A 57,671-nucleotide genomic window follows, 5' to 3' on the forward strand; every position below is an offset into this window, starting at 1 on the left:
TATCAAAAAGTAGTTGCACTTCCAAATTAAGCTTGCTCTTCTTTTTTTTCTTTCGGTTTGTTTTCTGGTTTCAAAAATTTTTCTAACGCATCATTTTTTTCAACTTTTTTATTTGGATCAACAGCAAAAGCATCGAATAATTTATCTAAATCGTCAGATCGCTCGAATTTCAAGCCCATAAAGACACCTCCGTATTCAACTGTACTATAGTATGTATTATACCTCTTTTAGAGCAAAGGATAATCAATTTCTTAGGGGTTTTTAAATCTTTAAGATATAATTATGATATAAGGATGAGAAAGGGGGCAGACGATGGATGCGAAACAGCGATTGTACAGTTTGAGTCAACTGCATCATTTAGAACAAAATGATCTTCAGGTAATCCTTACCGATTGGCTGATTATTAGTCGTCTGTTGTTTGAACCAGACGAAATGATCATCAATGGGGTAGAACAACCCTTTAAACAAAATGAATTGAAACAGCTACTGATTGATTGTCGTATCAATGATGACGTATGGGTACAGTTGAAAAATAAATATGAAGAAACATCGATCCATCTTTTAGGGGATACGTTACTTGAAAAGAGTATCTTGCAAAAGCATACATTTGAGTACTGGGAAGTTGTTTATTTGGATTATTTAAATCAACGGCTCGAAAAATTTGGCTCATTTGCTTATTTACGTTCCTATGAAGAATATTTATTTCATAATACGAGTGATTTATCTGATCGTCGCATTTTTGAGTCGGCAGAAGAAACGCAGGAACTACCAAAAATGAAAGGGCTTAATGGCGATCTAACTGTAGACTGCAATACTTTTCCTGGATACGATGTTTTTTATAAAGGCGTTTGCCTCACTTCTTGTTGGCGAATATTTTTAGGCAGACACTATCAAAAATTATTTGCTAAACCATTGCTTTTAGAAATCCAGCAGGTTGAATCTGTTAATGAAGTTGGGTCGGGTATCTGGTTTGAACTCTATAAAGATCCTTTTCAGTGGAATGAACCAGCTAATTTAAAGTTTCAACAATTATTTCGCGATCAATTAGGTATTTCACAATTGGCATATACAAATGGTGTGGGTACGCTAAGACAACCTTATATTGAATTTGCTTTTGATGATACGATCGTACAAACTGTCCAGTATCAAAATGATCAATTCCAGCCAATAGAAAAAAGTCAGGCGTCTTATTTTGTGACCCGTACCTATGATTTTTTGACCAATCACTATCAAGTCAACCGGATGAAAGGTGGTTTGAATGCTTTAGCCTATTTTCCTTGGATTGATGATGATAGTGAACGTATGATGAATTATCGTGTCTTGTATCCAGAATTGACATTAGACAAAGGTCTAAGAGCCTTTGAGTATTATATTCGTAGTTCGATTGAATATGAGATCCAAGACATGCGTTATCAAGACTATACAGCAATTCTCCAGTTATTTATTCCTAAACACGCATTTTTAGATTTTCCGACCGAGGAATTAAAAAAAAGGTTGAAAGATATGACCATTCATCAGATTAGTCGTAAGAATGATTCGTTGACCTTTTCATTGGAGAAAGAAGGCAAACACTTGATGGTTTATTTTATCGATCAAAAAAAGGTAGCTGCTAAAAATCGATTAGATGTACTTGAAAATTGAGGGGAGAGATTTATTATGGATTGGAAATATATCAAAATAATGGGTAGTTGCATGTTGATTGTCGCAATGATTTTTGCTTTGCCGCTGGCTGCATTACAAATTCCTTTATCGATCGTTGTTTTTTTCATCGGGATGATTTTATATTCATTTAAACCAAAACCTCAAGCTGTTCGCATCCGTCGCAAAGATCGTTGGATGTAAAAAAAGCACTCTCAAACGAGAGTGCTTTTTGTTTAGACTATTTTGCCACTGGCTTTTTAATCAAGCCATAGATGATACCAGAAACGATAGCACCGATTGCAATAAATAAAAGATAAAGTAACGGATGGCTTAATAGCAGAACAACAAAGATACCACCATGAGGAGCTAATAATTTAATACCAAATGCTCCAACTAAACCACCAGCTAATGCTGAACCAACAACGAAACTCGGAATGACACGAATTGGATCAGCTGCTGCAAATGGTATTGCGCCTTCTGTAACGAACGAAAGTCCCATAACGATATTTGTAAGACCTGCATCAACTTGGCTTTGTTCAAATTTATTTTTAAACAAGCGAGTTGCAACAAAAATAGCTAATGGGGGAACCATCCCGCCGGCCATAACCGCAGCCATCACGATTGATCCACCTTGAGCAACGCTTGAGGCAAGTGTTGCTGTACCAAATACATAAGCAGCTTTATTGATCGGACCGCCCAAGTCAACTGCCATCATTCCACCAAGTAATGCACCCAATAAAATCGCATTAGAACCACTAAGGCCAGTTAAGAAACCATTCAAACCATCATTAATGGCTTTCATCGGAACATTGACTAATAACATTAAGAATCCAGTAATCAATAGTCCAAAGAACGGATAGAACAAGATTGTCTTGATTCCTTCAAGTGATTTAGGCAAGTTTTTAAAGATTTTTTTCAAGAAAATAATAACATATCCAGCAATAAAACCACCGATTAAAGCGCCAAGGAAACCTGCACCACCGCTATTTGCTAACGCGCCTGCAGCGAATCCAGCAATCAATCCGGGGCGATCGGCGATACTAGAAGCAATAAATCCAGCTAAAACGGGAAGCATAAATCCAAATGCTGCACTTCCGATTTGATTAAACCAACTAGCAGCTTGATTATAGTTACCTAAATTGGCAAGTTCAGAGTGAGGGACACCAATAAATTGGTCAATCATGAATGAAAGAGCAATCATGATACCACCACCGATGACGAATGGTAGCATATGTGAAACACCGTTCATCAAATCTTTATAGATACGTTGTCCAACAGTTCCGTTATCACTTTTATCTTCGCTTGTTGAAGCTTCACCACTACCGTGATAAATAGGCGCTGTTCCGCTTAAAGCTAAATTGATCAATTCTTCTGGTTTACGAATACCGTCACTAACTGGACGATTGACTAATTCTTTTCCATTGAAACGATTCATTTCGACTTTTTTATCCGCAGCAACGATGACACCATCTGCACGAGCAATATCTTCAGCTGTTAAACGATGCTTGATTCCTTCTGAACCATTTGTTTCAACTTTAATATCAACGCCCATTTCTTTGGCTTTTTTCTTCAATGAATCTTCAGCCATATAGGTATGAGCAATCCCAGTAGGGCAGGCAGTAACCGCAACGATATAACGACGATCTGAGTTTGTAGCTGACGCGGCTGCCTCTTGTGCAGCTTCTGCTTTTTCTTCTGCTTCTTTGGCTTTTTCAGCTTCATCGAAAGTTGCTTGCACTTGATCCGGAGTTTCTGCGGATTTCAATTTTGCTACAAAGTCAGGATCAATCAAAAGTCTTGAAAGAGCAGCTAATGCTTGTAAGTGAGTATCGTTTGCACCTTCAGGAGCGGCGATCATAAAGAATAGATAAGTTGGTTGACCATCTAATGATTCATAATCGACACCTGAATTGCTTTTAGCAAATAAAACAGTAGCTTCTTTAACAGCACTATTTTTTGCATGAGGCATGGCAATCCCGTCACCTAAACCGGTTGAAGTTTGAGATTCACGATTCAAAATACCTTCTTTATACACATCAATGTCAGAAATACGGCCAGCGTCATACATTTTTTGTACCATTTCATCGATCGCAGCTTTTTTAGTTGTGGCTTGCAAATCCATGATCATGGCATCTTTAATCAATAGATCTTTGATATCCATCATTGTTCCTCCATTATTGTTTGATAATTTTTACAGAATAAAAATCTTCATTATTTTACTTTTGAGATTTCCACTTCTGGTAATAATTCTTGAATAAATTCAGCAGTTGCTAAGTCGTCGGAGAAGGTAGTAGCACTTCCACAAGCGACCCCCCATTTGAATGCTTCAACAGGATCTTGCGTTTTTGTATAGTTTCCAACAAAACCAGCAATCATTGAGTCTCCGGCACCAACAGAATTTTTGACCGTTCGTTTTAAAACATTCGAACGATAAACCCCGTCTTGGGTAAATAGTAATGCGCCATCACCAGCCATGGAAACTAATGCATATTGAGCACCTTCATCTAGTAATCGTTGTCCAAAAGGATAGATATCTTCCACAGAAGTGAAAGTTGTTTGATAAAGATCTGCTAATTCATGGTTATTTGGTTTAACGAGTAATGGATTTTTTTCTAAAGCATCCATTAAATCTGCTCCCGTTGTATCGATCACAAAAGAAGCACCTTGCGCTTTAATGATTTCAATTAATGTTTGATAAAAGCCGGTAGGGACACTTGCGGGTTTGCTACCAGATAAAACAACAATATCCGTTGCGTCAAGATGACTGAGAACTTTTTTTAGTTCATCCATTTCTTGTACTGAAACAGCTGGGCCTTGTCCATTGATTTCTGTTTCTTCGCCAGCTTTTAACTTAATATTGATCCGTGTATCATCGGCTACAGTTGTAAAATTTGTTTTGATATCTTCGTGCTGCATCCACTCATTGATGAAGGTCCCAGTAAAGCCGCCTAAAAATCCTAAAGCGGTAGAAGTATTATCAATTCGTTTCAAAATTCGAGAAACATTGATGCCTTTTCCACCAGGTAATTTAAAGTCATTTTTCATGCGATTCACATCGCCAATTTCTAATTGATCAACATGTACGATATAGTCGATCGATGGGTTTAGTGTCACTGTATAGATCATACAGAAACCTCCTTCAAGGTAGTTTTTTCTGTGATTTGATCATGGATAACCAAAGGACAGGTATCGGTGAGGATTGAAGCTGCTGACAGTGGGGCGACACTAACGAAACTTGTTTGATTAAACTTACTGTGGTCGACTAAGATATAAGCTTCTTCAGACTGCTGGATTGCCGTTCTTTTTAGAATGGCTTCTTCAGGGTCTGGAGTAGAATAGCCGCTAATAGGATCGACTCCATTCATTCCCATAAAAACTTTATTAAAACGATATTGTTTTAATTGTTCAAGGGCTTGAGAGCCGATAATTGCATCTGTGGTCAACTTGATTCGTCCTCCTAAAACAATCGTTGCAATTTGTGCTTCAACTAAATGAGCCGCCAGACCAACGGAATTAGTCACGACAGTCACTGTTCGTTGTTTTAAGAAAGGGACCATTTCAGAAGTGGTCGTTCCGGCATCTAAATAAATCACGTCGCCTTCATGGACTAAGTCAACGGCACATTGAGCAATCAATTGCTTTTGTTGAACGTTTTTGGATGATTTTTCAAGCATACCAAGTTCTTGTTCCAAATGTTGTGGTCGCTTTGCGCCACCATGGACTCGTTCAAGTAAACCTAAATCTTCGAGTTCTTGTAAATCACGTCTTACGGTTGATTCAGAAGCATCTAACCAATGTACTAAGTCATGTGATTTAACTAATCCATCCCGTTCTAACCATTCAAGTATTTTTTGGTGTCGTTCTTCTGTAAGCATTTTCAACCCTCCTTCATCTGAAATACTATCATACTTAATTTTATATTTCAACCACAAACATTCATAAACGACCAAAAACATTCATAAAGAAGCATCATAGTCATCTTATTAGGTAGTATTGTAAATATTAGGTATGATAGTAATTAGAAAATGAGGTGAAAGCTATGAAAAAACAAACGATTTTACAAGGGTTTGAATGGTATCTTCCAGCTGATGGAACGCATTGGAAGAATTTGACGGAAAAAGCCGAAGAATTAAGCGCATTTGGAATCAATGCCATTTGGTTGCCCCCAGCTTACAAAGGATCTGAAGGAGCAAACGATGTTGGTTATGGTACGTATGATTTATATGATTTAGGGGAGTTTGATCAAAAAGGTTCTGTAAAAACAAAATATGGAACGAAAGACGACTACTTAGAAACTATTCAAGCTTTGAAAAAAGCGGGATTAAAAGTTTATGCAGATATTGTATTTGACCATTTTATGGGGGCAGATGAAACGGAAGAAGTTTCTGCTGTTGCTTATGAATTTGATGATCGGACAAAACCAGCTGGTGATGAAGAACAAATCTTGGCTTGGACAAAATTTATTTTTCCAGGAAGAAAAGGAAAATATAACGAGTATCAATGGACGTGGGAAAATTTTTCTGGGGTAGACTATGATGCTCGAAACAAAGATCATGCAATTTTTAATTTTGCTGATAAGGGTTGGGAACCCCAAGTTGATGATGAAAATGGCAACTTTGATTATTTGATGGGCTGTAACTTGGATATGACTAATCCAGAAACAGTTGACCAATTGGATCAATGGGGAAAATGGTACCAAGAACTGACGGATGTCGACGGTTACCGATTGGATGCAGTCAAGCATATTCGTTTTGATTTATTTGTTGATTGGCTATTACACCGTCGAGAAGAAAAAGCCGAAGAATTATTTGTAGTCGGAGAATACTGGTCAGATGAATTGGAAAAACTTCAAGAGTATCTAGACTCATCTGGCAACTTGATTTCATTATTCGATGTACCCTTGCATTTTAATCTTTTTCAAGCAGCTTCAACGATGGGTGAGTTTGATATGCGCCAACTGTTTACTGGAACATTGCTTGAAACACGTCCCGATTGGGCAGTTACTTTTGTTGATAATCATGATACACAACAAGGACAAAGTTTAGAATCTTGGGTTGAGGGCTGGTTCAAATTACAAGCTTATAGTTTGATTTTATTGCGTAACGAAGGAACACCGGTTGTTTTCTGGGGAGATCTTTATGGAACCGAAAAATCAGAAGCAGTCGGAGAGGGATTGATATCCTTGTTGCGCTTGAGAGAGCGGCTAACATTCGGTGGTCAAGTCGACTATTTTGATGATCCAGATATTATCGGTTGGACTTGTACCGGAGATTTTGAACAAGAAGAATCGGGTATGGCAGTCATTATGACAAATAGTCAAGGGGGCGAAAAACAAATGACGATCAGTGCGATTCATGAAGGAGAAACTTTTATCGATATTCTTGGTAATAATGAAGCGAAAATTACGCTAGATGAAAATGGTCAAGGAACGTTCCCGGTAAATGATGGTCAAGTTTCTGTTTATGTAAATGAAAAATTAGCGAAAACAATAAGCGAGTGAGCCTTGGCTCACTCGCTTATTGTTTTTTCTTGTTTTTTTGCAATAGCTGGATGAGAACGTTGAGAAATCAAAGTTTTGATTTTTTTAGTATAGCCTTCATCCGTTAGAATCATTAAAAGGTCGCCAACTTTCATCACAGTGTCCCCATGTGTGATCATTTCGCTGGAACCTCGACGAATAGAAACTAGCAGCATTTCTTTTGGCCAGTTAAAATCACGTACCATCGTACCATCAAGTGTGCTTTCAGCTGTAACTGGAAATTCAACAATCGTTTTATTTCCAGTAATGCTTGGTAAATGTCCTTTTACTAAACGTTCTAGTAAAGATTCATAGATCGGATTTCCTCCTAATAAATCATTGATGACATAAGCTGTTAATGAGCAAACCGCTAAGGGCATTAAATGAGTGATGTTTCCGACCATTTCGGTAACTAAGATAATCGCCGTCAACGGAGCTTTCCCAATAGCAGTAAAATAGCCAGCCATCGCAAAGATTGCAAAATCTTTGATTAAATCAGCATTGATTCCGAATAGTTGATTCAAGATCGTGCCATAAAGGGCGCCAATCAAAGCACCGAGTGTCAAGATAGGCAAGAAAATCCCACCAGGGAGATTGGCACCATATGAAATCATAGAGAAGATAAAGCGCAATAAAAAAAGAAATATCAAGAGTGATAAAGAAAAATTATGTTTACCAAGAGCTAAAACGATTTGATTTCCACCGCCTAAATAATGTGGAAAGAAGTAGCCGATGGGAATAATTAATAAAAATGGAATAATTCCATAAAGTGATTCGGGTAGATGTGTCAATCGATACCATTTTGGTAAGGCTAATAAGACTTTTTGATACAGGTACCCTAAGATACCTAAAATAATTCCTAATAAAACGAGCCAACCGTAGTATTTCAAGGGATAAGAGGGAACATCAGCAATAAATAAAACCGGCTGTAAGCCAAAAAAATTCAACGAAACAAGATTTGCAGTTAAAGCGGCAGTTAATGAAGTCAGCCAGATCAGTGGAGAGAAATGATGATGGACTTCTTCAATCACGAATAATAATCCGGCGATAGGAGCGTTAAATGCAGCTGCTAAGCCTGCCGCAGCGCCACTAGAAATAAAGATTTTTTTTTCGGAGGTAGTTGCATGCGTAAATTCACTGAACCCTTGACCGACCATGGCACCTAATTGAATTGAAGGCCCTTCGCGTCCTAAAAATAATCCGGAGCCGACAGATAAGACTCCGCCAATAAATTTCTTCCATAAAATAGAGAACCAATTTAATTTAATGTCTCCTTGCAAAGCTCCTTCAACTTGAGGGATCCCGCTGCCTTTAATGTTTTTTTCAGATTGTATCAAGCGGCTAATAATAAAAGCAAAAACGAGCATTAACAAGGCCCAAGGAATCATCCATAGTGGGTTGTCGTGGAACCAAAGATAGATCGACACAGTCAATTCCATCGTTTTTTCAATTGCTAACCGAAATAAGCTGACAATGATTCCAGCGAGTGCACCAATCAAGATGCCTTTTAAAATAAAGATGACTTTTGTACTGTCTAAGCGTTTGATTTCATGTTCTTTTTCCATTGATTCTCCTCCATATCTTAATAAATGTAGCGCGAATTTTTTTAAAATACAAGGATGAATCAATGAATTCGTTTTTATGAATTGTTGCTAGTGTCGCGAAACTTTCTTAGATGCTATAATAAAAAAGATTGAATAGAGAAAGGACGTTTTGCATGCCAAACAAGCAAGAGTTGTTAGCAGGACTAAACCCTAAACAAAAAGAAGCGGTGCTTCATACTGAAGGACCGTTATTGATTATGGCGGGAGCGGGAAGTGGAAAGACGAGAGTTTTGACACATCGCATCGCTTATTTAATAGAAGAAAAGAATGTAAATCCGTGGAATATTTTAGCGATTACCTTTACGAATAAAGCGGCACGAGAAATGAAAGAACGAGTGAATGGTATTTTAGGCCAAGGTGGCGAAGATGTCTGGGTTTCTACTTTCCACTCAATGTGTGTGCGTATTTTAAGACGTGATGTTGATGCGATCGGATATGATCGGAATTTTACGATCTTAGATGGCTCTGACCAATTGACCTTGATGAAACGAATCTTGAAAGATTTGAATATCGATCCTAAAAAATATGATCCGCGTTCGATTTTAGGTAGCATCAGCAATGCAAAAAATGAATTGTTGACACCGGAAACTTATGCAGAACGCCAAGGTTCATTTTTTGAAGAAATCGTTGCCCGCTGTTACGAGGCTTATCAAAAAGCGCTAAGAAACAATCAAAGCATGGATTTTGATGATTTGATTATGAACACGATTCGCTTATTTGAAGAAAATGCGAATGTTTTAACCTATTATCAAAATAAATTTCATTATCTACATGTTGACGAATATCAAGATACAAACCACGCACAATACACTTTGGTCAATATGCTAGCTGCTCGTTTTCGTAATCTTTGTGTTGTCGGCGATGCTGATCAAAGTATCTACGGTTGGCGGGGCGCTGACATGCAAAATATTTTGGATTTTGAAAAAGACTATAATGATGCTGTAGTCATTTTGTTAGAACAAAACTATCGTTCAACCAAAAGTATTTTAGATGCCGCAAACCAAGTAATTAAAAATAATAGCAATCGCCGCGACAAGAATCTTTGGACAGATAATCAAGCGGGTGATCAAATTACTTATTATCGTGCAGATAGCGAACGTGATGAAGCTCAATTTATCGTAAGCCGGATCAAAGAAGAAATCCAAACGAATAATCGTAGCTATAATGATTTTGCGGTGCTTTACCGAACCAATGCTCAGTCACGGGTGATTGAAGATACCCTGGTGAAATCAAACGTACCCTATACGATGGTCGGTGGACATAAGTTCTATGATCGCAAAGAAATCAAAGATATCATTGCTTACTTAAATATCATCAATAATCCTCGTGATGGTGTTAGTTTTGAACGAATCATCAACACACCAAAACGTGGGATTGGTGCGGCATCCGTAGAGAAATTACGAAATTTTGCTCAGATGCATGATTGGTCGATGGTAGAAGCTGCTCAAAATGTTGATTTAGCAAATATTTCAGGTAAGGCTGGTCGTATGATCGGTGAATTTGGAACAATGATCACGCAATTCCAAGAAATGATTGCCTATCTTCCAATCACCGATTTAGTTGACCAAGTTTTAGAACGGACAGGCTATTTAGATGAATTAAAAAATCAACGGACTTTAGAAGCAGAGTCACGACTAGAAAACTTAGAAGAATTCCGTTCAGTCACGCAAGAGTTTGATAAGCGTAACGCTAGTCAAACAGAAGATGATGCAGATGCGCCAGAAGAAAAATTGGCGATTTTCTTAAATGACTTAGCCTTGGTTTCTGATTTAGATGATTATCAAGAAGAAAGTGCACAAGTTACTTTGATGACGCTGCATGCGGCAAAAGGATTGGAATTTCCAATCGTTTTTCTGATTGGAATGGAAGAAAAAATTTTCCCATTGTCTCGTTCATTGATGGAAGAGTCTGAATTGGAAGAAGAACGACGTTTAGCTTATGTGGGAATCACTCGCGCAGAAGAAAGTTTATATTTGACGAATGCTTTTTCAAGAACCCTTTATGGGAAAACGCAATACAATCAACCATCGCGTTTTGTAGCTGAAATTGACGAGCAGCTATTAAATCCAATCGGTATTCAACCACAGCCGAAAACCGCTGTTTTTAATAGTTCAAGTTCGTATCAAAATCCAATGAAAGCTAAATACCAACATGCAACTCGTGAACCACTGACTAGTAAAACCGCTTCTGGAGGCGAAAATGAAAATTGGAATCCAGGTGATAAAGTCCAACATAAAAAATGGGGAATCGGAACCGTTGTTAAAGTGAGTGGCAGTTCGAAAGATGTTGAATTAGATATTGCATTCCCGCAACAAGGAGTCAAACGCCTGCTGGCTGCTTTTGCGCCAATCGAAAAAATCTAATCCATTAACTAGTAAATCAAATAGGAGGGATTTTCTTTGGAACCAATGACATTTCAAGATGCCGAAAAACGTTCAGCAGAACTTCGAGTGGAGTTAAATCAATATGCCCATGAATATTATGTGCAAGATCAACCTTCTGTTGAAGATGCTGTTTATGATAAAAAATACCATGAGCTTGTCGCAATCGAAACAGATTTTCCCGACTTGATCACACCGGAATCTCCTACACAACGAGTAGGGGGGAAAGTTTTAGAAGGTTTTGAAAAAGTTGTTCATACGATTCCCTTGTATAGCTTGAATGATGTATTTAACAAAGAAGAATTGATTGCCTTTGATGAACGTGTGAAAAAAGCAGTAGGACATGCTGTTTCTTATTGCTGCGAATTAAAAATTGATGGGCTGTCGATTTCTTTGAAATATGAGGACGGTGTTTTTGTACAAGGTGCCACGCGTGGCGACGGCTCTGTCGGAGAGAATATCACCGAAAACTTAAAAACGGTAAAATCAATCCCGTTACGATTGAAAGAACCACTTACAATCGAAGTACGTGGAGAATGCTATATGCCTAAGTCTTCTTTCGTAAAATTAAATCAACAACGAGAAGAGGCGGGAAAAGAAGTTTTTGCCAATCCGCGAAATGCCGCTGCTGGAAGTTTGCGTCAATTAGATACGCGGGTTGCTGCTCAAAGAAATTTAAGCACCTTCTTATATACACTTGCTGATTTTGGTGCGTTAGCATCTACTACACAAGACCATGCATTGAATGAAATGGCACGTTTAGGATTTCGAACAAACCCTGAACATCAAGTCTGCGAGACAATCGAAGAAGTTTGGCAATACATTGAACGGTTTCATGAAACACGCGATGATCTTCCTTATGAAATCGATGGAATCGTCATTAAAGTCAATGAGTTTTCAGTACAGGATGCGCTAGGTTTTACAGTCAAAGCCCCACGATGGGCGACCGCCTATAAGTTCCCGCCAGAAGAAGAGCAGACGACATTGATCGATATCGATTGGACTATCGGCCGAACTGGTGTATTGACTCCCACAGCAATCATGGAACCTGTACGTTTAGCGGGAACTACTGTTAGTCGTGCCAGTCTGCATAATAGCGATTATATCGAGAAAAAAGATATCCGTTTGAAGGATACAATCTTAGTTTATAAAGCGGGCGACATTATTCCTGAAGTTGCTCAGGTTATTTTAGAGAAACGACCAGAAGATAGTCAACCCTATCCCGTTCCAACACATTGCCCCATTTGTGAGAGTGAATTGGTTCACCTAGATGAAGAAGTTGCTTTGCGCTGTATCAACCCAAAATGTCCAGCGCAGATCAAAGAAGGTCTGAGCCATTTTGTTTCTCGTAATGCGATGAATATTGATGGATTAGGCCCTCGAGTATTGGCTCAAATGTTTGATAAAGGGTTGGTTACAGATGTCGCCGATCTTTATAGCCTAGAAAAAGAACAATTATTGACATTAGATAAAATCAAAGATAAATCCGCCGAAAATATTTTGAATGCTATCGATGCCAGCCGTGAAAATTCAGTGGAACGTTTGATTTTTGGATTAGGGATCAGACATGTCGGTGCCAAAGCCGCCGGAATTTTAGCAGAGCATTTCGGGGATTTATCTACTATCAGTCGAGCAACAAAAGACGAAATCGTCAATCTAAATACGATCGGCGAAACAATTGCTGACAGTTTGGTGACGTATTTTGAAAATGAAGAAGTCCATGAATTGATGCAAGAACTAGCAGATCGTGGAGTGAATTTAGTATACAAAGGAATCCGCGCAAGCCAATTAGCGGAAGTTGAGTCACCATTTAAAGATAAAACAATCGTTTTGACTGGTAAATTGCTCGATTACAATCGCGAAGAAGCAAAAGAAAAAATTCAAAATCTAGGTGGAAAAGTTACCGGGAGTGTCTCTAAAAAAACTGATTTAGTTATTGCTGGCGAAGATGCTGGAAGCAAGCTTGCAAAAGCAGAGAGCCTCGGTATCGAAGTTTGGAATGAACAGCAAATGATCGTTGCAATTGAAGAAAGTTACTCAAATTAACATTTTTTCTTAGAAGATGATTGACGCTAGTGTTAACGAACAGGTATTATAAAAAGCGTCGTGCTAGACAAAATCACTTCTTTTTGATTATTTTTTTGAATTGTACAATTTTTCAAAAAATTTCAAGAAAAAAACGTGAATCCTAATAAAGATATGATAGAATGATTTAAAATTGACGAAAGAAAGAGGGATATTATGGCAATCAATGAAGAACAAGTCAAACATGTAGCAAAACTTGCGAAACTTTCTTTTTCAGATGATGAATTGGCCGGCTTTACCGATCAATTAGGAAAAATAATCGATATGGTTGAGCAATTAGAAGAAGTAGATACTGAAGGAGTTCCATTTACTTCTAATGTTTCAGCATCCATCAACGTTATGCGCGAAGACATAGCTGCACCCGGTTGGTCACGTGATGAATTAATGGAAAATGTACCGGAGAGTGAAGATGGTTTCATCAAAGTTCCGGCAATCATCGACAATGGAGAGGCTGGTGCGTAATGGAAAAATTATATGATAAATCGATTGAAGAATTACACAGTCTGCTTGTTTCAAAAGAAATCACAGCAACTGATCTAACAAGTGAAACTTATGCTCGTATCAAAGAAACAGAAAAAGATATTGATGCATTTATTACTTTAAATGAAGAAAAAGCGATGGATTTGGCAAAAGCAATCGACGCTAAAGGAATCACTGAAGAAAATGCAATGGCCGGTATTCCAATCGGGATCAAAGACAATATCGTGACTAAAGGTATTTTAACTACAGCTGCTTCTAAAATTTTGTCAAACTTCAACCCTATTTATGACGCCACAGTTATGGAAAAAGTTTATGGTTCAGATTTGATTCCAGTTGGAAAGTTAAACATGGATGAGTTTGCGATGGGTAGTTCTAGTGAAACTTCTTATTTCAAAAACACGAAAAATGCTTGGGATCAAACAAAAGTTCCCGGTGGTTCTTCAGGTGGTTCTGCTGCAGCCGTTGCAGCCGGTGAAGTTCCCGTTTCATTAGGTAGTGATACAGGTGGTAGTATCCGTCAGCCAGCAGCTTTCAACGGAATCGTTGGTTTAAAACCAACTTATGGTCGTGTGTCCCGTTTTGGTTTGATTGCCTTTGCATCTTCTTTAGACCAAATCGGCCCATTTACTCGTACAGTTAAAGACAATGCTTTAGCACTGAATGCGATTAGCGGATATGATCCTAAAGATGGTACTTCTGCAAATACAGCTGTCCCTGATTTTGCGGCTGGTTTAACGGGAGATATCAAAGGCATGAAGATTGCTTTACCGAAAGAATTTATGGCTGAAGGAATTGAACCAGGCGTAAAAGCTGCTATCGTAAAAGCAGTTGAGACGTTTAAAGCATTAGGCGCAACTGTGGAAGAAGTTAGCTTGCCACATTCTAAATACGGAGTGGAAGTTTACTATATTATTGCTTCTTCTGAAGCTAGTTCAAACTTGCAACGTTTTGATGGCATTCGTTATGGTTTCCGCTCAGAAGACGTTCAAAACTTAGAAGATGTTTATGTAAATACTCGTACAGAAGGTTTTGGCGATGAAGTAAAACGCCGTATCATGTTAGGGACTTTCTCATTGTCAGCTGGGTACTATGATGCTTACTTTAAAAAAGCTGGTCAAGTCCGTACGTTGATCAAACAAGATTTCGACAAAGTCTTCGCTGATTACGACTTAATCATTGGCCCAACTTCACCAACTGTTGCGTTTGGGATCGGGGAAAATATCGATGATCCAATCACAATGTACTTGAATGATATCCTAACGATTCCAGTCAACTTAGCTGGACTTCCAGGAATGTCCGTACCAGCGGGGTTCTCAGAAGGCCTTCCTGTCGGATTACAAATCATCGGTAAACATTTCGATGAATCAACAATGTATAAAGCAGCGTATGCTTTTGAACAAGCCACAGAATTCCATAAACAAAAACCAGTGATTTTAGGGGGGGACAAATAATGAATTTAGAGACAGTTATTGGGCTTGAAGTCCATGTAGAATTAAAAACAAACTCTAAAATCTTCTCACCAGCGCCCGCTCACTTTGGTGCGGAAGCCAATACAAATACCAACATTATTGACTGGGGTTATCCAGGTGTTTTACCAGTCATGAATAAAACTGCCATCGAATTTGGGATGCGAGCAGCACTTGCTTTAAACTGTGAAATTTCGTCAAATATGCATTTTGACCGTAAAAATTATTTCTATCCAGATAATCCCAAAGCGTACCAAATCTCTCAATTCGATGAACCGATTGGCCATGATGGTTGGATTGAAATTGATGTAAATGGTAAAAAGAAAAAAATCCGGATTGAACGTGTTCATCTTGAAGAAGATGCAGGTAAAAATATGCACGGAATCGGTGGCTATTCTTATGTCGATTTAAATCGTCAAGGAACACCATTGATTGAGATCGTTTCAGAAGCAGACATGCGTTCGCCCGAAGAAGCAAATGCTTATCTTGAAGCATTGCGTTCAATTATCCAATTTACAGGCGTCAGTGATGTAAAAATGGAAGAAGGCTCAATGCGTTGTGATGCCAATATTTCTTTACGTCCTTACGGTCAAGAAGAATTTGGAACAAAAACGGAATTGAAAAACTTAAACTCGATCAGTTTTGTTAAAAAAGGTTTGACTTTTGAAGTTCAACGACAAACAAAAGTTTTACTTTCTGGCGGTACGATCCAACAAGAAACACGTCGTTACGATGAAGGAACAAACAAAACAATCTTGATGCGTGTCAAAGAAGGTTCAAGTGATTACCGTTACTTCCCGGAACCAGATATTCCACGTTTTGAAATCGCTGATTCATGGATCGAAGAAGTACGTGAATCATTACCAGAATTACCAGCAGCGCGTCGTAACCGTTACGTAAATGATTTAGGATTACCTGAATATGATTCAATGGTCTTAACGTTAAGTCGTGAAATGTCAGACTTCTTTGAAGAAACACTTAAAGAAGGTGCGGATGCAAAACAAGCTTCTAACTGGTTAATGGGTGAGGTCTCTGCTTACTTGAACAGTGAAAAACTTGAACTAGCCGAAACAAAATTAACACCAAATAATTTAGCAGGAATGATCAAATTGATCGCTGATGGAACAATCAGTTCTAAAATTGCGAAAAAAGTCTTCCGCGAATTGATTTTAAATGGCGGCGATGCGAAACAAGTCGTTGAAGCAAAAGGCTTAGTTCAATTATCTGATCCGACTCAACTATTACCAATGATCAATGAAGTTCTAGATAACAACGAACAATCCGTTGAAGACTTCAAAAATGGGAAAGACCGTGCCGTTGGTTTCTTGGTTGGTCAAATCATGAAAGCAACCAAGGGGAAAGCCAATCCAGGTGTTGTGAACAAATTGTTGCAAGAAGAATTAGCTAAACGCTAGAAAAACCAATAGTAGCTATTGTTATTTCCCGTCGTATTTTAGTAAAATAATCTATGACGGGAATTTCTATGTTTTTTGGTAAAAAGTAGATTCTATAACAGCAAGGAGTTCGATTATGAGAAAAGCACGACTGATTTATAATCCAGTATCTGGAAAAGAAATCATGCGAAACAATTTAGCAGATATTCTGATTGCTATCGAAAAAGCAGGCTATGAAGCTAGTGCCTTTGCAACGACTCCCGTGCCCGATTCCGCGAAAACCGAAGCAACGCGAGCCGCGAAAGCTGGATTTGATTTAATTGTTGCCGCAGGTGGCGATGGTACGATCAACGAAGTAGTTAATGGGATCGCTGGATTAGCGCGCCGACCAAAAATGGCGATCATTCCAGCGGGGACGACCAATGATTATGCACGGGCTTTAAAAATCCCACGGAATAACGTAAAAGCAGCAGCTGAAGTGATCCAAAAGCAACAAACTGTAAAGATGGATATTGGGAAAGCCGCGGATACTTACTTTATTAATATTGCCGCAGGCGGCTCGTTGACGGAACTGACGTATGATGTGCCATCCGAATTAAAAAGTGTATTTGGGTATTTGGCTTATTTGGTTAAAGGTGCAGAAATGCTTCCGCGGATAAAACCAACTAAAATGCGTCTCGTTTATGAGGATGGAGAATATGAAGGCAATGCTTCGATGTTTTTTTTGGGTCTAACTAACTCAATTGGTGGCTTTGAAACGATTGCCCCGGATGCTAAATTAGATGATGGGAAATTTTCTTTGATCGTGGTTAAAACTGCGAATCTTTTTGAAATTGTCCGGTTGATCACCTTAGTCTTGAACGGTGGGAAACACGTCAATGATTCAAAAATTTTGTATGTCAAAACGAGTTTTTTAGATGCTAGTTTAGTCGATACAGATAAAAAAATGATGATTAATTTAGATGGAGAATATGGCGGTGATGCGCCAATGCGTTTTGAAAATCTTCATCAACATATTGAGTTTTATGCCAACACGGATGAAATTAAAGAATCAGCAATCATCGGAGAAGATGAAATTGAAGAGCGTGAAGCAGGGATCGAACTCGTCAAAGAATTTGAAAAAATCCAAGACGAAGATTCCGAGGCGTAAAGATGAGACGTTTCTGCCAAGGGTGGAGACGTTTTTATTTTGAAAGGAATTTATGAAAGTCTTAAATGTGAAAAGCTAGTATTATCTTGCTTTTTCAACTAGAATTCATTAGAATGTATAAATCAGCCTTGAAGGAGAATATAATGACCACAGTAGAAAAAAATAAAACCTATACCGTAACGATCGATGATTTGTCATATGAAGGAATGGGTGTCGCACATATCGATGGCTATCCGCTTTTTGTAGAAAACGCGCTTCCTAACGAAGAAGTTTCTATTAAAGCTGTTAAAGTCGGTAAGAAATTCGGTTACGGAAAAGTTGTCGAACGATTCAATGCAAATCCAGAACGTCAAGAAGTTAAAGATCTGGACTTGTTGAGAAGTGGAATTGCGCCATTAAGTCATATGACGTATGACTATCAATTACGTTTTAAACAAGAGCAAATTGAAAATGTCTTAAAATCAATTGCTAAATTACCTGAATTACCTGTAGCAGAAACTTTAGGGATGGAGCATCCATTCGAATATCGAAACAAAGCACAAGTTCCCGTTCAAAAAGTAAATGATAAGTTAACTACTGGGTTTTATCGTAAAAATTCACACGTGTTGTTGCCAATCGAAAACTATTTGATCCAAGATCCTAAGATTGACCAAGCAATTCTTGCTGTACGTGATATTTTGCAGCGCTTCAATGTTAAGGCGTATAATGAACGTGAAAATACTGGGTTTATCCGCCATATCGTCATTCGTCGCGGACACTATAGCCATGAAATGATGGTTATCTTGGTCACTCGTGCGGAACGCTTCTTTAAAGGAACAGAAATTGCAGAAGTCATCCACGATGAATTGCCAGAAGTAGTTTCAGTGATTCAAAATATCAATCCTGAGAAAACGAACGTTATCATGGGACGTGAAGAAAAAGTTTTGTATGGAAAAGCAACCATCGATGATACATTATTAGGAAAAACATATCGGATTTCTTCAAAATCTTTCTATCAAGTCAATACCCAACAAACCGAAGTATTGTATCAAACAGCGATTGAGTTTGCTGATTTGAAATCTGATGATGTTGTCGTAGATGCTTATTGTGGTATCGGAACGATCGGATTATCTCTAGCAGATAAAGTTGAACATGTATATGGGATGGAAATTGTTCCTCAAGCGATCGAAGATGCGAAAGCAAATGCTGAAACAAATGGTATTAAGAATGCTAATTATGAAATTGGTAAAGCTGAAAAAATCATGTCTCGTTGGGCACGAGAAGGTATTAAACCAACAGTTGTCTTTGTAGATCCACCAAGAAAAGGTTTAGACGAAAAATTCATCGAAGCATCTGCAGCGGTTGCTCCTGAGAAAATCATCTATATCTCATGTAACCCAGCAACTTTGGCTCGCGATCTTAGAAGATATGAAGATCTAGGCTACCATGCGGTGAAAGTTCAACCAGTCGATCTATTCCCGCAAACTCACCATGTAGAATCAGTGACCCTACTTGTAAAGGCGGTGTAAAAAATGAATCAAAAAGAAAAAATGTTAGAACTAATCAAAAAGAAACAAGGTGGCGGACGTTCAGAAAAAATGGAGACGCCTAAAAATGACCGTAAAAACATGCGTAAAGGACCAAAAATTTACAACAAGTAATAAAGGAGCGATCACTGATTGAATAATATCTGGATGCAACGAATGATGAAATATTATCAAAAGTATGCGGAATTGATGCGTGGTCGTTATGGCCGATTTGATCAGATCAATAAAGCGTTATTGATTTTTTGGGTATTGATGCTGGTTTTTGCTCGCTGGATTCCTTTTTATCTGGGAAATATTTTGGCCCTTATAGCTTTGGGCTTGATTCTGTATCGTTTTTGTTCAAAACGAATCTATCCGCGGAGCAATGAAAATCAAAAATTTATTCAAATGATTGATCGAATAAAAGATTTTCTAAAAGGGAAAAAGGGAACGTATCGTTACTTTAAATGCCCGGAATGCAAACAAAAAATGCGTGCACCAAAAGGTAGAGGAAAAATAAAAGTTACTTGTAAAAATTGCCAGACGCAATTTGTTAAAAAAGTCTAGTTTTTAAAACTAGGCTTTTTCTGCTATTCTTATTATGAGAAGGTGAAATGATGAAACTAATTATTGTCAGACATGGTGAAAGCGAAGCGAATTTTGAAAATTACTGGACGGGTTGGTTAGATGTAGACTTAACAGAAAAAGGCATCGAACAAGCTCGTTTAGCCGGTAGAAAGATAAAAGCCAGCGGATTAACAATCGATTGTGCTTTTGAGTCGGTTTTGAAGCGTTCGATTAAAACAGCTGAAACAATTTTATATGAAACGGACGCTGCTTTTGTTCCTGAATATAAAACTTGGCGGTTGAATGAACGACATTATGGAGCTTTAGTCGGGAAAAATAAAGACCAAATGGCAAAAGAATTTGGCGTAGCGCAAGTAAAAAAATGGCGCCGCGATTTCGATGAAGTCCCACCATTAACAAAAGATAATCATTTTGATCGTAGGTATGATTTATTAGATCCGCGTTTGATTTCAAAAGGAGAGAGTTTACATCTGACAGCACAAAGAGTTATTCCTTTATGGCAAGATCAGATCGCACCTCAGCTTTTGGATCACAAAACGGTTTTAGTTTGTGGCCATGGGAATAGTTTGCGAGCACTCGTCCAGTTTTTAGAAGCGATTCCGACCAACCAAGTCGATCAAATCGATATTCCTAATGCAGCACCGGTGGTTTATACATTTAATGAACAGTTAGAAATCACTCACAAAGAAGTTTTATAAAATTATTATGTTAACTTAGAAGGGTAGACAATGAATTTTATTTGGGATTTTGATGGTACACTGTATGATACCTATCCAATTATGATGCAGGCATTAATGAAAACGTTCAAGGATTTTAATATTGAAAGAGACGAAACAATCATTTATCGTAAGATCAAAGAAGAGTCGATTCGTCAGATGATCATTGACTGGAAATTACCAGTGCCAGATTTTTATCGCGTATATCATGATTATGAGGCTAAACAAAATAAAGATTCTTTTCCATTTAATGAAACGAGAGAAATGTTGGAAGAATTGCAAGCCATAGGCGGACAGCATTTTATTTTGACACATCGAACAGTCGAATCAACGTGGAGTTTATTGAAAAGAGATGGTTTGGAAGATTTGATTGTGGCTATTATCGGAAGTGATTCCAATTTTCCAAGAAAACCTGATCCAACTGCATTGAATTATTTGATGGAGACCTATCAAATGGATCGGGCTCAAACCGTGATGATCGGAGATCGTCAACTGGATATCGAAGCGGGAAACAATGCTCATGTCCGTACCTGTTTTTTTGATTTAGATCATTTTGATCAAGCAATTAATGCGACATATTTCATCAATAATTTAAAAGAAATGGTACAAATTTTTTCACCAGAAAGCTATAATTAAATTAAGGAGGTGCGAAATGGAATTACAACGCGATCAAGAAGTCGTGGAATCTTTTAATTATGGACTTCCACCAAAAGATCAAGAAGTGAAACAAAAATTGCAGATTAATTTCAGTCCATTGGAAGCAGTGGATCCGGGCTATCCAGCCGAAAATAGCATTATGGGTGTACGGGTTGAATTCGTCCTTCCATTTGAAAATTTTATTATCGGAGGCGTATTTTCTCAAGTCGTTCACGTGATCAATCGTCAAGTTAGACGACAGAACGATTTGACCGAAGCGGAAGCCAACGAAATGATTGCGCCATTATTACGCTTAATTGAGCGAATGGTTTATGAAGTAACTGAGATTGCTTTAGATAAACCAGGAATTAAAATTAATTTTTCATCTAATACGCTTTAGTAGAAGACCATGTTGATTATTGTTGCCTTGATTTAGGAGCAGATCAAGGTGGTTTTTTTATGTTGCCATGAAATTTTTATGAAAATAAACAAAAATTAAGACAAATTAAATAATCTACGTTATACTTTTTTAGTCACTAAAATTGAGAAATCGCGCAACTGGATTTTAGGGTGCTACACTGAAGAGTGTTCACCGGGAACCTTTACTTCCTTTGACAGACTTGTCATTATTAAGCATTATTTTAGGAGGAATACTATGACAACTCTGTTCACTGTATTGGTGCTCTTAGTATTCATTGCATTACTTGTGGCTTTTTATCAAATGCAAAAGAAACATGTGAAATTTTCTAATCGTGTTTTTGCGGGATTAGGTGCCGGAATTATTTTTGGCGGAATTTTACAAGTACTTTTAGGAAATGATAGCAAAGTAATTACCCAAGCAATGGAATGGATCGGGATCGTCGGTAATGGTTATATTTCATTATTACAAATGTTAGTTATGCCTTTAGTCTTTATTTCTATTGTTGGTGCGTTCACTAAGATGAAAACAAGTAATAAACTTGGGAAAATCAGTGCCAATGTCTTAGGTACATTATTAGTTACGACAGCAATTGCTGCTTTAATTGGGATCGCAGCGGTAATGATTTTCAATCTTGATGGTGCAACGTTCACTAAAGGTGCTGCAGAAACTGCTCGGATCAAAGAATTAGCCGATCGTCAAGAAATGGTACAAAATTTCTCGATCCCGCAACAAATATTGTCATTTATTCCAACGAACGTTTTTGCTGACTTTGCGGGAACGCGTTCAACAAGTACGATCGGGGTTGTGATTTTTGCGGCATTTGTCGGAATTGCTTTTCTTGGTGTACGACGCAAAGCACCAAAAGAAGCCGCTTTTTTTGCGGATTTGATCGAAAGCCTTTATAAAATCATTATGCGGATTGTCACATTAGTTTTACGTTTGACTCCTTATGGTGTCTTGGCGTTGATGACGAATGTTTTAGCAACGAGTGATTTTGAAGCCATTGTCAATTTAGGTAAATTTATTTTGGCTTCTTATAGTGCTTTGATCATGGTGTTGATCGTTCACTCATTGATTTTAGCAAGTGTCAAAGTCAATCCAGTGACATTTTTCAAAAAGGCTTTTCCTGCATTGAGTTTTGCTTTTACCTCACGTTCGAGTGCTGGGACATTGCCTATGAATATCGAAACACAAACGAAAGCTTTGGGTGTGGATGAAGCGACAGCAAACTTCGCTGGAAGTTTTGGGATTTCGATCGGTCAAAATGGCTGTGCGGGTGTTTACCCAGCTATGTTGGCTACGATCGTTGCACCAACAGTTGGTATAAATGTCTTTGATTTGAAATTTATTGTGATGTTGGTGGCCATCGTTACAATCAGTTCATTCGGTGTTGCGGGAGTTGGTGGTGGAGCAACGTTTGCTTCATTAATCGTATTAGGTGCTATGAACTTGCCTGTCGCTATCGTTGGGTTGGTTATTTCCGTGGAACCACTGATCGATATGGCGCGTACAGCGGTCAATGTAAGTGGCAGTATGGTTGCTGGTGTGGTAACTAGCGAACGAATCCATGAATTAGACCGTGGTACTTTGCAAGACGAAAATGCATCAATCGAAGCAAATTCATAATTTTTAAAAGACTTGGCTAGCGCGACCAAGTCTTTTTTTATATACTGTGAGAAGGATTGCTGACAGTAACTATTTTAAATGGTCAGAGTGAAATTTTAGGAGTGAGATAATTGTTTAATGAACAAGTAAAAGTAATTCTATATGCAGATAGTGTAAAAAAGGCGAGTGAATTTTGGCAAGGCTTAGGATTTGTTGAAATCAGTTTTGAAGAATTAGACGGATCGCAAGTAGCGGAAGTAGCGATGAGTCAAAATAGTACGACTCATTTAGTAATTTATGATCGGGCTTTCGTTGAAAAAAATGATGATGAAGTAACTGAACCTGCGCCGGCATTGATTTTCGGTAGTGATGATGTCTTTTCTTTATACAAAAAATTACAAACAGTCGACGTTCAACTAGGAGACTTAGTTCAAATCGATAAAGAATATGTCTTTAACTTTGTTGATTTAGATGGTAATTATTTTGTCGTATCTGGTAAGTAAAGAGCACCTTTGATCGAAAGGAGCGAGTAAGTATGGACCAAGTTTTTGTTATCGGAGATATTCATGGTGAGTTTGGGATGTTTCAAGCGATGTTAAAACACTTTCAAGCGAAAACGCAACAATTGATTTTGATCGGTGATCTAAATGATCGAGGTCCCAAGAGCAAAGATTGTTGGTTGTTAGCGATGGAACTAGTCAGAAAATATCAAGCAGTCTATCTTCGAGGCAATCATGAACAGTATTTTTTAGAATTTATGGAGGCTCCGGAAGACTGGTTTCCAAGCTATCTTCACAATGGCGGAAAAGAAACAATCGAGAGTTTGCTACATAAAGGAGCGACTGCAGAATACTCACCCACGGAAATCGCGATGATGATCCGTAGTCGTTACAAAGAATTGCTTCAATTTCTTGAAGTGTTACCTTTTTATTGTGAATGGGGAAAGTATTTATTTGTTCATGCAGGTGTCGATTTAACCAAGGAATGGACGGAGACAGCTAAAACGGATTTTTTATGGATTCGTGAACCGTTCCATCATGGAAAAAATAATACCGGGAAAACAATCGTCTTTGGTCACACGATCACTCCTATGTTATATGGTGATATGCAAACAACTGCTTTGTGGCAATCAGATGGAAAAATCGGGATCGATGGCGGAGCTGTGTTTGGTGGTAGCCTCCACGGTGTTGTTTTTGATCAAACAGGAATAGTTGAGGACTATGAACTTTCAAACACTGATCATCCTTGGCAACCTGATTTTTAAGGTGAAGTGAGGTTCAGTTGAACCTCACTTTTTATCATTAATATAGGAGGTAAAAATGTCTCAGACTTTAAAAGGGCATTTGGCAGCTAGTGTAACCGTGTTGATTTGGGCCTTGACCTTTATTTCAACCAAAATTTTATTAAAGCACTTTTTACCGATCGAAATTTTATTTATTCGCTTTTTGATAGGCTTTGTTGTTTTAGCAATTGTTTCTAGAAAAATAATCTATTTCAAAGGTTGGCAGGAAGAAAAATATTTTCTTTTTGCCGGATTATTTGGAGTTTTCTTATATTATTATTTGGAGAACGTGGCATTGACGTATACATTGGCGATGAACGTCGGAATCATTGGTTCCGTCAGTCCGTTCGTTACGGCGCTGCTTAGTCGATTTGTACTAAAGGAAGGAACGATTCCTAGAATCTTTGTTTTAGGGTTTATGTGTTCGATGGTTGGTGTAGCTTTAATCAGTTTTTCCGGCACATTAGATGTTAACCCAATCGGCGATGGCTTAGCCTTATTGGCAACAGTCTGCTGGGCCGCTTACTCACTGATTTTAAATAAAATCGGTCACTTTGGTTACAATCCGTTCTTTGCGACACAAAAGATTTTTTTATACGGTTTATTGTTTATGGTTCCAGTGCTGTTTTTTTCCATTGATTCATTAAGCCTCTCACGACTTTGGGTTCCAGAAAATCTTTTGAACTTGCTTTTTTTAGGGGTCGGAGCTTCGGCAATTTGTTTTGTGACTTGGGGCTTTTCAGTCAAGTCTTTAGGTGCGGTTCGTGCGGCGGTTTATATTTATACGATTCCAATGCTTACGACACTAGCTTCTGTTTTAATTTTAGGAGAACCATTACGACTAAAAAGTCTAATTGGGATTTTATTGACGTTGACTGGCTTATTTTTATCCGAATTGCCCAATTTTTGGCGTCAAAGAAAATTTTTACGTTGAATCAAAAACCTCTACTTGAAGGGAAGGAGAGGTTTTTGACTTTTCTAAGAGGAGCAATCTATTAGAAAATATGATAAAATAGATAAGATTTTGGATGAAATGAGGAAATGAAATGGCAGAGAACTTAAACCAAGCAATCATTCAACTACTGAATAAAGAATTGTCAGATTATCGCCCACAACAAATCAATGTGGCATTAAAATTATTATCAGAAGGGAATACAGTTCCTTTTATCGCTCGTTATCGTAAAGAAATGACGGGCAGTTTGGATGAAGTTCAACTTCGTGAAATCGAAGAACGTTATAATTACTTAGAAAATCTAGAAAAACGGAAACAAGAAGTTTTACGTTTAATCGATGAACAAGGTAAATTAACGGAAGAATTAGCGAAAAAGATCCAAGGAGCTGTCAAAGTCCAAAAAGTAGAAGATTTGTATCGTCCCTATAAACAAAAACGACGGACGAAAGCAACGATTGCTAAAGAAAATGGATTAGCGCCCTTAGCGGAGTACTTATTGAGCTTTCCTCAATCGGGGGATGTTTTTGCTAAAGCTGCTGAATTTATCAGTGAAGAAGTGGAAACTGCTGACGCTGCTTTACGAGGTGCCCACGAGATTATCGCAGAACAAATTAGTGACAATCCTGATTTTCGGACATGGATCCGTAATTATACGAAGCAAAACGGTGTCTATCAAAGTAAAGTCAAGGATGCAGAAAAAGATGAAAAAGAAGTCTATGAAATGTATTATGATTTTGCAGAACCGATTAATAAAATGGTTTCTCACCGCGTGTTAGCGTCTAACCGTGGAGAAAAAGAAGAAATTTTGAAGGTTTCGATCGTTGTCGAAGAAGACAAAATCACAGAGTATTTAGAACGGCAATTAGTGACCAATAATCGTTCGATTACCGTTGAATTTATTCGTGAAGCCTATAAAGATAGTTATAAACGATTTATTGGTCCAGCAATCGAACGTGAAATCCGAAACGAATTAACTGAAGATGCAGATGAACAAGCAATCAATATTTTTGGTGAAAATCTTCGTAATTTATTGTTGCAATCACCTTTGAAAGGTAAAGTCGTATTAGGATTTGATCCGGCTTATCGCACAGGCTGTAAGTTAGCAGTCGTTGATGAAACTGGGAAGGTCTTAGCGATCGAAGTGATCTATCCCCATAAACCGGCCGCTCAAGCAAAACGTCAAGCAGCTGGACCTGCATTGCAAGCATTGATCAAAAAACATGGTGTTCAAATGATTGCTATCGGAAATGGTACAGCTAGTCGTGAGTCAGAATTATTTGTGGCAGAACAATTAAAGCAAATTGATCAAGAAGTCTTTTATGTGATCGTTAATGAAGCTGGCGCTTCTGTTTATTCAGCGAGTGATATTGCGCGAACGGAATTTCCTAATTTACAAGTAGAAGAACGTAGCGCGGTTAGTATTGCCCGTCGTCTGCAAGATCCGTTGGCAGAATTAGTCAAGATCGATCCTAAAGCAGTCGGTGTCGGTCAATATCAACATGATGTCTCACAAAAACGTTTATCAGAACGCTTAGATTTTGTAGTTGAAACAGCCGTGAACCAAGTCGGTGTCAATGTGAATACTGCAAGCCCACAGTTGTTAGAATCTGTTTCAGGATTAAACAAAACAACTGCACAAAATATTGTCAACTATCGTGAAGAGAATGGGGCCTTTACTTCACGTCCACAATTAAAAAAAGTTCCACGTTTAGGACCAAAAGCATACGAGCAAGCCATTGGTTTTTTACGAATTCCTGATGCCAAAAATATTTTAGATAATACAGCAATCCATCCGGAAAGTTATGCTAGTGCCAAAGAAATACTGACATTTGCTGCCGTGGACTTAAAAGAGTTAGGTACTGATGAAGCAACAGTAAAAATCAAGGCCTTGCAAGTCAATGAATTGCAAAAGCAATTTGAAATTGGTAAAGAAACCATCAAAGACATGTTGCAAGCCTTAGTTCAGCCAGGACGAGATATGCGAGATGAAATGCCAGCCCCATTGCTTCGTCAAGATGTTTTATCGATGGAAGATTTGAAAGCGGGGATGGAATTACAAGGAACCGTTCGTAATGTGATCGATTTTGGAGCGTTTGTAGATATTGGTGTGAAACAAGATGGTTTAGTCCATATTTCTAAACTAAGTAAAAATTACGTTAAACATCCAACTGATGTCGTCTCTGTCGGGGATGTCGTGACGGTGTGGGTCGAGGCTGTCGATGTGAAAAAAGGTCGTATTAGTTTAACGATGATTCAAAGTGAGAAGAATGACTAATCAAGAGTTACAGGCTTTGGTTGAAAAGATTTCGCAAGAATCTTTTCACCAGCCGTTTTGTCATCAAGCGCGTTTTAATTCACGATTAAAAACAACGGGTGGACGTTATCATCTGAAAAGTCATGACTTAGATTTTAACCAATTGGTCTATGAAAAATATGGCAAAATAGAATTGATCAAAGTAATCAAACATGAGCTGTGTCATTATCATTTGCATCTCACTGGTCGTGGATACCAGCACAAAGATAGTGAATTTAAGCAGTTGCTTAAGCTGAGTGGGGGCTCTCGTTTTACGCCGCCGCTGGGGAAGATGAGCTATCAAGTGTATCGCTGTCAAACATGCCAGCAAGAAATCAAACGTCGTCGCAAAATCAATACCGTTCGTTATGTTTGTGGAAGTTGTCAAGGAAGACTAAAATTTTTGAAGACAATTGAAATGTAAAAGAATCCAGTCTTATCTGGAGGATAAAAGATTGCTATTTTTGTCTTTTTATATGATAATGTGAACCGCAATCAATTTTGTACATATAAGGAAGAGGATTAGATGAATAAAAAAGATATGCTTTATCATTTTGTCGGAATCAAAGGATCAGGTATGAGTTCCTTAGCATTGGTCTTACATGAAAAAGGATTCAATGTACAAGGTTCTGACGTTGAAAATTATTTCTTCACCCAACGCGATTTAGAAAAAGCCGGCATTACAATTTTGCCATTCAGCAAAGACAATATTAAAGAAGGTATGACGATCATTCAAGGAAATGCATTCCCTGATACCCATGAAGAAATCGCTCGTGCCAAAGAATTAGGTCTAGAAATCATTCGTTACCATGATTTTATCGGTAAATTTATCCAACCATATACAAGTATTGCCGTAACTGGTTCACATGGAAAAACAAGTACTACTGGTTTATTAGCCCATGTCTTAAATGGTTTAGCACCAACAAGTTACTTGATCGGTGATGGAACAGGCCATGGTGTTCCAGATGCACAATTCTTTGCTTTTGAAGCGTGTGAATACCAACGCCACTTTTTAGCTTATTCACCAGATTATTCTATTATTACAAATATCGATTTTGATCACCCCGATTATTTCAAGAGCATTGATGATGTCTTTGACGCCTTCCAAACATTGGCTTCTCAAGTCAAAAAAGGTATCTTTGCTTATGGTGATGATGAATATTTGCGTAAATTAGAAGCAGATGTTCCAATTTACTATTATGGTTTATCTGAAAATGATGATATCCAAGCACGTAATATCGTTCGTACAACTAACGGTTCTGCGTTTGATGTCTATCATAATGAAAAATTTATTGGTCGCTTTGCAGTCCCATCATTTGGTAAACATAATATTTTGAACGCTCTATCAGTGATTGCAGTTGCATATTTTGAAGAATTAGATATGGATCAAGTGCGCGAAGAAATGTTGACTTTCTCTGGCGTCAAACGTCGTTTTAGTGAAAAAACCGTAGCTGATATGACGATTGTTGATGACTATGCACATCATCCAGCAGAAATCAAAGCAACGATCGATGCAGCGCGTCAAAAATATCCTGAAAAAGAATTGATCGCGGTTTTCCAACCACATACATTTACGCGGACGATTGCTCTAATGGATGATTTTGCTGAAGCATTAGATCGTGCCGACAAAGTCTATCTTTGTGATATTTTCTCATCTGCTCGCGAAACAGCTGGCGATGTAAAAATTGAAGACTTAGGCGCGAAGATTCAAAAAGGCGGTCAAGTCATCAAAGAAGAAAATATGTCTCCGTTATTAGATCATGAAAATGCGGTCGTTATCTTTATGGGTGCCGGAGATGTTCAAAAATTTGAACGTGCTTATGAAGACCTATTAAGCAACACAACGCGCAACGTATTATAATTAAAGAAGACACTTTCAAAAGACTCGATTATTATGTCGAGTCTTTTTTTAACAAAAATGAGGGATACTTTAGAAAAATTAAAACTTCAAAAGACCCAAACTTGTGTTTTCAACGCTTTCTGCTAAAATAATCAGTAGTATTACTAATATACGGAGGGAATAAATTTGTATAACATGAAGTCTCGGAAAATCGGAAAAACGATTGATGAAATCGAGGAAGGTGACTCGTTATCGTTAACAGAATCGATTGAAGACAATCAGATTCTTTTATATTTAGGATTAACGAATGATGCCAATCCTTTATATATCCAACACGATTACGCAAAAGACACTGAATATGAACAACCGCTTGTCCCCTCAGTGATGTTGATGGGGATCATAACAAGTGCGATTTCAAAACATTTACCAGGACCGGGTTCCCACGTTGTGAATTTTTCGATCAATTTTATTGATCCCGTTTTTCATTACGAAACATTGACCTTTAAATTTGAAGTGATCAAGGTCGATAAAATGAAAGATGTTGTTACCATTTCTGTTGAAGCTATTGAAGCCACAGATAATGAAGAAAAACGAATCTTAGATGCGGTTGTTATGGTGAAACCACCACAGCCACATCCAATAGGAGATGAGATAAATGAATAATCAAGAAACACAAGTTTATGGGTTGAATCGTTTTTATGGAAAGATTTACGGTTTTTTAGCTTTAGGGATCGGCATTAGTGCGGTGATTTCTTATCTGGCTTTAGGACCATGGGTTTATCAAGTATCGAATTTTGTCAATCATTTTCCTTTAGGCTTTTGGGGGTTATGGATCGCTGAAATGGCATTGGTTATTTTCTTAGGCGTAAAGGCCCAAAAAAATCCAACCTTAGCTATCGGTGGATTTGTCGTTTATTCAGCGCTTAATGGTTTGACTTTAGCGGTGACGCTAGCTATGTATGATTTAGGGACGGTTACCCAAGCGTTTGTAACAGCTGCTGCAACATTCTTAGTGATGTCACTGATTGGTTCGTTCACTAAACGTGATTTATCTGGTATCGGACGAGCTGGTTTAAGTTGTCTATTCGGAATCATCATCGCTATGCTATTAAATGTTTTTGTCTTACAAAGCAGTGCCGTGGATTTCTTTATCTCGATTTTGATGGTAGTGATCATGTCTGGGATCACCGCTTATGACAATCAAATGATCAGAAAAATCTATATCAGTTCAAATGGTCAAGCAGGAAATGGTACAGCCGTATTTATGGCCTTGCAACTTTACCTAGACTTCATCAACTTGTTTATTTCATTCTTAAGAATTTTTGGCAATACTAAATAGAGGCGATCGATCGCCTCTNTTTTGGCTTATTTTTTCAAGAATAAGTGAATAAAGCAGTTTCAATCTTTTCTTTTCAGCCGATACTTTGTTAAAATGAAACGTGGAGATTTAGACAAACGAAGAGATAAAATAGGTGTTTTAAAATAGGAACGAGACTAGGAGTCGAGAATATGAATGAAAATAAATTATTATTGGTTGACGGAAATAGCGTGGCCTTCCGTGCCTTTTTTGCGTTACACAATTCTTTAGAGCGCTTTAAAAATCAAAATGGGTTACATACAAATGCCATTTATGCGTTTAATAATATGTTCGAAAATGTCATGGATCGTGAGCAACCCTCGCATGTCTTAGTCGCTTTTGATGCGGGCAAAACAACTTTTCGGACAGAAATGTATTCAGAATATAAAGGTGGACGATCAAAAACTCCCGGAGAATTCCGCGAACAGATGCCTTATTTACGTGAATTATTAGTTGGTTTAGGGGTTAAGCATTACGAACTAGATAATTATGAAGCAGATGATATTATCGGTACGTTGGCTCACCGCGCAGAAGCACAGGGCTTTGAGGTTGTCGTTTTATCAGGTGACCGAGACTTAACGCAGTTAGCAACTGATAAAGTGAAAGTCGATATTACAGTCAAAGGTGTCAGCGAGATTGAATCGTATACGCCCGCGCATGTAGCTGAAAAATATGATGGCTTAACACCAAATCAAATCATTGATATGAAAGGTTTAGCTGGGGATGCTTCAGATAATTATCCAGGTGTGACAAAAGTCGGTGAAAAAACAGCAATCAAATTATTAAAACAATTCGGTAGTGTCGAAGGTGTTTACGAAAATATCGATGAATTAAAGAAAAGTAAAATGAAAGAAAATCTAATCAATGATAAAACACAAGCTTTTCTTTCAAAAGAATTGGCTACTATCGCAGTGGATGCCCCAGTCGAAATTTCAATCGATGAATTAGCTTATCAAGGAAAAGATTTAGATAAATTAATTCCTTTTTATAAAGAAATGGATTTTAAAGGTTTCCTTAGCAAATTAAACGTGGAAGAAGAGGAAATCGAACTAGAAGATATCTTATTTGAAGTAGTTAATACCTTTGATGAATCAATGTTTGAAACAGATGCTGCGCTATATGTAGAGATGCTAGAAGATAACTACCATCTTTCAGACATCGTGGGTGTCGCATGGGGGACCAAAGAAAAAATCTATGTGACAGATGAGTTGGCTTTATTTGAAAATGAGGCCTTCCAAAAATGGTTGAAACAATCAAATGGTAAAAAGGTTTATGATGCTAAGCGAACATATGTCGCACTGAATCGTTACATTGGTAAGACAGAAGGAATTAATTTCGATGTTTTGCTAGCAGCCTACTTATTAGACACCAATGACAATAGCAATGACATTGCAGGTGTTTCACAATATTATGGTTATACAGAAATCCAAACAGATGAACAAGTTTACGGTAAAGGCGCTAAAAAAGGCCTACCTGAAGACCCTGAGCTTTTTTATGGTCATTTAGCCCGTAAGATCAAAGCAATCCAGTTCTTGAGTGAAAAGTTGGAAAAAGAATTGGAAGAGAAACAACAAGACAAATTGTTTTACCAAATGGAATTACCACTTTCGCGAATTTTGGCTGAAATGGAGATTGCTGGGATCACGGTTGATGCGCAACGGTTACAAGGGATGCGGGGCGAATTTTCAAAACGTCTTCAAGAAATTGAGCAACGAATCTATCAAGAAGCTGGAGAAGAATTCAACATCAATTCACCAAAACAATTAGGTGTGATTTTATTTGAAAAAATGAATCTTCCAGTAATCAAAAAAACGAAAACAGGTTATTCTACAGCCGTCGATGTCTTAGAGCAATTAAAAGAGCAAGCACCGATTGTTGAACATATATTAGATTATCGCCAACTAGCAAAAATTCAATCGACCTATGTCGAAGGTTTATTGAAAGTGATTCAAGGAGACAATAAGATCCATACGCGCTATATCCAAACGTTGACACAAACAGGACGTTTAAGTTCGGTAGATCCTAACTTACAAAACATTCCGATCCGTTTAGAAGAAGGTCGAAAAATCCGTCAAGCTTTTGTGCCGAGAGAAAAAGATTGGCTGATTTATTCATCGGATTATTCACAAATTGAGTTGAGAGTATTGGCGCATATTTCTGGCGATGAACATTTGAAACAAGCCTTCCGTGATGGAATGGATATTCATACAAGCACGGCGATGCGGGTCTTTAATGTTTCCGAAGCCGAAGTGACACCCAATATGCGGCGCAACGCAAAAGCGGTCAACTTTGGAATCGTTTATGGGATCTCTGATTATGGCTTGTCGCAAAACTTAGGAATCACGCGTAAGGCCGCACAAGAGTATATCGATACGTATTTTGAAAATTATCCAGATGTAAAACGTTACATGGAAGAAAGTGTTAGAGAAGCCAAAGATAAAGGTTACGCAGCGACATTGTATAACCGTCGTCGTTATTTACCAGATATCAATTCACGGAATTTCAATGTCCGATCATTTGCTGAACGGACGGCCATCAATACACCGATCCAAGGCAGTGCAGCAGATATATTGAAGTTAGCCATGATCGAAATGGCTAAACGACTAAAAGAATCAGATTTACAAGCGACGATGTTACTACAAGTTCACGATGAACTAGTATTTGAAGTCCCTGAAAGTGAATTGGAAGCATTGGATCAATTAGTAAAAGATGTCATGGAAAATACCGTCCAATTAGAGGTGCCATTGCTAACTGATAGTAATTGGGGAGCCACGTGGTACGAAGCGAAATAGAAAAAAGCTGGAAGAGATTCCAGCTTCTTTTCTATCATTTAAGAGCAACTGATTTAGACAAACTTCAGTCATTTTTGCGAATGACTATTTTTAGATAGAATAGGACGTGGAAAGAATGCCAGAATTACCTGAAGTGGAAACAGTGAGAAGAGGTTTGGTTTCATTAGTAAAAGGTAAAACGATTGCTAAAGTCGATGTCTATTGGCCGCGTATCATTGAATTTCCCGAAGTAGAAATTTTTAGTCAACAATTAGTTGGTGAAACGATCGAAACAGTAGAGCGACGGGGAAAGTATTTGATTTTTGAATTTACCCATTATGAAATGGTCTCCCATCTGAGAATGGAAGGGAAATATGAATTTTTCAAAGAAGCAACGCCTTTAGATAAACATAGCCATGTCCGTTTTATTTTTACGGATGGGACCGAATTAGTCTACCACGATGTCCGAAAATTCGGTAGAATGGCACTACTGCAAAAAGGCACTGCAAAAGACTATAAAGGCTTAGCTCAACTAGGCCCTGAGCCGATCGATGAAGATTTTGATTTAAATGCGTTTGTAAAAAATTTAAAAAAAGCAAAAACGATGATCAAGCCGTTATTACTGAATCAAAAAATCGTCGCTGGCTTAGGCAATATTTATGTCGATGAAGTTTTATGGCTGGCTAAAATTCACCCAGAACGTCCGGCGAATACATTAAAACAAAAAGAAGTTGTTGCTTTACGTGAAGCGATTATTGAAGTCATTACTAAAGCGAAAGCAGCAGGTGGAACAACGATTCGCACCTACTTAAATGCTTTGGGTGAAGCAGGACATTTCCAGCAAGAATTACATGTGTATGGTCAAACAGGCAATCCTTGTCCCCGTTGCGGAACACCGATCATTAAAATTAAAGTAGCACAGCGCGGCACGCATCTTTGTCCGCATTGTCAAAAATTAAATCAAGCGAAGGGATAGGAAACGATGAGTTTTGTATTAGGAATCACTGGTGGAATCGCAAGTGGAAAATCAACGGCAGTAAAGATTTTTGCAGAAAATCATTTTCCAATCGTCGATGGGGATGTGATTGCTCGCAAAGTTGTTGAACCTAAAACGCCAGGATTGACGGCTTTAATTGAGAATTTTGGCCCAAGCATATTACAAAAAGATGGCTGCTTAGATCGAAAAAAATTAGGCAATCTCGTTTTTCAAGATGAAAAAAAACGGACACAATTGAATCAATTATTAGACCCTTTTATCCGGAAGGAAATCACTCAGCAAATAGCAGCAGCAAAAAAAACGAGCGAGCTAGTGATTGTTGATATCCCATTGTTATATGAAGGGCATTATGAAAAAATGATGGATGCGGTAGCAGTTGTTTATGTAACGCCAGAGTATCAATTAGACCGCTTGATGAAGCGAAATTCGTTAGCGCCAGAAGAAGCGCAAAAACGAATCGATAGTCAATTATCACTAGAGTTAAAAAAAGAGCAAGCTCAGATTATTTTTGATAATTGCGGCTCTTTCGAACAATTACGAAAACAAGTTATGGATTGGCTAATCAAAAATCAATTTGTTTCTTAAAGAATTCAGCGTCGTAGCACTACGACGCTTTTTTTAGTCGCTTTGTTATGGTAAACTCTTGTTATATAAACGAATAATCAGTACAGTTAGAAGGTTATTTGTAGAATAAACGATGAACAAATAAATCAATTATCACAAGTTATAGTGAATAGATAAATAGTAGGAAAGTGTGGGTGAGAATATGCGTTGTCCAAAATGTAATCATAATAATTCTCGAGTGATCGATAGTCGGCAAACAGATGATGGGCGTGCAATTCGCCGTCGAAGAGAATGTGAAAATTGTGGGTTCCGTTTTACAACTTTTGAACGAATCGAAGTGGTGCCTTTGTTAGTTGTAAAACGAAATGGCGATCGAGAAGAATTTAGCCGTGATAAAATTTTACGCGGGCTGATTCGATCAGCTGAAAAGCGTCCAGTTGCAATGGAACAGATGGAACAAATTGTCGACCATGTTGAAAATAGAGTACGCAGTATGGGAGAAAATGAAATGCCAACGAGTAAAATCGGCGAATTTGTAATGGAAGATTTGATGAGTGTCGATGAGATCGCGTATATTCGCTTTGCGAGTGTTTACCGACAATTCAAAGACATGTCTGTCTTTTTGAAGGAATTACAAGAAATTGTTGATAAAGCGAAATCAACAGATAATGACTAGGAGGCTTTTTTGTGGCACAAGAATTAAAACCTAGCACCTTTTACACCGTTTATGGTGAGCCACAGCTAGATGAGAGCAAGCGTGATGCATTAGTATATTTATACCAACCAATTATTGGCAGTGTTGCTTTAAGTGTCTATTTTACTTTGAAAAGTGATATTGATTTAGAAGGTGTAAGTACTAGTTTGATGCATGCAGACCTTTTGTCAGCCATCGATACGGGATTGATGCACTTTTTAAAAGCCCGTGACCACTTAGAAGGCATCGGGTTATTAGAAACATATCAAAAAGAAGATCCAGACTTAGGTATGCAGTTACTTTATGCTTTACGTGCACCGCTGACACCGGAAAAGTTCTTCCAAGATCCCTTAATGGCGTATTTATTGATGGACAAAATTGGTAAACGGCGATATGAACGATTAGCTGAGCGTTTTAAACCTAAAATGATTGAAAAAACTAGTGCTAAAAATATCACTAAACGCTTTAGAGAAGTCTATCGTTTAGATGAACAAGCCTTTGCCAGTCATAGTGAGATATTAGAACAGACTCAAGAAGATTTTACTGAAAAAAGTGATTTTGATTGGTCTCTTTTTAGCCAGCAGTTACGTCGTTTTAATTTGATTTTAACGATTGAAGAAAGAGAAAAATTACAAACTTTCCAAACATTGTATGGATTGAATGAACTTGATTTGGCCGAATATGTGGCCAAGGCAAGTGCTGGAGAAAAAAATGGGTTGAATTTTAATTATTTACGTCAATTGATGAATAAAGAAAAACGACCAACTGTTGTGGCAGAAGATCCGACATCGAAACTAGTGCCAACTGAAAAATCAGTGAGCACTGAAACGAACTTTTCACCGCAAGAAACAGAGATTATTGCTCAAAGTAAGAAAATTGCTCCAGTTACTTTTTTAAGAGCCATCAAACGCGAAAAAGGCGGTTTTGAAACCAATACTGAAGTACGGTTGCTAGAAGAATTGATTGGTCGAAATCTATTACCTAAGAGTGTGATCAATATCATTATCAATTATATCTTAGTCATCCAAAATCAAGCGGTGATCAATGCGAACTATCTCAATGCGATCGCTAATGATTGGGCGCAAAAGAAAATCACGACACCGGAAGAAGCCATCAATCATGTTCGAGAAAACAATCAAAAGCTTGTTCGTAAACCACAAGCGAGTCGTCCAAGTTATCAAAAAAGAGGCACCGGCCGAAAAGAAGCACTACCTGAACATATCAAACAACCGCCCAAAGAAACAAAACTTAGCCCAGAAAAAGAAGCTGAGCTAAATCGTAAGTTAGCAGCATATTTAAACAAAGAAGGTGACGATTAATGGAAGATGTAGGAAAAGAATTAAATCGCATCATTAAAAGTCGCGGAGTCGACGGTCGTTACCGACAAATGATGGAAGAAGTGCTAGCAGATCCTGATGTGAATCAATTCATCGAATTACACAAAGAAAAATTAACGCAAGAAGACATTGAAAAATCTTTTGCCAAACTGTATGAATTCGTCCAAGAAAAGAAAAAATATTTAAATTCGGATCCAACAATGATCGCGCCAGGCTATGAGCCGCAATTGAGCTTAAATTTCCACTTTATTGATGTGACGTATGTGCCAACGGATGACTTGCTTCGCCGCAAACGTGAAGAAGAAATTCGTAATCGGGTGAATTCTGTAGATATGCCAAAAGACATTCGTCAAGCATCCATCCGTAATTTTGAAGTAACTTCTGGGCGAAGCGAAGCGCTTGAAGCCGCCTTAGATTTTATTAATCAATATGAGGAAAATCCTAGAAATTTCCATAAAGCACTTTATTTAGTAGGTGATTTTGGTGTCGGTAAAACGTATTTATTAGGTGCGGTCGCGCATGAACTGGCTGTTAAAGGTTTTGAAACCACCTTGATTCACTTTCCGACATTTGCAGGCGAGATGAAGCAAGCAATCTCAAATGATAAAGTGGGCCCTAAATTAGATGAAGTCAAACGAGCGCCGATCTTGATGATTGATGATATCGGAGCAGATTCTATGAGTGCCTGGATTCGCGATGAGGTATTAGGTGTCATTTTACAACATCGGATGCAAGAACAACTTCCGACCTTTTTCTCATCGAATTTCAATATGAACCAATTAGAACAACATTTATCGGTTACGCAACGGGGAGATGAGGAACCGTTGAAAGCGAAACGGATCATGGAACGTGTTCGTTATTTAAGTAAAGAAGTTTGGGTGATTGGTGATAATCGCCGAAATGGGTAAAAAAAGAAATTTTTCTAAGAAAAAGCGAACACCCTATTAAAAAGCGCTATCATTTTGCTCTTTTTTTGGGGGCTTTTTTTAAGGAGTGTTATAATTAAAAATAGGATGTGGATTAAGTGAATGCCAAAGATTTATCAATGCGCCTGCAAAGGGCAGCAGAATACGTGCCTCAAGGAGCGCGACTAGCAGATATCGGGTCGGATCATGCCTATTTACCGGTAGCGTTGATGCTACAAAATAGAATCTCGTATGGAATCGCTGGTGAAGTGGTCAAAGGTCCTTTTGAATCTGCTAAACGTCAAGTGGCCAAAAATGGTTTAGTGGATAAAATCGATGTTCGCTTAGCGGATGGACTAGAAGCAATCACGTTAGCTGATGATATCTCCGCGGTTACTATTTGTGGTATGGGTGGCGTTTTGATTAGAGATATTTTACAACGAGGAAAAGAACAAACACGTTTGTCTGGTAATGAGCGTTTGATTTTACAGCCAAATGTTGGCGAACGACAATTACGTGGATGGCTGGTTCAAGAAGGATATACGATTATTGCTGAGTCAATCCTTGAAGAAAATCAAAAAGTTTACGAAATCATCGTCGCTGAAAAAAAGGATGAAACAACAGCCTATTCAGCAAAAGAGGTATTCTTTGGTCCGCACTTATTACAAGAACAAAATAAGATTTTTATTGAAAAATGGCAGCACAAATTGATCAAGAGTGAAAAAATACTAGCAAGTTTAAAACGCAGTGATCAAGATGTTGCTGATAAAATCAAAGAAGTAGAACAAGAAATCACGTGGATTCAGGAGGTAATTGCCAGTGCAAGGGATTGAATTTATTCAACGTTTTAATGAATATTGTCCAGAGTGGCTAGCAGAAGAAGGCGATCCGGTTGGATTACACATCGGAACATTGAACAAACGCGTTGATCGAATCATGATGAGTTTGGATGTTCGTCCGGCGGTTGTTGCTGAAGCGATCGAAAAAAAGATTGATTTACTGATAGTAAAACATCCCCCAATTTTCCGGTCCATTGATCGTTTAATTACAGATGATGTCCAAACAAATATGTATGCAGAGCTGATTAAACACGATATCGCAGTTTATGCAGCACATACGAATATGGATATTATCGATAATGGGTTGAACGACTGGTTTTGTGAACGTTTAACTGTTAAAGATACAACTTATCTTATTCCAACACATACAGTAAAGATGAAAAAGTTAGCTGTCCATATACCGCAAACAGCAGCAAAAAAAATGCGAGAAGTATTGTCAGCAGCAGGAGCAGGGGAGCAAGATAATTATCACGCTACGTCGTTTACTGTTAATGGAACAGGACGTTTTACTCCTGAAGCCGCTGCGAATCCGACGATTGGTTCAGTGAATGTTCCAGAGCAGGTCCAAGAAAGTAAAATCGAAGTGATTTTTCCGGAAACTAAAGAAAAACAAATCCTCACAGCAATGCTTGCAGCACATCCATATGAAGAACCGGCTTATGATGTTTATACATTAGATAATTTGGCTCAAACTTATGGCATTGGGCGTGTTGGTGAATTAGATCAAGCATTGACGACAGAAGAATTTATCCAAAAAGTCAAAACTACATTTGATTTGGCTGGTTTACGAGTCGTTTATCCGCATAAAGAAAAAACAACCATTAAACGGGTCGCAATCTGTGGTGGCAGTGGGGAGAAATTCTATCGCAATGCCTTGTCTGCTGGAGCAGATGTGTATATCACGGGAGATGTTTATTATCATACGGCTCATGACATGCAAGAAACTGGTATGTTAGTGATTGATCCCGGCCATTATATTGAGTCGTTGTGTAAAGAAAAAATGGTGGAACTATTTGAACAATGGAAAAATGAAGCAGATTGGAACGTTGATTTCTTTACTTCTGAAACAGTGACCAATCCGTTCTCATTTAAATAAACAGCATTAAAGGAGAGAGAAAAATGTACGAAAATTTATTACCGCGTTTTTTACGCTACGTGAAGACAGAAACTCAATCAGATGCAACAAGTACGACCACACCATCAACACAAACACAGGTTGCTTTTGCGCATGAATTGATGAAAGAATTAGAAGAAATCGGAATGAGCCATATTTCTTATAATGAAAAAAATGGTTATGTCATTGCAACGCTACCAAGTAACTTAGATAAAGAAGCGCGGACGATCGGTTTTATCTCTCACATGGATACAGCTGATTTCAATGCTAAAGATGTTAACCCTCAAATCGTTGAAAATTACGATGGCAAATCAACGATCAAATTAGACGCTGATGGAAAATATACATTAAATACAAAAGATTTTCCTAATTTAAAAAATTATTCTGGCCAAACATTGATCACAACAGATGGCTCAACATTGTTAGGGTCTGATGATAAATCTGGGATCGCTGAAATTATGACAGCAATGGAGTATTTAATTAATCATCCAGAAATCAAACATGGCGAAGTCCGTATTGGTTTTGGACCCGATGAAGAAATCGGAATTGGCGCGGATAAATTTGATGTCAACGAATTCAACACCGATTTTGCCTATACAATGGATGGTGGACCAATCGGTGAATTGCAATACGAAACATTTAGTGCTGCTCAAGCAGAAATTACGATGTATGGGAAGAACGTTCACCCAGGTACAGCTAAAAATACAATGATCAATGCTTTACAAATGGCGATTGATTTCCATAATCAACTACCAGAAGCAGATCGACCTGAAAAAACTGAAGGACGTGAAGGATTTTTCCATTTATTAGCTTTAAACGGGAATGTAGAAGAAGCGAAAATGACGTACATCATTCGTGACCATGATCGTGACAAGTTCGAAGAACGTAAACAAATTATCACAGATCTTCAAGCAAAAATGAATAGCCAATTCGATCAAGAACGTGTTGAAATCAACATGTATGATCAATATTATAATATGGGTGAAATCATTGAAAAAGATATGAGTGTGATTGAATTAGCGAAAGGTGCAATGGAAGAAGTTGGTATCAAACCATTAATCGAACCAATTCGTGGTGGTACAGATGGCTCTAAGATTTCGTTTATGGGGATTCCAACACCAAACATTTTTGCTGGTGCGGAAAATATGCATGGACGTTTCGAATTTGTTTCATTACAAACTATGGAAAAAGCAGTCGATGTGATTGTAAAAATTGTTGAGAACAACGGAAAATAGTCTTTTGGGAAAAGTGCTGAGGAAACTTAGCGCTTTTTCTTTTTTTGCGGCGAGCCGTGTGTTAGGCTAGAGTAATAAATGAAAAATGAGGGAAATCAATGAATTTATCAGTCAGTCGTAAACTGATTTTAAATATTGGCTTATTTGTGGTCATGATCGGGATTATCATTTTTGTGATCCGTGATTCACTAGGGGATATATTTAGTGAATTAGCAAAGACATCCTTGCCAGTATTGATAGGGGTGACAGTATTAGGATTAGCTAGCCAAATAATTGAAGGGTATTCGATTAAATCAATCGCCGGGAAATATAATCCTGAATTTACAATTAGAGATGGTTTTTTTGCTTCTGCCTATTCAACGTTTTATCGTGTTGTGACATTTGGAACAGGCTCGATTGTTGCAGAAGTGATTTATTATCATAAAAAGGGCTTAAAGTTTTCTGAAGGAACCGGAACCAGTGCCTTGCGAATGATCACTTATAAAATTGCATTGATCGTTTGGTCATTATTCTTTCTTTTTGTTAAAAGTAATGCTATCCAAGCGCAAATTGCTAACGGAATTATTTGGGTGATCGCAGGAATTGCCGTCACGATTTTAATTATTTCCGCCTTGTTGATTTTGAGTTTAAATATCAATGCGCAAGTTTTTTTTGTTCTTATCTGTAATCGTTTTTTTAAAAAGCAAAAATTACGTGAGATGGTCGATCGGTTGAATGAACAAATTTATTCACTGCGAGAAGCAATTCAGACCTTTATCCGTGACCGAAAGGCAGTTGTGCGCGTTTTTTGTTCAAATATGGCGAAATTAGCTGTCTGGTATATTATTCCGTTCTTTATTCTAGTCCATGACCATCCTCAAATTGATTTGTTATTGACGGTCGCGTTGATTAGTTTTTCAGTCATCATTGGTGGTGTTTTACCAGCGCCAGGGGGGATCGGTGGTTTTGAATTTGTCTATGTTTTATTGTTCCGTCATGTTATAGGGAAAGTCGATGCGGTCTCTTCATTATTATTGTATCGTTACGCTACCTATTTGATGCCGTTTTTGATTGGAATGGTTTATGTTTTTATCACCAAGCAACGTGAAATTAAACATGAAATCAAAGCTGTAAAAAAAGAAAGCTAGCAAGTGCTAGCTTTCTTTTTTTAATAGTGAATGACTAATTTGCCGATCATTTCGTTTGATTCAACAATTTGATGGCCTTGATAAAAGATTTCAGGTGAAAAGCCAGGAATTATTTTGGTTAAGGTGCTTTGAATTTTCTTTTCTTGAAGCAGTTCAACGAGAAATTCTAAAATCTCCCCTTGGGAGGCTACATTGAAATCATGATCTGTTTTTGAAAACATATATTCCCAATCGAAACTGCCAGATTTATCTTTTAATTTTGCCATATTTAAATCTTTGGTTGCGCCGACAATGGAACCGAGATGGCCAAAGGGTTCTAGTAAATCACACATCTCATCAAAATAGTAATCTGTAGAATGCAAAATCAAAATGTAAGGCAAGTTCGTATACCCTAGTTTTGCTAATTGTTTTGTCAAATCTTTATGATGATCAATGACGTGGTCGGCACCCATTTTTTCGGACCAAGCTTTACTTTCATTACGAGAAGCGGTAGTGATTACGGTTAACCCAGCCCATTTAGCTAATTGAGTAGCTACTGAACCAACCCCACCAGCGCCATTGATGATTAAAAGTGTGCCTTTATTTTCTCTTTCTTTGGGAATTAAATTCATTTTTTCAAAAAGCATTTCATAAGCGGTAATAAATGTTAACGGTAATGCTGCAGCGCTGTCAGTAGAAAGATCACTTGGTAATTTTGCAGTGATTCGTGAATCTACCACTTGCTGTTCGCTGTAACTACCATAACGTGTTGTTGTGCCAGCGAAAAAAATCCGATCACCAACTTGTAATTTTTCAACGTCGCTACCAATTTGAGTGACGATACCGACACTATCAAAACCTAATACATGTGGTTGGGCAGTTCCTTTGCCACTTTGCCTAAGTTTAGTATCTACGGGATTAATAGAGGTAGCTAGATTTTTTACGACTACATCAAATTTATTTAATTTAGGAAGCATTACTTCATATGTTTCGAAATGGTTTCCATTCGACAATTGGAATCCTTTTTCAAAGCCGATCACACGAGAAATCATTGAATCACTCTCTTTCTAGTAATGCAAGAATTGTAGCATTATTTTGTTTTTCTTCCCAACAATAAACATTAGTAATTGATGAGTATATCTTTTGACCTTTACTGACCAAAGATATATAATAGATCTTGTAAACAATTAATAATGTCGGAGGTATGTTTATGAATATCGAAAAAATGACGACGACTTTACAAGAAACTATTGCTGAAGCCCAGCAAATAGCAGTAACTAGACACCACCAAGAAATTGACATTGCCCATGTATGGAAGATTTTTTTACAACCAAATCATTTTGGAAGAAATTTTTATACAGATGCCGGCCTTGATGTTGATCGATTTGAACAGGAAGTAGATCATCTGTTAGATGAATACCCGACAGTCAGTGGTGGAAATGTTCAATACGGACAAAATTTAAGTCAAAATTTATTTAATCTGTTAAATGAAGCAGATGTCTTAAGAGAAAAATTTCAAGACGACTTTTTGTCAACAGAGATCGTCATCTTAGCGCTAATGAAACTAAAGAATTATCCTTTAACGAAGTATTTGAATCAACAAGGAATCAATGAAAAAGAGATTCAAAAAAATATTGAAGAGATGCGAGGAGGAGATCGTGTGACTTCGCAAAATCAAGAAGAAACATATAAAGCATTAGAAAAATATGGGGTTGATTTAGTTCAACAAGTCAAAAATGGAAAACAAGATCCAATTATAGGTCGTGATGAAGAAATTCGAGACGTTATTCGGATTCTTTCTCGGAAAACCAAAAATAATCCGGTATTGATCGGTGAACCTGGTGTGGGTAAAACAGCGATTGTTGAGGGATTAGCGCAACGGATCGTGCGTAAAGATGTCCCAGAAAATTTAAAAGATAAAACAGTCTTTTCATTGGATATGGGTTCGTTGATCGCCGGAGCAAAATTCCGGGGTGAATTTGAAGAACGATTGAAAGCCGTTTTGAAGGAAGTCAAAAAATCTGATGGGCGAATTTTATTGTTTATCGATGAAATCCATAATATCGTAGGAGCTGGTAAAACAGAAGGTAGTATGGATGCTGGAAATCTATTAAAACCAATGTTGGCCCGTGGGGAATTGCATTTGATCGGGGCAACGACATTAGATGAGTACCGTCAATACATGGAAAAAGATAAAGCCTTAGAACGTCGTTTCCAAAAAGTATTAGTCAAGGAACCAACCGTCGAAGATACGATCAGTATTTTGCGGGGACTAAAAGAACGTTTTGAAATCCATCATGGGGTAAACATCCATGATAATGCCTTAGTAGCGGCTGCAACATTATCAGATCGCTATATTACCGATCGTTTCTTACCCGACAAAGCGATTGATTTAATCGATGAAGCTAGTGCTAGCATTCGTGTCGAAATGAATTCTATGCCGACGGAACTTGATCAAGTAACGCGTCGTTTGATGCAATTAGAAATCGAAGAGGCAGCGTTGAAAAAAGAAAGTGACGATGCCAGCAAGAAACGCTTGGAAAACTTACAAGAAGAATTAGCTAACCTTCGGGAAGAAGCGAATGCGATGAAACTTCAATGGGAGACAGAAAAAGAAGAAGTCAATGAAGTTTCAAATAAACGAGCTGAGATCGATCAAGCAAAGCACGAGTTAGAAGATGCGGAAAACAATTATGATTTAGAACGAGCAGCTGTTCTTCGCCATGGGACGATTCCAAAATTGGAGCAAGAATTGACTGCATTGGAAGAAAAAAATAAACAAAATGATATCAGAATGGTCCAAGAATCTGTGACAGAAAATGAAATCGCACAAGTCGTGGGACGTTTAACAGGTATTCCTGTAACCAAATTAGTTGAAGGCGAACGTGAAAAACTATTAAGTTTAAATCGCACATTGCATAAACGTGTTATCGGACAAGACGAAGCAGTCGATGCTGTTAGTGATGCGGTTCTTCGCTCTCGTGCGGGCTTACAAGATCCAAATCGACCACTAGGATCATTTCTATTCTTAGGGCCAACTGGGGTCGGTAAAACGGAATTAGCAAAAGCTCTAGCTGAAAATTTATTCGATTCAGAAGACCATATGGTTCGAATTGATATGAGCGAATACATGGAAAAACATTCTGTGTCTCGATTAGTCGGAGCGCCTCCAGGTTATGTTGGCTATGAAGAGGGCGGACAATTAACAGAAGCAGTTCGCCGTAATCCATATACGATCATTTTGCTAGACGAAATTGAAAAAGCACATCCTGATGTTTTTAATATTTTGTTGCAAGTCTTAGATGATGGTCGTTTGACAGATTCTAAAGGCCGCTTAGTTGATTTTAAAAATACTGTTTTGATTATGACTAGTAATATCGGTTCTCAAGTTTTACTGGATGGTGTGACTGAAGAAGGGACTATTCCAGAAACGACAAAAGAACAAGTATTGAGTTTGTTAAGAGGTCATTTCAAGCCAGAATTTTTAAATCGGATTGATGACACGATTTTATTCACGCCATTGAGTTTAGAAAATGTTAAAGAAATCGTTGAAAAAATTATCCAAGGTCTTTCTCGTCGTTTAGAAGAGCAAGAAATACAATTAGTTATTACTGAAGATGCGAAGAGTTGGATTGCGGAACAAGCTTATGAACCACAGTACGGAGCTCGGCCATTGAAAAGGTTTATTACACGAGAAGTAGAGACACCACTAGCGAAAGAAATCATCGCAGGCAGAGTATTGCCAAAAACAAAAGTTTCAATCGAATTATTAGATGATCAACTTGTTTTTCAAAATCAAATAATGGATGCATAATTTAATTATGTAAACACAAAATACGAGAACTTTCATAGATGAAAGTTCTCGTATTTTTTATAATAATTCAAAAGTTTATTAATTTCACAAAAAGCAAGACATTAAAAAAAATAAATAACAACATTCTCGTTACGTATATTACGAATGAATGACAAATTAGTGAATTTACAGTGATTAAATTGTTTGTAACTCGTTCTTAGCTTATACTTTAAAAGGAACTAAATGAAGAGCTTAGTTGAGGATTCCTGGAGGTATACTATATAATGAACCAATTTAAATCACGCATAGAAAAATATAACTATATGAAGCAACAACAAAAAGAACAACGCATGAAAGTTGCGAAAAGAACGGTGCCATTATTAGGTACAGCTATGATCCTTTCGCCAGTAGCAATCAGCATGAATACGGTAAAAGTAAGTGCTGCAGAAACAGCTCAAACACAAAATCAATCAGCCTTCATCGAACAGTTAGGTGCTTCTGCGATGCAAGTATCTTCTTCCAATGATTTGTATGCGTCAATCATGGTGGCACAAGCTTTAGTTGAAACTGGTTTTGGTTCTTCACAATTATCAAGTGCTCCTTATTATAATTTATTTGGAGTAAAAGAATATAGTGGTGGCCCATCTGTGACGATGAGCACGCAAGAGTATTTAAATGGACAATGGGTAACGATGAATGAACCATTCGCTGTTTATAATAGTTATGCGGAATCTTTCCAAGCACATGCGACGTTATTAACGGGTAATTATTATGCCGGTGCAAGAAAAAGTCATACCAATAGTTATCAAGACGCAGCCGTTTATCTAACGGGTCGTTATGCAACCGATCCAAGTTATGCTAGCAAATTGATTTCATTGATTCAAACATATAATTTAACGCGGTTTGATACGCCAGGAGCTGGAACAGCAGTTCAAACGACGTCAACGCAAACGACGACAACCACGACGACAACGTCAACGACCACAGCAACACAATCAAGTGGCCAAACATATACAGTACAATCAGGGGATTCTATCTGGGGAATTGCTGAACAGTTTGGAGTAAGTGTGGATCAGTTGATGGCTGATAATGGTTGGTCTTCAGACTCTGTCACAATTATGCCAGGCGATACTATTTCAATTTAGTAAAAAAAGACGTGAATATATTTCTCGTCTTTTTTTGTAGTCCAATTTATTGATCAATAAGAGTAGGCTTAATAAATAAAAATTAAATTAAGATGAGCTGACATCGTTTACAAAGAGGCTAAATTCTCGTAAAATTTTCATTTATTCGTTACTATAAACTTATATATGGTAAGGAATGGAGCGAATAATATGACAAAAATTTATAATTCTATTTTAGATACAATCGGTGAAACACCTATCATCAAATTGAAAAACTTTGGGAATGATGATGGCGCGCAAATCTATGTTAAGTTAGAGTCATTTAATCCTGGTGGAAGCCTAAAAGATCGAATCGCTTTGAGTATGATTGAAGAGGCAGAAAAAACGGGTAAATTGAAACCAGGTATGGCGATTGTTGAACCTACTTCAGGAAATACAGGAATTGGTCTAGCCATGGTAGGAGCTGCTAAAGGTTATCCTGTAACTTTGGTGATGCCTGAAACAATGAGTGTTGAACGTCGAAAATTGATGCAAGCTTATGGAGCTGAACTTGTTTTGACCCCGGGACCAGATGGTATGAAGGGTGCAATCGCTAAAGCGAAAGAACTTGCAGCAGCAAATGATTGGTTCATACCAGCGCAATTTGATAATCCTGCCAATCCTAAAGTTCATGAACAAACAACGGCAAGAGAAATTGTGAATGCGTTTGAAAAAAATGGATTGGATGCTTTTGTTGCTGGTGTAGGCACAGGGGGCACGATCACTGGTGTAGGAAATGAATTAAAAAGAATGTATTCAGAGGTAAAAATCTATGCGGTTGAACCGGAGGAATCACCAGTATTAGAAGGTGGCCAACCAGGTCCGCATAAAATCCAAGGAATTGGTGCGGGATTTGTACCAAGTATCTTAAATAGTGAAATCTACGATGAAGTGTTACCGGTAAATGCAACCGATGCGATGGAAACGGCTAGAGAAATAGCCAAAAAAGAAGGGATCCTAGTGGGAATTTCTTCTGGTGCAGCATTGTTTGCTGGGATTGAAATTGCTAAAAAAATGTCTTCAAACCAGAAAGTATTGGTTTTATTACCAGATAATGGGGAACGTTATTTATCAACAGAGTTGTTTCAATTCAACCAATAAACACATGAAAGCTATTAATTTTTGAATCTGTCTAGTAATTCCCCCCGAATAATAGTATCATTTTAAAAGATAATATAAACAGGAGGGGCTTGTATGGTAAATGAGGCAGTTGATCAGTCCGTCAAAGAATTAAAAGCCGGAGGAATCCGGATTACGCCACAGAGATATGCCATTTTAGAATATTTGATCAATTATCGTAGTCATCCAACAGCTGATGAAATTTTCCGCTCATTAGAAAGTCGTTTTCCTAATATGAGTGTAGCAACTGTCTATAATAATTTGAGAAAATTCGTAGAGATCGGCATTGTGCAAGAAATGAACTACGGAGATGCAGCAAGTCGTTTTGATTTTACCAAGCGGCGTCATTATCACGCGATATGTACAGAATGTGGAAAGATTGTTGATTTCTTTTATCCGGGATTAGAAGATGTAGAAATGGCTTCAAGTAAATTAACGGGTTATGAAGTTAATAATCATCGTTTAGAGGTTTATGGACTTTGTCCCGAGTGTCAAAAAAAAGCTGAGGAATGATTCCTCGGCTTTTTTTGTTTTTTAGTTATGATGAATAACGAAGATTTGATTAGAAAAATAATAAAGTGCAAAAAGCTGGTACATCAACAAAAACAGAGCGTTTTCATTTATTATGAGAAATAATGAGCTTTGGCTTATGAGAGATATCACACAAAAATCTGATAACGATTGCAATTTTATTTATTTCTAAAACTATTTAAAGAGAATTAAAAAAATTAAAATGATAAAATTTTAATCTTCAAAACTTTAAAATAAAGCATTCTTCGTCTTTTTAGTTTGAAATAAATGAATAGTGAAAGGAATTGTATGAGAGATTAATAACACTTAAACATCAATTATTGCTTAAAAAAGTGATTGTGATATATTAAACATGTTCCCAAGAGAACTTCGATAATAATATAAAATATATTAGGAGTGATTTACCGTGAAAATTGGCGTAATTAAAGATCCAAAACAAGGTGAGGCACGCGTAGGCATGACACCTGAAAATGTAAAAATTTTAGTTGAAGCAGGAAATGAAGTACTAGTTGACGATAACGCTGGTGCAGGTTCTGGTTTCCCTAATGAACAATATGTTGAAGCTGGCGGTAAAATCGTAGATACAGATACAGCGTGGACTGCTGATTTAATCGTTAAAGTTAAAGAACCTATGGAAAGTGAATATCACTATTTCAAAAAAGGTCAAATTATTTGGGGCTTCTTACATTTAGCAGCGAATAAAGCTTGTGTTGAGAAAATGATGGAAGTAGGCGTAACTGCTTTATCTGGCGAAAATATCTCAATCAACGGCGTTCTTGAATTATTAAAACCTATGAGTGCGATCGCTGGTCGTCGTGCCGTTAACTTAGGTCAATACTATATTGAAAAACAACATGGCGGCGAAGGAATCTTACTTCCAGGTATCGAAGGTGTTGAAGCTGGAACGGTAGTTATCTTAGGCGGCGGTAACGCAGCTGAAAATTCAGCAGATATGGCCGTTGGTATCGGTTGTCACGTAATCATCCTTGAAGTAAACGAAAATCGTATCAAACAATTACAAGAACGTTATAAAGATCATAACGTTGACGTAATTGTTTCAAATACTGAAAACTTAGAAGAAAAAATTAAAGAAGCAGATGTATTTATTTCAACTGTCTTGATTCCAGGAGCTAAACCACCAAAATTAGTCAAAGAATACATGGTAGAATCAATGAAACCAGGTTCAGTTATCGTGGATATCGCGATTGACCAAGGTGGTACAGTTGAAACAATCGACAAACCAACAAACCATGCTGATCCAGTATTTACTAAACATGGTGTTATCCATTACGCTGTTCCAAATATGCCAGGTGCAACACCAAGAACAGCAACAATTGCTTTGGCAAAAGGCAATATTTCATTCCTTAAAGACGTAAGTGTTAAAGGTCTAGACGAAGCGTTAAAATCTGACGAATCATTAGTATCAGGTTTAAGTGTTTACAATGGTAAAGTTGTTTCTAAAGCATTAGCAGATTCAATTGATGTTCCTTATACTGAAGTGGGAGATGTTCTGTAATGGCAGATGTATTTACAAAATTACCTGTAACAATTGAAGATATCCATGAAGCGAAAAACGTAGTAAAACAATACGGACGTGTAACACCATTGATCCAATCAATGTTCTTGACTGCTAAAACTGGCGGACAAGTTTTCTTAAAACTAGAAAACATGCAATTAACTGGTTCGTTCAAATTCCGTGGAGCGTTTAATAAAATTGCTCATTTAACACAAGCTGAAAAGGACAAAGGAGTTATTGCAGTATCTGCAGGAAATCATGCGCAGGGAGTTGCTTTGACTTCTAGATTATTAGGAATCGAAAGTACAATTGTAATGCCAGAAACTGCTCCAAAAGCTAAAGTTGAAGCAACAGAAGGTTACGGTTCAAAAGTTATCCTTCATGGTTCAGGCTTTGATGATGCAAAAGCTTATTGTGAAAAAATCGTTGAAGAAACTGGCGTGACTTATATTCCTCCTTATGATGATGAATGTGTAATGGCTGGACAAGGAACGATCGGTTTAGAAATTCTAGATTCTATCTGGGATGTTGACACAGTTATCGTACCTGTCGGCGGTGGCGGATTGATTGCTGGGATCGCTGTTGCAATGAAAACATTTAATCCGAATATCAATATTATTGGTGTTCAAGCGGATAATATCCATGGGATGACAGCATCATTTCGTGAAGGTAAAAAAGTCGGCTATAAAGTTGGAGCAACGATCGCTGATGGCTGTGCAGTAGAATTCCCAGGAAACCTAACGTTTGAAGTAGTTGAAGGTTTAGTCGATGATATGGTTACCGTATCTGAAGAAGAAATCGAATTAGCGATGAAAGACTTGATTCAACGTACAAAAATCGTTGTTGAAGGTGCTGGCGCTTTAGCAACTGCGGCGATTCTTTCTGGTAAAGTTGACCAATACGTAAATGGTAAAAAAGTAGTTGCTGTCGTATCAGGCGGTAATGTAGACTTGAAACGTATCACAGATGTAATTGGACACTTCTCTGTAGCGAACGAATTAAAATAATTCTATCCAAAAAGAAGTAACGGAATTTCCGTTACTTCTTTTTTATGCATCATAATCTTTTTTGAATAGATAGATACCACTAATGATCGAAACTAATAAAGCTAATAATACAACCGCAATCGAACCAATTTCTGAATGTCGCCACCATAATCCACCAGTATTAATGCCCCAGAGACTAAAAATCAAGGTTGGCATAGCCAGCAGTAATGATGCTGTATTCAAAAATTTCATTAATTGATTCAAGCGATTATCCATCATGCTATTGATCAATCCACTAATTGAACCGAGCATCTCTCGATAAATCTGCACCGAAACAGTTGCTTGTTTGGTTTGTAATTCGATCTGGATAGCTAAATCACGGTCAGATGCCACTAATTTAGAGTCTAATAAGCGATTGATCGTTTTAGATTGTTCGTTTAATAGATTATCTATATAAACGAGTTTCTTTTCTGTATGAGTGGTTTTCTCCAAAACATCTCGATTGGATCGTTTAGAAGCTACATCGCTGATGCTTTCAATGATTTCACGCTGTTGTCGAAGAAAGATGAGATAGTGTTCATTAATTGTTTCTAGCATATATAAAATCAGTGCAGCTTTAGTAAAAATCTCCGTTTGGTATTTTTGTAAAACTTCTTGGACCAAGGGTTGATCAGCCACGGTAATTAAAACATCAGGAGTCAAAAAAACGGTAATAGTAGAAGGGGTCAGTTCAGGATCATCCATTGATTGGATATTCACAAACATCATTAAAGAAAATATTTTTTCATTTTTGGCTTGGTATTTTTTAAAATATGAAACATTGAAATATTTTTCTCCCAGAACAAAGAAGTCTTTAGGGAGGTCATAGGTTTTATGGAGTTGGTCTTTTTCTAAATCGTTCGGGTCAGTCACGACGATCCAATTTCCTTGTTGCTTACTTTTTTGAACGCCCTCAGTTGAAATTGTATAATGATCAAGCAAAGAAATCTCTCCTTTTTTATAAGGTAACGTTACCTAGCTTGCGTTAGCTAAGTGTGCGAAGTTGCTGCCAAGCAGATAGATTAACAGTAAATTTATCATCTCAAATAATGTTCGGATTGCCAATTAATTTGACTGATATAGGAAGATAAAAAATAGCGAAAACGCTTAAAAAGTGAGAAAAAGATATATTTTACTTAGGATTCTTCTCATTTAAAATGATTCTAGTTTACAGCAGAAAAGTATCTGCTATAATAAAATTTATATTTCGAAACTTCAATGAAAATTTCATTGAAACTAAACTTATATATCGTCATGATATGGATGACAGTTTCTACCTTGTGCCGTAAACGCAAGACTATAAGTAAAAATTGTACGGTTACGTATCTTTTTTGCTTTGCAGATGAGGTGCGTTTTTTGTATTTCAAAAAACGACAAGAGAAGGAGAACGAAAAAAATGAAAGAATTAACAGATCGCATCAAAGAAAATGGCCGGGTTTTAGGCGAAGGTGTCTTAAAAGTCGATGAGTTCATCACGCACCAAGTTGACCCTGAATTGATGGATGCAATGGGTAAACGTTTGGCTGAAGTATTTGCGGAAAAGAAAATCACGAAAGTCGTAACGATCGAAGCGTCAGGAATCGCTCCGGCAGTATACGCTGCACAAGCATTGAAAGTACCGATGATTTTTGCACGTAAATCAAAAAGTTTAACGATGGATGAAGAACTATTATCTGCCTCTGTTTACTCTTTTACCAAACAAGTAACCAGTACGATTTCTATTTCTCGTAAATTTTTATCTGCAGATGATAATGTCTTGCTAGTTGATGACTTTTTAGCAAACGGCCAAGCTGCTAAAGGATTGATTGAACTATGCCAACAAGCTGGTGCAGATGTTGCTGGGATTGGAATCTTGATTGAAAAATCTTTCCAAGATGGTCGTCAATTAATTGAAGATATGGAGATTCCAGTTGTTTCTTTAGCGAGAATTGCTTCCTTGAGTGATGGTCAAGTAACTTTCTTAGAGGAGGACGCATAGCGTGACAAGCAAAACGGAAAATGGAAAATCGGCAGTATTAGGATTGCAACATCTTTTAGCGATGTATGCTGGAGCAGTGGCAGTACCACTTTTGATTGGTGCTGGTTTAGGATTTAATGAAACGCAAATGACGTACTTGATTTCAATCGATATTTTTATGTGCGGGATTGCGACGTTACTGCAGTTAACTGTCAATAAATTTTTCGGAATTGGCTTACCGGTTGTTTTAGGTTGTGCTATTCAGGCAGTGGCGCCACTGATTTTGATTGGTCAAACGCATGGAGTAGGGACTGTTTATGGATCAATCATTGCTGCAGGTGTCTTTATCGTTTTGATTTCAGGATTCTTTTCTAAAGTCGAAAAGTTATTTCCTTCGATCGTAACAGGTACGGTCATCACAACGATTGGTTTAACGTTGGTTCCAGTTGCCGTAACCAAAATGGGTGGTGGAGATGCTACAAGTAAATCTTTTGGCGATCCAAAGAATCTGTTGCTTGCTTTGGTGACAGTTATCTTAATTTTAGCAATCCAAGTTTTTGGACGTGGGTTCATCCGCTCGATTGCAGTACTTGTAGGCTTAGTAGGTGGAACGATCCTGGCAGCTCTTTTAGGGAAAGTTGATTTATCCGCTATTGGTCATGCCCCGATGTTCCACGTACCACAACCTTTTTATTTTGGAACACCTAAATTTGAACCATTTTCAATTTTATTGATGATTATTATTTCGATTGTTAGCATGGTCGAGTCTACGGGCGTTTATTTTGCTTTGGGTGATGTCGTTGGAAAAGAAATCAAAGAAGATGATTTGAAACGTGGATATCGCGCTGAAGGATTAGCGGTAATCCTAGGTGGTCTCTTCAATACATTCCCTTATACAGGCTTCTCACAAAATGTGGGCTTAGTTCAGTTATCAGGGATTAAAACGAGACGACCGATTTATTTCTCAGCCTTTTTTCTGATTATTTTAGGATTATTACCTAAAATTGGTGCGTTAGCACAAGTGATCCCAGAATCTGTTCTGGGCGGTGGGATGTTAGTAATGTTCGGAATGGTCGCTGTTCAAGGAATGAAGATGTTATCAAAAGTTGATTTCGATGATGAAAGAAACTTATTGATCATTGCAATTTCTATAGGATTAGGATTAGGCTTTAATTCCGTACCGACATTGTTTGCTAAGCTTCCTGAAACAGTTCAGATGTTTGCAAGTAATGGAATCGTAATGAGCAGCTTGTCAGCGATCATTTTGAATTTAATTTTCCATGGATATAATAGAAAGACTAAATAAAAGGATGCGGGAGACCGCATTCTTTTATTTGTTTCTATAAAAAAACGAACATTAAAACATTTTTAACGTTTATTATTCGAATAATTCTTTGACTTGCAATCTTTCCCTTGATAGAATGAAACTGATAAATGAAAGGAGCTGCTTATGAATCCTGAAGTTGCAGTAATCATGGGAAGTACATCTGATTGGGAAACAATGAAATTTGCTTGTCAAAGTCTTGATGAATTAGCAATAAACTATGAAAAAAGAGTGATTTCTGCCCATCGCACACCGGACTTAATGTTCGACTTTTCTGAAAAAGCACGAACTCGCGGGGTCAAAGTAATTATTGCTGGTGCAGGCGGAGCTGCTCATTTACCTGGGATGGTCGCCGCTAAAACGACATTACCCGTTATTGGTGTTCCCGTTCAATCTAGCACATTGAATGGCTTAGATTCATTATTATCAATTGTACAGATGCCTGGTGGTATACCGGTTGCAACCACTGCAATCGGAAAAGCTGGCGCAACTAACGCAGGACTACTTGCGGCGCAGATGCTTTCAATGTATGATAAAAATATAGCTTTACGTTTAGAAAAAAAACGACAGCAAATGACAGAAACTGTATTGGAAAGTAGTGAACAACTTGGCTAAATCTTTACAACCCGGCTCTACAATTGGAATCGTAGGCGGAGGACAACTAGGCCGTATGATGGCTATTAGTGCAAAACAAATGGGGTTTCGCACCGGTGTATTGGATCCAACGGAAGATTGTCCGGCTGCACAAGTTTCAGATTGGCATATCGTTGCCGATTATGATGATCAAATGGCATTAGAAGAAATGGCTCGTCGATCACAAGTGATTACTTATGAGTTTGAAAATGTAGATGTTGATACAATTAATCAAATCCAACATTTTGCGAATGTACCTCAAGGAACGGATCTATTGGCAATTAGTCAAGATCGCTTGCTAGAAAAATCATTTTTAGAAAATAATAATATCGTGATCGCTCCTTATGCTACGATCATTAGTCCGACGGATATTCAAGATGCTATCGAAGGTATCGGGTATCCCTGTGTATTGAAGACCACTCGCGGTGGTTACGACGGCCATGGACAATATGTATTGAAAAGCACTGCTGATTTAGCATCATCGATGAATCTATTACGTCAAGGGACCTGTGTGCTTGAAGCGTGGATTCCATTTGAAAAAGAATTGTCTGTTCAAGTAGCAGGAAATAATATTGGTGATTATGTGACATTCCCCGTAGTGGAAAATGTTCATCGTAATAATATTTTGCACGAAACAATTGCGCCAGCTGGGGTAAATCCAGAAGTAGCAAAAGAAGCAAGTCGGATTGCTAAAGTCATTGCCGAAAGTGTTGAATTAGTTGGAACTCTGTGTGTAGAATTCTTTTTGACTAAATCAGGCGCACTTTATGTAAATGAAATCGCACCACGCCCCCATAATTCGGGACATTATACGATTGAGGCATGTTCGATGAATCAATTTGAAGCCCATATCCGTGGTATTTGTGGCTGGCCATTAAGTGAGCCAAAATTGCTATCGAGTGCAGTGATGATCAATGTTTTAGGAGAAAATCTTTTGAAAACCTACGAATTGATTGATTTATGGCCTGATTGGCATTTTCATTACTATGGAAAAGCAATGCCTAAAAAAGGACGTAAGATGGGGCACATCACAATCTTGACCGAAAGTACTCAACGAACATTGGACGATATCAAAAAAACGGAAACTTGGGATTAAGTGTTTTCGCTGAATTAACTATTTGGATGTTTAAAGAATCAAAAGTAAGCTGTGAAAAATTAAGGATCTCAGGGGTTCTTTTATCTTTTATAAAAAGGGGATTGTCATGTTAACGCGATATACAAGAGCAGAAATGGGAAATATTTGGAGTGACGAAAATCGTTATAAAGCTTGGTTAGAAGTTGAAATTTTAGCGGATGAAGCTTGGGCAGAGTTAGGTGAAATACCTAAAGAAGACGTAGAGAGAATTCGTGCGAATGCAGGCTTTGATATTGATCGCATTTTAGAAATCGAACAATCAACGAGACATGACGTTGTGGCCTTTACTCGTGCTGTTTCTGAAACGCTGGGCGAGGAACGCAAATGGGTCCATTATGGATTGACTAGTACGGATGTAGTGGATACAGCCTATGGTTATCTTTATAAACAAGCAAATGATATTTTACGCCAAGATCTACAAGAATTTTTGACAATCATTGGTGAAAAAGCCAAAGAACATAAGTATACGGTGATGATGGGGCGGACACATGGTGTTCATGCAGAGCCGACAACGTTTGGATTAAAATTAGCGACTTGGTACTCAGAGATGAAACGAAATATCGAACGTTTTGAACATGCGGCAAAAGGGGTAGAAGCTGGAAAAATCTCAGGAGCTGTAGGGACATTTGCTAATATACCACCGTTTGTTGAAGAATATGTTTGTGAAAAATTAGGTATTCGTCCGCAAGAGATTTCTACTCAAGTGTTACCACGAGATCTGCACGCAGAATATTTCTCAAGCTTAGCGTTGATCGCAACATCGATTGAACGTTTTGCAACAGAAATCCGAGGCTTACAAAAGTCTGAAACGAGAGAAGTAGAAGAGTTTTTTGCAAAAGGTCAAAAAGGTTCATCGGCAATGCCTCATAAACGTAATCCAATCGGTTCAGAAAATATGACAGGTCTAGCTCGAGTAGTTCGCGGGCATTTGATTACCGCCTTTGAAGATGTTGCCTTGTGGCATGAACGAGATATTTCTCACTCATCTGCTGAGCGAAT

Annotated in this window: 52 protein-coding genes and 1 riboswitch (1 of these 53 running past the window's edge); of the genes, 45 read left to right on the forward strand and 7 right to left on the reverse strand. The window is 37.8% G+C overall.

Annotated elements, in window-relative coordinates; genetic code table 11:
• Positions 1-26: 26 nt before the first annotated feature.
• Positions 27-179, reverse strand: a complete 153-nt coding sequence (locus RV04_RS13265) for an SPJ_0845 family protein (RefSeq protein WP_169818206.1) — start codon at positions 177-179, stop codon at positions 27-29.
• A 133-nt stretch (positions 180-312) separates the two neighbouring features.
• Between RV04_RS13265 and RV04_RS10010 the strand changes: the two genes are divergently transcribed.
• The gene (locus tag RV04_RS10010) at positions 313-1,641 is read left to right on the forward strand and encodes a hypothetical protein (protein WP_071858327.1); all 1,329 of its coding nucleotides are present in this window, start codon (positions 313-315) and stop codon (positions 1,639-1,641) included.
• A 15-nt stretch (positions 1,642-1,656) separates the two neighbouring features.
• Positions 1,657-1,842 (forward strand): hypothetical protein, encoded by a 186-nt coding sequence (locus RV04_RS10015; RefSeq protein ID WP_071858328.1) that lies wholly within the window; start codon positions 1,657-1,659, stop codon positions 1,840-1,842.
• 37 nt (positions 1,843-1,879) lie between these two features.
• Here the strand turns inward: RV04_RS10015 and RV04_RS10020 are convergent, their stop codons facing one another.
• From RV04_RS10020 to RV04_RS10030, 3 genes are read right to left on the reverse strand one after another with little or no spacing between them, the layout of a single operon-like run.
• Positions 1,880-3,802 (reverse strand): PTS fructose transporter subunit IIABC, encoded by a 1,923-nt coding sequence (locus tag RV04_RS10020; protein ID WP_071858329.1) that lies wholly within the window; start codon positions 3,800-3,802, stop codon positions 1,880-1,882.
• A gap of 50 nt (positions 3,803-3,852) precedes the next feature.
• Positions 3,853-4,767: a 1-phosphofructokinase gene (pfkB, locus tag RV04_RS10025; protein ID WP_071858330.1), complete on the reverse strand. Its 915-nt coding sequence runs from the start codon at positions 4,765-4,767 to the stop codon at positions 3,853-3,855.
• Positions 4,764-5,516, reverse strand: a complete 753-nt coding sequence (locus tag RV04_RS10030; protein WP_071858331.1) for a DeoR/GlpR family DNA-binding transcription regulator — start codon at positions 5,514-5,516, stop codon at positions 4,764-4,766. The genes pfkB and RV04_RS10030 overlap by 4 nt, the downstream gene beginning before the upstream one ends.
• A 164-nt stretch (positions 5,517-5,680) precedes the next feature.
• On the opposite strand from RV04_RS10030, the gene RV04_RS10035 reads away from it, so the two are divergent.
• Positions 5,681-7,141 carry an alpha-amylase gene (locus RV04_RS10035; protein ID WP_071858332.1) on the forward strand — a complete coding sequence of 487 codons (1,461 nt, stop codon included), beginning with the start codon at positions 5,681-5,683 and terminating at the stop codon, positions 7,139-7,141.
• Positions 7,142-7,149: 8 nt separating this feature from the next.
• Here RV04_RS10035 and RV04_RS10040 read toward each other — a convergent pair whose 3' ends face one another.
• Positions 7,150-8,724 (reverse strand): ClC family H(+)/Cl(-) exchange transporter, encoded by a 1,575-nt coding sequence (locus RV04_RS10040; RefSeq protein ID WP_071858333.1) that lies wholly within the window; start codon positions 8,722-8,724, stop codon positions 7,150-7,152.
• Between the two features lie 152 nt (positions 8,725-8,876).
• On the opposite strand from RV04_RS10040, the gene pcrA reads away from it, so the two are divergent.
• The 31 genes from pcrA to RV04_RS10195 all read left to right on the forward strand — a co-directional run bounded on the left by pcrA (position 8,877) and on the right by RV04_RS10195 (position 42,497).
• Positions 8,877-11,126, forward strand: a complete 2,250-nt coding sequence (pcrA, locus tag RV04_RS10045; RefSeq protein WP_071858334.1) for a DNA helicase PcrA — start codon at positions 8,877-8,879, stop codon at positions 11,124-11,126.
• A 45-nt stretch (positions 11,127-11,171) separates the two neighbouring features.
• The gene (gene ligA, locus RV04_RS10050; RefSeq protein ID WP_143139504.1) at positions 11,172-13,190 is read left to right on the forward strand and encodes an NAD-dependent DNA ligase LigA; all 2,019 of its coding nucleotides are present in this window, start codon (positions 11,172-11,174) and stop codon (positions 13,188-13,190) included.
• Between the two features lie 195 nt (positions 13,191-13,385).
• Positions 13,386-13,691: an Asp-tRNA(Asn)/Glu-tRNA(Gln) amidotransferase subunit GatC gene (gene gatC, locus RV04_RS10055; RefSeq protein ID WP_071858336.1), complete on the forward strand. Its 306-nt coding sequence runs from the start codon at positions 13,386-13,388 to the stop codon at positions 13,689-13,691.
• A complete protein-coding gene (gene gatA / locus RV04_RS10060; RefSeq protein ID WP_071858337.1) occupies positions 13,691-15,160 on the forward strand; it encodes an Asp-tRNA(Asn)/Glu-tRNA(Gln) amidotransferase subunit GatA in 1,470 nt (489 codons plus the stop codon). Before gatC ends, gatA begins: the two co-directional genes overlap by 1 nt.
• Entirely contained in the window at positions 15,160-16,590 is a 1,431-nt protein-coding gene (gatB, locus tag RV04_RS10065; RefSeq protein WP_071858338.1) for an Asp-tRNA(Asn)/Glu-tRNA(Gln) amidotransferase subunit GatB, read from the forward strand. The genes gatA and gatB overlap by 1 nt, the downstream gene beginning before the upstream one ends.
• 115 nt (positions 16,591-16,705) lie before the next feature.
• On the forward strand, positions 16,706-17,719 hold the full coding sequence (locus RV04_RS10070) for a diacylglycerol kinase (RefSeq protein ID WP_071858339.1): 1,014 nt from the start codon (positions 16,706-16,708) through the stop codon (positions 17,717-17,719).
• 143 nt (positions 17,720-17,862) lie between these two features.
• Positions 17,863-19,227, forward strand: a complete 1,365-nt coding sequence (rlmD, locus tag RV04_RS10075; RefSeq protein ID WP_071858340.1) for a 23S rRNA (uracil(1939)-C(5))-methyltransferase RlmD — start codon at positions 17,863-17,865, stop codon at positions 19,225-19,227.
• 3 nt (positions 19,228-19,230) lie between these two features.
• Complete coding sequence (locus RV04_RS13635; protein ID WP_010739029.1) at positions 19,231-19,359, forward strand: hypothetical protein; 129 nt, start codon at positions 19,231-19,233, stop codon at positions 19,357-19,359.
• 18 nt (positions 19,360-19,377) lie between these two features.
• A complete protein-coding gene (locus RV04_RS10085; RefSeq protein ID WP_245791085.1) occupies positions 19,378-19,791 on the forward strand; it encodes a competence protein CoiA family protein in 414 nt (137 codons plus the stop codon).
• 50 nt (positions 19,792-19,841) lie between these two features.
• Positions 19,842-20,510 (forward strand): 2,3-bisphosphoglycerate-dependent phosphoglycerate mutase, encoded by a 669-nt coding sequence (locus RV04_RS10090; RefSeq protein ID WP_071858341.1) that lies wholly within the window; start codon positions 19,842-19,844, stop codon positions 20,508-20,510.
• Between the two features lie 30 nt (positions 20,511-20,540).
• A complete protein-coding gene (locus tag RV04_RS10095; protein WP_071858342.1) occupies positions 20,541-21,164 on the forward strand; it encodes an HAD-IA family hydrolase in 624 nt (207 codons plus the stop codon).
• A 16-nt stretch (positions 21,165-21,180) separates the two neighbouring features.
• Positions 21,181-21,564 (forward strand): DUF1149 family protein, encoded by a 384-nt coding sequence (locus RV04_RS10100; protein WP_071858343.1) that lies wholly within the window; start codon positions 21,181-21,183, stop codon positions 21,562-21,564.
• A 255-nt stretch (positions 21,565-21,819) separates the two neighbouring features.
• Positions 21,820-23,211, forward strand: coding sequence for an L-cystine transporter (locus RV04_RS10105; RefSeq protein WP_071858344.1), 1,392 nt, complete (start codon positions 21,820-21,822; stop codon positions 23,209-23,211).
• A 110-nt stretch (positions 23,212-23,321) separates the two neighbouring features.
• Entirely contained in the window at positions 23,322-23,693 is a 372-nt protein-coding gene (locus tag RV04_RS10110) for a VOC family protein (RefSeq protein WP_071858345.1), read from the forward strand.
• 32 nt (positions 23,694-23,725) lie between these two features.
• Positions 23,726-24,454, forward strand: a complete 729-nt coding sequence (locus RV04_RS10115; RefSeq protein WP_071858346.1) for a metallophosphoesterase family protein — start codon at positions 23,726-23,728, stop codon at positions 24,452-24,454.
• A gap of 55 nt (positions 24,455-24,509) precedes the next feature.
• On the forward strand, positions 24,510-25,406 hold the full coding sequence (locus RV04_RS10120; protein ID WP_071858347.1) for a DMT family transporter: 897 nt from the start codon (positions 24,510-24,512) through the stop codon (positions 25,404-25,406).
• A gap of 112 nt (positions 25,407-25,518) precedes the next feature.
• Entirely contained in the window at positions 25,519-27,699 is a 2,181-nt protein-coding gene (locus RV04_RS10125; protein WP_071858348.1) for a Tex family protein, read from the forward strand.
• Positions 27,692-28,141, forward strand: a complete 450-nt coding sequence (locus tag RV04_RS10130; protein WP_071858349.1) for a SprT family protein — start codon at positions 27,692-27,694, stop codon at positions 28,139-28,141. Before RV04_RS10125 ends, RV04_RS10130 begins: the two co-directional genes overlap by 8 nt.
• Positions 28,142-28,243: 102 nt before the next feature.
• Entirely contained in the window at positions 28,244-29,578 is a 1,335-nt protein-coding gene (gene murC / locus RV04_RS10135) for a UDP-N-acetylmuramate--L-alanine ligase (protein ID WP_071858350.1), read from the forward strand.
• A 174-nt stretch (positions 29,579-29,752) separates the two neighbouring features.
• Entirely contained in the window at positions 29,753-30,220 is a 468-nt protein-coding gene (locus tag RV04_RS10140; protein ID WP_071858393.1) for a MaoC family dehydratase, read from the forward strand.
• Positions 30,213-30,896 (forward strand): Bax inhibitor-1/YccA family protein, encoded by a 684-nt coding sequence (locus RV04_RS10145; protein WP_071858351.1) that lies wholly within the window; start codon positions 30,213-30,215, stop codon positions 30,894-30,896. Before RV04_RS10140 ends, RV04_RS10145 begins: the two co-directional genes overlap by 8 nt.
• A gap of 170 nt (positions 30,897-31,066) precedes the next feature.
• On the forward strand, positions 31,067-33,706 hold the full coding sequence (gene polA / locus RV04_RS10150) for a DNA polymerase I (protein ID WP_071858352.1): 2,640 nt from the start codon (positions 31,067-31,069) through the stop codon (positions 33,704-33,706).
• Positions 33,707-33,821: 115 nt separating this feature from the next.
• The gene (gene mutM / locus RV04_RS10155; protein ID WP_071858353.1) at positions 33,822-34,661 is read left to right on the forward strand and encodes a DNA-formamidopyrimidine glycosylase; all 840 of its coding nucleotides are present in this window, start codon (positions 33,822-33,824) and stop codon (positions 34,659-34,661) included.
• Between the two features lie 6 nt (positions 34,662-34,667).
• Positions 34,668-35,267 (forward strand): dephospho-CoA kinase, encoded by a 600-nt coding sequence (coaE, locus tag RV04_RS10160; protein ID WP_071858354.1) that lies wholly within the window; start codon positions 34,668-34,670, stop codon positions 35,265-35,267.
• A gap of 181 nt (positions 35,268-35,448) precedes the next feature.
• Positions 35,449-35,922: a transcriptional regulator NrdR gene (gene nrdR / locus RV04_RS10165; RefSeq protein ID WP_071858394.1), complete on the forward strand. Its 474-nt coding sequence runs from the start codon at positions 35,449-35,451 to the stop codon at positions 35,920-35,922.
• Positions 35,923-35,933: 11 nt separating this feature from the next.
• Positions 35,934-37,259 carry a replication initiation and membrane attachment family protein gene (locus tag RV04_RS10170; protein ID WP_071858355.1) on the forward strand — a complete coding sequence of 442 codons (1,326 nt, stop codon included), beginning with the start codon at positions 35,934-35,936 and terminating at the stop codon, positions 37,257-37,259.
• Entirely contained in the window at positions 37,259-38,185 is a 927-nt protein-coding gene (dnaI, locus tag RV04_RS10175; RefSeq protein WP_071858356.1) for a primosomal protein DnaI, read from the forward strand. The genes RV04_RS10170 and dnaI overlap by 1 nt, the downstream gene beginning before the upstream one ends.
• A 116-nt stretch (positions 38,186-38,301) precedes the next feature.
• Positions 38,302-39,015 carry a tRNA (adenine(22)-N(1))-methyltransferase gene (locus tag RV04_RS10180; protein WP_071858357.1) on the forward strand — a complete coding sequence of 238 codons (714 nt, stop codon included), beginning with the start codon at positions 38,302-38,304 and terminating at the stop codon, positions 39,013-39,015.
• Positions 38,996-40,117 (forward strand): Nif3-like dinuclear metal center hexameric protein, encoded by a 1,122-nt coding sequence (locus RV04_RS10185; protein WP_071858358.1) that lies wholly within the window; start codon positions 38,996-38,998, stop codon positions 40,115-40,117. The genes RV04_RS10180 and RV04_RS10185 overlap by 20 nt, the downstream gene beginning before the upstream one ends.
• Positions 40,118-40,140: 23 nt before the next feature.
• The gene (gene pepT, locus RV04_RS10190) at positions 40,141-41,370 is read left to right on the forward strand and encodes a peptidase T (protein ID WP_071858359.1); all 1,230 of its coding nucleotides are present in this window, start codon (positions 40,141-40,143) and stop codon (positions 41,368-41,370) included.
• A gap of 98 nt (positions 41,371-41,468) precedes the next feature.
• Positions 41,469-42,497 (forward strand): lysylphosphatidylglycerol synthase transmembrane domain-containing protein, encoded by a 1,029-nt coding sequence (locus RV04_RS10195; protein WP_071858360.1) that lies wholly within the window; start codon positions 41,469-41,471, stop codon positions 42,495-42,497.
• Positions 42,498-42,517: 20 nt separating this feature from the next.
• Here RV04_RS10195 and RV04_RS10200 read toward each other — a convergent pair whose 3' ends face one another.
• Entirely contained in the window at positions 42,518-43,528 is a 1,011-nt protein-coding gene (locus RV04_RS10200) for a zinc-binding alcohol dehydrogenase family protein (protein ID WP_071858361.1), read from the reverse strand.
• Between the two features lie 158 nt (positions 43,529-43,686).
• Here RV04_RS10200 and clpB point away from each other — a divergent pair, with 158 nt between their 5' ends.
• The 6 genes from clpB to tdcB all read left to right on the forward strand — a co-directional run bounded on the left by clpB (position 43,687) and on the right by tdcB (position 51,605).
• On the forward strand, positions 43,687-46,290 hold the full coding sequence (gene clpB / locus RV04_RS10205) for an ATP-dependent chaperone ClpB (protein WP_071858362.1): 2,604 nt from the start codon (positions 43,687-43,689) through the stop codon (positions 46,288-46,290).
• A 263-nt stretch (positions 46,291-46,553) separates the two neighbouring features.
• A complete protein-coding gene (locus tag RV04_RS10210) occupies positions 46,554-47,414 on the forward strand; it encodes a glucosaminidase domain-containing protein (RefSeq protein WP_071858363.1) in 861 nt (286 codons plus the stop codon).
• A 189-nt stretch (positions 47,415-47,603) separates the two neighbouring features.
• Positions 47,604-48,533, forward strand: a complete 930-nt coding sequence (cysK, locus tag RV04_RS10215) for a cysteine synthase A (RefSeq protein ID WP_071858364.1) — start codon at positions 47,604-47,606, stop codon at positions 48,531-48,533.
• Positions 48,534-48,626: 93 nt separating this feature from the next.
• A complete protein-coding gene (locus RV04_RS10220; protein ID WP_071858365.1) occupies positions 48,627-49,064 on the forward strand; it encodes a Fur family transcriptional regulator in 438 nt (145 codons plus the stop codon).
• Between the two features lie 424 nt (positions 49,065-49,488).
• Positions 49,489-50,598, forward strand: a complete 1,110-nt coding sequence (ald, locus tag RV04_RS10225; RefSeq protein ID WP_071858366.1) for an alanine dehydrogenase — start codon at positions 49,489-49,491, stop codon at positions 50,596-50,598.
• Complete coding sequence (gene tdcB / locus RV04_RS10230) at positions 50,598-51,605, forward strand: bifunctional threonine ammonia-lyase/L-serine ammonia-lyase TdcB (protein WP_071858367.1); 1,008 nt, start codon at positions 50,598-50,600, stop codon at positions 51,603-51,605. Before ald ends, tdcB begins: the two co-directional genes overlap by 1 nt.
• Positions 51,606-51,647: 42 nt before the next feature.
• Here tdcB and RV04_RS10235 read toward each other — a convergent pair whose 3' ends face one another.
• Entirely contained in the window at positions 51,648-52,565 is a 918-nt protein-coding gene (locus tag RV04_RS10235) for a magnesium transporter CorA family protein (RefSeq protein ID WP_071858368.1), read from the reverse strand.
• A gap of 280 nt (positions 52,566-52,845) precedes the next feature.
• Positions 52,846-52,943, forward strand: a riboswitch (purine riboswitch).
• Positions 52,944-53,019: 76 nt separating this feature from the next.
• Between RV04_RS10235 and RV04_RS10240 the strand changes: the two genes are divergently transcribed.
• The 5 genes from RV04_RS10240 to purB form a co-directional block, all read left to right on the forward strand.
• On the forward strand, positions 53,020-53,601 hold the full coding sequence (locus RV04_RS10240; RefSeq protein WP_071858369.1) for a xanthine phosphoribosyltransferase: 582 nt from the start codon (positions 53,020-53,022) through the stop codon (positions 53,599-53,601).
• A 1-nt stretch (position 53,602) separates the two neighbouring features.
• Positions 53,603-54,886 (forward strand): nucleobase:cation symporter-2 family protein, encoded by a 1,284-nt coding sequence (locus RV04_RS10245; protein WP_071858370.1) that lies wholly within the window; start codon positions 53,603-53,605, stop codon positions 54,884-54,886.
• 144 nt (positions 54,887-55,030) lie between these two features.
• Entirely contained in the window at positions 55,031-55,519 is a 489-nt protein-coding gene (purE, locus tag RV04_RS10250) for a 5-(carboxyamino)imidazole ribonucleotide mutase (RefSeq protein WP_071858371.1), read from the forward strand.
• The gene (gene purK / locus RV04_RS10255; protein WP_211271195.1) at positions 55,512-56,633 is read left to right on the forward strand and encodes a 5-(carboxyamino)imidazole ribonucleotide synthase; all 1,122 of its coding nucleotides are present in this window, start codon (positions 55,512-55,514) and stop codon (positions 56,631-56,633) included. The genes purE and purK overlap by 8 nt, the downstream gene beginning before the upstream one ends.
• Positions 56,634-56,739: 106 nt before the next feature.
• On the forward strand, positions 56,740-57,671 hold the 5' portion of the coding sequence (gene purB, locus RV04_RS10260) for an adenylosuccinate lyase (protein ID WP_071858373.1). Its footprint extends 364 nt past the window's final position; only the first 932 of its 1,296 coding nucleotides appear in the window; its start codon is at positions 56,740-56,742; the stop codon falls past the right edge of the window.

The organism is Enterococcus hermanniensis, from assembly GCF_001885945.1.
Lineage (GTDB): Bacteria > Bacillota > Bacilli > Lactobacillales > Enterococcaceae > Enterococcus_A > Enterococcus_A hermanniensis.

Bases quoted from the DNA above. Each gene is read 5' to 3' on its own strand.
- RV04_RS13265 (WP_169818206.1), bottom strand. From the start codon at position 179: ATGGGCTTGAAATTCGAGCGATCTGACGATTTAGATAAATTATTCGAT.
- RV04_RS10010 (WP_071858327.1), top strand. From the start codon at position 313: ATGGATGCGAAACAGCGATTGTACAGTTTGAGTCAACTGCATCATTTA.
- RV04_RS10015 (WP_071858328.1), top strand. From the start codon at position 1,657: ATGGATTGGAAATATATCAAAATAATGGGTAGTTGCATGTTGATTGTC.
- RV04_RS10020 (WP_071858329.1), bottom strand. From the start codon at position 3,802: ATGGATATCAAAGATCTATTGATTAAAGATGCCATGATCATGGATTTG.
- pfkB (WP_071858330.1), bottom strand. From the start codon at position 4,767: ATGATCTATACAGTGACACTAAACCCATCGATCGACTATATCGTACAT.
- RV04_RS10030 (WP_071858331.1), bottom strand. From the start codon at position 5,516: ATGCTTACAGAAGAACGACACCAAAAAATACTTGAATGGTTAGAACGG.
- RV04_RS10035 (WP_071858332.1), top strand. From the start codon at position 5,681: ATGAAAAAACAAACGATTTTACAAGGGTTTGAATGGTATCTTCCAGCT.
- RV04_RS10040 (WP_071858333.1), bottom strand. From the start codon at position 8,724: ATGGAAAAAGAACATGAAATCAAACGCTTAGACAGTACAAAAGTCATC.
- pcrA (WP_071858334.1), top strand. From the start codon at position 8,877: ATGCCAAACAAGCAAGAGTTGTTAGCAGGACTAAACCCTAAACAAAAA.
- ligA (WP_143139504.1), top strand. From the start codon at position 11,172: ATGACATTTCAAGATGCCGAAAAACGTTCAGCAGAACTTCGAGTGGAG.
- gatC (WP_071858336.1), top strand. From the start codon at position 13,386: ATGGCAATCAATGAAGAACAAGTCAAACATGTAGCAAAACTTGCGAAA.
- gatA (WP_071858337.1), top strand. From the start codon at position 13,691: ATGGAAAAATTATATGATAAATCGATTGAAGAATTACACAGTCTGCTT.
- gatB (WP_071858338.1), top strand. From the start codon at position 15,160: ATGAATTTAGAGACAGTTATTGGGCTTGAAGTCCATGTAGAATTAAAA.
- RV04_RS10070 (WP_071858339.1), top strand. From the start codon at position 16,706: ATGAGAAAAGCACGACTGATTTATAATCCAGTATCTGGAAAAGAAATC.
- rlmD (WP_071858340.1), top strand. From the start codon at position 17,863: ATGACCACAGTAGAAAAAAATAAAACCTATACCGTAACGATCGATGAT.
- RV04_RS13635 (WP_010739029.1), top strand. From the start codon at position 19,231: ATGAATCAAAAAGAAAAAATGTTAGAACTAATCAAAAAGAAACAAGGT.
- RV04_RS10090 (WP_071858341.1), top strand. From the start codon at position 19,842: ATGAAACTAATTATTGTCAGACATGGTGAAAGCGAAGCGAATTTTGAA.
- RV04_RS10095 (WP_071858342.1), top strand. From the start codon at position 20,541: ATGAATTTTATTTGGGATTTTGATGGTACACTGTATGATACCTATCCA.
- RV04_RS10100 (WP_071858343.1), top strand. From the start codon at position 21,181: ATGGAATTACAACGCGATCAAGAAGTCGTGGAATCTTTTAATTATGGA.
- RV04_RS10105 (WP_071858344.1), top strand. From the start codon at position 21,820: ATGACAACTCTGTTCACTGTATTGGTGCTCTTAGTATTCATTGCATTA.
- RV04_RS10115 (WP_071858346.1), top strand. From the start codon at position 23,726: ATGGACCAAGTTTTTGTTATCGGAGATATTCATGGTGAGTTTGGGATG.
- RV04_RS10120 (WP_071858347.1), top strand. From the start codon at position 24,510: ATGTCTCAGACTTTAAAAGGGCATTTGGCAGCTAGTGTAACCGTGTTG.
- RV04_RS10125 (WP_071858348.1), top strand. From the start codon at position 25,519: ATGGCAGAGAACTTAAACCAAGCAATCATTCAACTACTGAATAAAGAA.
- RV04_RS10130 (WP_071858349.1), top strand. From the start codon at position 27,692: ATGACTAATCAAGAGTTACAGGCTTTGGTTGAAAAGATTTCGCAAGAA.
- murC (WP_071858350.1), top strand. From the start codon at position 28,244: ATGAATAAAAAAGATATGCTTTATCATTTTGTCGGAATCAAAGGATCA.
- RV04_RS10140 (WP_071858393.1), top strand. From the start codon at position 29,753: ATGAAGTCTCGGAAAATCGGAAAAACGATTGATGAAATCGAGGAAGGT.
- RV04_RS10145 (WP_071858351.1), top strand. From the start codon at position 30,213: ATGAATAATCAAGAAACACAAGTTTATGGGTTGAATCGTTTTTATGGA.
- polA (WP_071858352.1), top strand. From the start codon at position 31,067: ATGAATGAAAATAAATTATTATTGGTTGACGGAAATAGCGTGGCCTTC.
- mutM (WP_071858353.1), top strand. From the start codon at position 33,822: ATGCCAGAATTACCTGAAGTGGAAACAGTGAGAAGAGGTTTGGTTTCA.
- coaE (WP_071858354.1), top strand. From the start codon at position 34,668: ATGAGTTTTGTATTAGGAATCACTGGTGGAATCGCAAGTGGAAAATCA.
- nrdR (WP_071858394.1), top strand. From the start codon at position 35,449: ATGCGTTGTCCAAAATGTAATCATAATAATTCTCGAGTGATCGATAGT.
- dnaI (WP_071858356.1), top strand. From the start codon at position 37,259: ATGGAAGATGTAGGAAAAGAATTAAATCGCATCATTAAAAGTCGCGGA.
- pepT (WP_071858359.1), top strand. From the start codon at position 40,141: ATGTACGAAAATTTATTACCGCGTTTTTTACGCTACGTGAAGACAGAA.
- RV04_RS10195 (WP_071858360.1), top strand. From the start codon at position 41,469: ATGAATTTATCAGTCAGTCGTAAACTGATTTTAAATATTGGCTTATTT.
- RV04_RS10200 (WP_071858361.1), bottom strand. From the start codon at position 43,528: ATGATTTCTCGTGTGATCGGCTTTGAAAAAGGATTCCAATTGTCGAAT.
- clpB (WP_071858362.1), top strand. From the start codon at position 43,687: ATGAATATCGAAAAAATGACGACGACTTTACAAGAAACTATTGCTGAA.
- RV04_RS10210 (WP_071858363.1), top strand. From the start codon at position 46,554: ATGAACCAATTTAAATCACGCATAGAAAAATATAACTATATGAAGCAA.
- cysK (WP_071858364.1), top strand. From the start codon at position 47,604: ATGACAAAAATTTATAATTCTATTTTAGATACAATCGGTGAAACACCT.
- RV04_RS10220 (WP_071858365.1), top strand. From the start codon at position 48,627: ATGGTAAATGAGGCAGTTGATCAGTCCGTCAAAGAATTAAAAGCCGGA.
- tdcB (WP_071858367.1), top strand. From the start codon at position 50,598: ATGGCAGATGTATTTACAAAATTACCTGTAACAATTGAAGATATCCAT.
- RV04_RS10240 (WP_071858369.1), top strand. From the start codon at position 53,020: ATGAAAGAATTAACAGATCGCATCAAAGAAAATGGCCGGGTTTTAGGC.
- purE (WP_071858371.1), top strand. From the start codon at position 55,031: ATGAATCCTGAAGTTGCAGTAATCATGGGAAGTACATCTGATTGGGAA.